A 55,925-nucleotide genomic window follows, 5' to 3' on the forward strand; every position below is an offset into this window, starting at 1 on the left:
GCGCGACAGCAGGTCGCGCGACCACAGCCTGCGGCCCTGGCGCATGGTGATTGCCCCGAAAATGAGCGCGCCGCCAAGGCCCAGAAAGATGACGATCTGCCCCACCGGCAAGGTATCGGCCAGCCGCTTGATGAACATGTCCTCCAGCGCGAAACCGGCCATCGCGAGGACCATCAGGATGCTGCCGCGCAGGTTTTCCATGTCAGGGGGGCTTTCGTGTCAGGGTGTCTGACCCTGTTAGCGCAGGTCCGTTGCACAGAGAAGCAGCAGAGCTATGACAGCACGACAATGCCGCTATGCTTGGCCTTGTGCTCGGGCTCCACATGGATGGTGACGCGGGCCTCGGGCAGGGCGTCCATCAGCGCCGCCTCGATCCGGTCGCAGAGGTCATGCGCGGCCTCGACCGTGGTGTCGCCGGGCATCACGAGGTGGAAGTCGATGAAGGTGACTTGGCCCGCGTGGCGGGTGCGCAGGTCGTGCGCCTCAAGGGCAGCGTCATCGCTGGCGGCGTCAGAGATGACACGGCGGATGATGGCCATTTCCTCGTTTGAGACGGCCTCGTCCATCAGCCCACTCAATGATCCCTTGATCACCACCCATCCCGACCACAGGATGTTGAGCGCCACGAGCACCGCCATCGCCGGATCGAGCCACCACCAGCCGGTGGCAAAGGCGAGCGCGACGCCGATCAGCACCCCTACGGAAGAGACCACATCGGTCATCAGGTGGCGCCCGTCAGCCACCAGCGCGGGCGAGCGGTGGCGGCGTCCGTTGCGAATGAGGATAGTGGCCCAGGCCCCGTTGATCAGGCTGGCCCCGGCATTGATCGCAAGGCCCACGAGCGGCGCGTCGAGTGCGCGCGGGCTGAGAAACCCGGCATAGGCCTCGCGCAGGATGAAGAGGGCGGCGATGACGATCAGCACGCCTTCGAGCACCGCCGAGAAGAACTCGGCCTTGTGGTGGCCGTAGGGGTGATTGTCATCGGCAGGTCGACGCGCCACGCGTAGCGCCACGATGACGGCCAGCGCGGTGGCCACGTTCACCAGGCTTTCGAGCGCGTCCGACATCAACGCGAGCGAGCCGGTCACCTGCCACGCGATGGCCTTGAGCGTCAGCACGGCAAGGCCAATTAGGACGCTGCCGATGGCGATCCGCATGATGCGTTGTGCAGGCGCTGTGACCATGTGCCCGGCCTAGTTGCCGGGTTTCAGCGGCACGCCGTATAGCTCCAGCCGGTGACCGATCAGGCGATAGCCGAGTTTCTCGGCGATCTTCTCCTGTAGTGCCTCGATCTCGGGATCGACGAATTCGATTACCTCGCCGGAATTCATGTCGATCAGATGGTCGTGATGGTCGCGCTCGGCATCCTCATACCGCGCGCGCCCGTCGCCGAATTCCAGCTTGTCGATGATCCCCGCCTCCTCGAACAGCTTGACGGTGCGATAGACCGTGGCAATGGAAATCCGCGGATCGACGCCCGAGGCGCGGCCATAGAGCTCCTCGACGTCGGGGTGATCGTCAGAGACCTCCAGCACCGTGGCGATGATGCGGCGCTGATCGGTCATGCGCAGGCCCTTGGCCTCGCAGCGTTCGGTGATGGTGTCGCGCATGGGCGGCCTCATGTGGTCTTCGGTCGCTGCAATAGCGGCAAGCGGGGGCTGTTGCCACCCTTTTTGCCCGCGTGGCGGCGGTCTAATGCGGGGCTGAGCGCGAGAATAACTGGATCACGACGATTCCCGCAAGGATCAGCCCGGTCCCGAGGATCGCGGGCAGGTCGAGTTTCTGGCCGAAAACCACGTAGCCGATGGCGGCGATGAAGACGATGCCGAGGCCGGACCAGATCGCATAGACCACGCCCACCGGCATGGTGCGCAGCGTGAGGGCGAGCAGGTAGAAGCTGACCCCGTAGGCTATGAGGACGATGACCGAGGGCAGCGGGCGGGTGAATTGCTGGCTGGCCTGAAGGGCGGTGGTGCCTGCGGTTTCGGCGAGGATGGCGAGAAAGAGGATGACGTAGACCGTGGGGATCATGGCGCGCTCTCGGTTCGGGGTGGGTTTGGTGCCCGGAATACGCGAGGGGTGGGGCCGGGTCTACCGGGAAAAACGCGAAAGAGTTTGGCCTGGAGTTGCCGTTGCCGCATCCCGCGCGAAACGCACCGAAGGTGCCGCGCGATCGCCGGGCCGTCCCGCGGCCTGGCGATTTGAGGGCGAGCGCAATGTGTCGAGGCGACAATGACTTGGCTGGCAGAAAGTACCCGCAACACACGCTGCATCGCCAGTCCCCGGCCTTGCGATCACGCGGCACCTCCTGGCGGGGCGTTATGTCCGCTCAAGGCTACAACACGCCCGCCCCGTCACCCCTTGACCAGCGGCAATTCCGTGCTGTGCTTGATCTCTTCCATCACGAAACTCGCCGAGACATCGCCCATCGGCACCCGCGCGATCAGCGTCTGGTACAGGCGGTCGTAGTCTGCCATATCCGCGACCCGCGCGCAGATCAGGTAATCGAGATCGCCGGTCATGCGGTAGACCCCCTGGATTTGCGGCATGGCGCGGGTCGCGCGGGCGAATTTGTCCAGCCAGTCGGCATCATGCGCCGCCGCGCGAATTTGCATGAAGACGGCCAGCGGCAGGCCGATCTTTGCGGCATCGAGCAGCGCCACCCGGGCGCGCAGAACGCCCGCCGCTTCCAGTGCCTTGATGCGCCGCCAGCAGGCATTGCGCGACAGCCCCACCTTCTGCCCGAGCGCGTCGAGCGGGGTATCGGCGCTGCGTTGCACTTCCGTCAGGATCTTGCGGTCAAATTCGTCAAGGTTTGTCATTCAACAGCTATTTCAGTGGAAAATATCCCAATAATTAATTCTGATACAGGAAATTCGGGATAATGTCACTCCGGAATTGGGCCAGTATCGTGCAAGATGACGAACAGGAGACCGAACCGATGATGTCCAAGCTGTTTCTGGAGCACCCGCGCAAGGTGGAGGAAAGCTATCTCGAGCATGCAGGCTTTGCGGGCGGCTTCGCGCTGCGGCTGTTCGCGGCGGGGTTTGCCGCGCTGATCCATGCCATCCTGCCCTGCGTGTTCGAGACAACGGCGAGCCGGATGATCGCGCGGATGCACGCGCAGACCCGCAACCGAGGAGGCTAGGCAAGCGCATCACCTCTGCGCTATCAGTCGCGCGTTGAATGTAACGCGTCCACTGGCATCTCGCAAAACGCGAGAGAGCAGGGTCAGACATTTCCTCAGGGGGGGGGAAATGTCACGAAGCTGGGATCCGAACTGCGTCCGCGCCGTCGGGTGACCTCGGTTCTGATCGTGAACGATCATCCGCTTTATTGCGATGCGCTCGCCTCTGCAATCTCCGTTGTCGTTCCGGACTGCGCGATCGAACAGACCGTGAGTCTCAGGGATGCGCTGATCTGTCTCGAGACCGGGGTCCTGCCCAAGGAAACATCGGCGCAGGAATTGCGCCGGGTGGGCGCCGGGCGTACCTATCTGCTCAATCCCAATGCCAGAGCGCGGCCGTGTCTCAGACGATGGTGGCCGATCTGCGCCGGGCGCAGGCCAAGGCCGAACTCGTCTGTTTCTGAGACACGCAGCCCGCGTCTCACCGCACCGGGTGATCGCCACGCTCGCGCCCGCGCAGGCCAAGCATGCCGACCAGCACCGCACCGACCGCCGCCAGCCCCAGGATCGCGCCGCTGCCGCCGCCCGCGTTCTGCACGATGATGCCGATCAGCGCCCAGACGACGCCCACGGCATAGCTTGGCGTGGCCGGGCGCAGCCGCAGCAACACCGCCGCCGCGATCATCAGCGCCAGCAGCAGTGCGAGGGCGGCGGCGGTAACCTGCGTGGTCCAGCCATAGCCTGCCAGCACCAGTCCGAGCGCCACCGAACTTGCCGCCGTGAGCCAGCCGGCATAAAGGCCGACCGGCCCCGACAGCCAGGCCGCATCACCGCGCGGCGTGCGCGCAAGTGCGGCCAGCGCCGTCACCAGCATCGCCCAGATCATCACCGTCGCCCAGGGCACCGAGTCTTTGGCCACCGGAATCCACGCCACCCCGATCAGCAGGCTCACGATAAGCGGCCCGCGCGCGGGCCTCCAGCCCGCGTCCCCGGCCCGCCGCCAGAGCCCGTATCCCGCCCCGGCAGTGAGCCACAGATAGATCACCCCCCAAAGCGCAAAGGCATAGCCCGCAGGCTGCACCGGCGCGCTGTCCTGTGGCACCGGAAACTGGTCCGGGCGAAAGCCGCTGAAGCCATCGCTCAGATAGGGCGAGGCGGCAAAGCCAAGGGCGGCGGCAAGGTGGGCGAGTGCGCGGGCGCGGTTCATGCCACCTGCATCCGCCCTTGCATGGCGCACGTCAATCCCTGGCGTCGAAAATTCCGGTCCCCCCCTTGCATTGCGCCACGATACGTTCAAGTCTTGAGGGTTAAAGGACGCGAGACCCTTTTCCGACGGAGACCGCCCATGACCACTGCCCCAGATCAGTCCCTGCGTGCGTTCCTCAGACCCTACACCGCCAAGAGCGATCTGCGCGGCGCGCTGTCCTTTCTCGTCACCCTTGCCGTCTATGCCGCAGCCCTCATCGGCGGGGCGGGCCTCGCGGGGCAGGGGATGTGGCTGGCCGCCGCGCCGCTGGTCATCGTGCTGGCCTTCGCCTCGGTGCGGCTCTACGTATTACAGCATGATTGCGGGCATTATTCGCTTTTCGCCACACGCTGGCTGAACGATGCGGCGGGTTATGTCCTGTCGATCTTCTCGCTGACGCCGTTCCGGGTCATGCAGTACAATCACAACCTGCATCACGCCTATCTCGGCAATCTCGACCACCGCGAGACGACCGAGGTCTATACCATGACGTTGCGCGAATGGCAGGCGGCGCCGTGGTATACCCGGGCGTGGTATCGTCTCTACCGCAACCCGGCGGTGATGCTGTCACTGGGCGGGATCGTGACTTATTTCCTTGCCTATCGCTGGCCGCGCAACACCGGCAAGGTCGGCGCGCGCGGCGTGGTCGCGCATAACCTGATGCTGGCGGGCTTTGTCGCGCTGGTCTGGCTGACGCTTGGCTGGGCGGGGGTGAGCGTGCTGGCGCTCAGCGCGGTGATCGCCGGGGTGGTCGGGGTGTTCCTCGTCTACCTCCAGCACAATTTCGAGGAGACCTACTGGGATCGCAAACCCGATCTCGATTTCCGCAAGGCGACGCTAGTGGGGGCAAGCTCGCTTGATCTCGGCTGGCTCTGGGATCTGGGCAGCGGGAACATCGCCTATCACGATCTGCACCACTACAATCCCGGCATTCCCTCCTACAACCTGCGCCGCTGCCAGAATGATCTGCCCGACGCCCTGAAATCGCATGACGTGATCCGCTGGCCCGAGGCGCTCGCCAGTTTCCGCCTCAAGCTCTGGGATGAAGAGGCTGAGCGCCTCGTGCCCTTTCCGACAGAGCGCCAGCCGCGCATGGCCTATCGCGCGCAGGATGCCCGGCTCGACATCTGACGCGCGCGCGGCTCAGTCGCTCGCAGGCAGCAGCGTCGTCACGCCCACGGTCGCGGCGCGCGCCAGATCGGGATCGAGCGACATCGGGATATATTCCCCGCGCCGCCAGATCTGCGCCAGATCGTCGTAGTGGCGGCTCAGGAAATGGCCCGACTGGCCGGTTGCGATGATGAAAACGCTGCTGTCGGGATCAGCGAAATCATAGACCCCGCGATAGCCCGCCCCGTGCACGTTCTGGAACGGGTCCGGCCCCCCGCCGCCGCGCGTGCGCCCGCGCAGCAGCGTGTTGTCGCCACCCGATGTGGATTGGCGGATGTTGACGAAATAGCGCAAGAGCGGCACCTCGCCCAGCACCTGATGATCATGCGTCGCCTGATGCGCATCGCCCCAACGCAGGCTTTCGAGCGATGTGCCGTAACGCTCTTCGATCCAGATCAGCGCGTCGTCAAGCGCCATGCGCGAGATGTCGGAACAGGTCTCCTGCGCCGCCGACTGCTTGACATCGCACCACGCCGCGGCCCCGTCCACATCCCGAAAGACGCGCTCGATGAAGACCGGGTCGGGATGGTCGAAGTCGCGCGAGAGCGGCCCGAGATCGTCGCGAATGAGCCGGTCCATCAGCGCCCGCATCCAGGCGGCATAGATCAAGGGCTCGGGCAGGTGCTCGTTCATCTCGCCGTTCCAGTTGGCGAGCATGGTGAGCGCGCGCTGTCGCAGGCGCTCGGGGGTGCCTTCGGGGGCGGCCTCACCGGTGAACCACAGATCGGCCCCGATCAGCGGCAGGATCGAACGCGCGGTGAAGCTGACGGTATCGAGTTGTGCCTCGATGAAGCTGTCGCGGGTATGCACCGCGCGTCCCTGCATCAGCCTGCGCCAGCGATGCACCCGTTGCGTATCGCCCCACAGATGGCTGACATGCATCGGAAACGGGCGATCCACCACCTTGTTGTTGGTGTTGCCCAGGATGCCGCCCTTGGGGGCCACGAATTCGGGGTTGGCGGCAAAGGGCAGCATGCCCTGCCAGCGATTTTCCGGCAGCCAGCCGCGCGTGGGCATGCGCCCCTCGCTCTCGTGCCGGGCGCTGCGCCGGGGCATCGCCCCGATCAGGCGCAGGGCGATGGTGTCCTGATCGACCAGTGCCAGGTTTTGCGACGGCGCGATGTAGAGGCGGCTGAGTTCGATCGCCTCTTCTACCGACTGCGCGCCCATCAGCCCCATCGCCGAGGTCATCGTGGTGTCCTCGCCACTGAGTGCGGTCCAGGCGACCGAGGCGACATGGCCCGGCGGCGTCACCTCTGAAAGGTTGTAGTGACTGCCCGGCAGGACCGGGCCATTGTCGGTCCAGCGCAGGGTCAGGGTGACCGGATCGGCATCCTTGATCTCGATGATCGAGCGGCTGGTGCGAAAGCTTTTCCAGCCCTCCGGCGTGCGGTATTGGTCGGTGTTGTCGGGATTCAGTTTCTCGATGAAGACGTCCTGATCGTCCAGATAGGACGAGGTCACCCCCCATCCCAGCCGCGCACTGCGCCCGGTCAGGATGACCGGAATGCCGGGAATGGTGCCGCCGATCACGCCGCCGGATTGCAACTCCAGCCGTGCCAGATACCAGATGTTCGGGGCCGAAAACCCCAGATGCGGATCATTGGCCAAAAGCGTGCCTCCCGCCGCCGAACGCGAGGGCGCGGCGGCAAAGGCATTCGAGGCCCCGGCGAAGGCGCGCCGCTTGAAGGGCGAGAGCGGATCATCGGTCAGGTCCGGCTCTGCCGCAGCGTGACGAAACTCCGCACCCGGAAACAGGCTGGCATATTCCGGCAGGGCGGCGATGCCGCTGCCCGGCGCGAGCGGCATGATATCGTCAAGTCGCGCGGCATCGTCGAGCGCCAGCGAGGCCCGCGCAAAAAGCACCTCGTTCTCTAGATGACCCGAGAGTTGCACCGCCATCAGCTTGAGCATGGCAAGCGAATCCGCAGGCTGCCAGGGCGCGATCGGGGCGTTGAACAGGAATTGCTCGGGCGCGCCCCGGCCCAGAGCCTCCTGATTGATCTCGGTGATCCGCGCGTTGACGCCATCGGAATAAGCCTTGAGCGCCGCCAGCGTCTGCGCGTCCTGCGCCGCCACCGATTGCCGCGCGAGGTTATAGAGATCGAAACGGCGCATCGTGCTGTCGATCTTGACGGTGCGCGCGCCGAACACCTCCGACAGACGCCCCTGCACCGTGCGTCGCATGGTCATCATCTGCCACAGCCGGTCCTGTGCATGCGCATAGCCCAGCCCGAAGAAGGTATCGGCATCGGTGCTGCCGAAAACATGCGGCACGTTGGCATTGTCGCGCACGATTTCGACCGGGCCGTCCAGCCCGCGCACCGCGAGCCGCTTGTCATACTCCGGCAGCGAGCGCGACAGCAGTATATAGGCCAGCAGAACCGCCACCAGCGCCAGCACCACCACCGCGCCCGCCGCGCGCAAAAGCCATTTGATTACCACTGCCACAGGGTCTGCCTCATCCGGGTTTCTGCTTGCATCTCCTGCGGGGATAGTCAGAAATCCCCCCTGAGACAATGGCAACACGCGATCAGGAGGAGAGAAGAATGGCGAAGCTGGCATTTCTGGGATTGGGCGTCATGGGCTATCCGATGGCGGGGCATCTTCAGGCGGCGGGCCATGACGTCTGCGTCTATAATCGCACCGCGTCGAAGGCCGAAAAATGGGCGGCCCAGCATGGCGGGCGGCATGCACCCACCCCGCGCGAGGCCGCCCAAGGCGCCGAGTTCGTGATGGCCTGCGTCGGCAATGACGACGACCTGCGCAGCGTCTGCCTGGGCGGCGACGGGGCCTTTGCGGGCATGGGCGACGGCGCGATCTTTGTCGACCACACGACGGTCTCGTCCAAGGTCACGGCAGAGCTTTACGCAGGCGCGCGCGCAGGCGGGCAGCAATTCGTCGACGCGCCCGTATCGGGCGGTCAGGCGGGGGCCGAGAATGGACAGCTGTCGATCATGTGCGGCGGCGATCAGGCCGCCTATGACGCGGCCGAGCCGATCATGACCACCTATGCCAAGCTCTGCCGCCGCATCGGCGATAGCGGCGCGGGCCAGATGACCAAGATGTGCAACCAGATTGCCATCGCGGGGCTGGTGCAGGGCCTCAGCGAGGCGCTGCATTTCGCCGAGAAGGCGGGGCTTGACGGGCGCGCCGTGGTCGAGGTGATCAGCCAGGGGGCGGCCGGCTCGTGGCAGATGTCGAACCGCTACGAAACCATGATCGACGACAAATGGGAGCACGGTTTCGCCGTCGACTGGATGCGCAAGGATCTGGGCATTTGTCTGTCAACCGCAGACGAGACCGGCGCGAGCCTGCCGGTCACAGCTCTTGTCGATCAGTTCTACAAGGACGTGCAGAAGATGGGCGGCGGGCGTTGGGACACCTCCAGCCTCTTCGCGCGCCTGCGCAAGTTGGGCTAAACATCACCGGTGTCAGGCGATCTCGCGGTCGCCTGACAGCCATTTGCGCGTGTCGATGGCATCCATGACCAACGAGACCGCATCGACCGCCAGCACGATCAGCAGGTAGGTGCAATAGGCGGGCTCAATGTCCTGCGTCAGCAGCCACAGCACCAGCCCTAGCATCGGCGTCCAGATCAGCACATGCGGCAGCGCCATCAGCTTGGAAAAGCCCCGCTCGACCAGCATGATCACGCCGTTACACAGCATCGCCCCCACCGCCAGCGCCGCCAGCCACAGGCCAAAAGGCTCTGCCAGAAAGGCCAATGACGCCGCGTTCACCGGCACGAGGATCACCGCCACCCAAAGCTGCACCCAAAGCGGCAGGCGACGATAGCTGTGCAAAATCTCTGAAATCACGGCGCGCCCCTCCTGTTTCTTTATGGCAAAAATACTCAAAAACCCCGGCTGACGCCAGCGATCACGCCGTGCGCGGGCGCATCACCAGCCAGATCAGCGCCGCCCCCGCCAGCATCAGGAAGGGCGCCATGGCGAGGTTGACCGCGGTCCAGCCCGCCTGCGCGGAGCTGCCCGAGCAATTCATCAGCCCGCCCGAGGCGAGCGATGCAAAGGTCACCCCGCCAAAGACCAGCAGATCGTTCAGCCCCTGCATACGCCCGCGCTCATGCGGGGCATGGGCCCCCGCCAGCATTGTGGTGGCCCCGATAAAGCCGAAATTCCAGCCCAGCCCCAGCAGGATCAGCGCCACGAAGAAATGCTCCAGTTGCACCCCCGAGAGCGCCACCGCGCCCGCACCGGCAAGGATGATCAGCCCGGTTGCGACGATCTTTTCCACCCCGAAGCGCACGATCAGATGGCCGGTAAAGAACGACGGGATATACATTGCCAGCACATGCGCGGTGACGATATCGGCCGCGTTGCCCTCGTCAAAGCCGCAGCCCACCACGGCAAGCGGCGTCGAGGTCATCACCAGGTTCATCAGCGCGTAGGACACCATCGCGCAGATCACCGCCACTGCGATTCGCGGGGTTTTCAGCAGTTCCATGCGCGAGCGTCCGCGCGGCGCATCCTCTGATGGCACGGGCGGCTTCGGGATATCGAGCAGCAGGAACAGGAACGCGCCCGCAAGATTGAGCGCGATCACCGCCAGATAGGTGCCGAAAAACGGGATCACCATCGCCTGTGACGTGAGCTTGACCAGCTGCGGCCCGATGATGGCGCTCAATAGGCCCCCGGCCATGACATAGGAAATCGCCTTGGGGCGGAAGGTCTCGCTGGCGGTGTCGGCTGCGGCGAAGCGGTAAAATCCCTGCGCCGACATATAGGTGCCGGTGATGAAACTGCCTGCCAGAAAGATCGGAAAGGACGCCACGTAGAGGCCATAGGCCCCGACAAGCCCGCCGATTGCCCCCGCAAGCGCCCCGATCATAAAGCCCGCGCGGCGGCCATAGCGCTGCATCATATACGACACGGGCGTGGCCGAGAACATCGAACCCAGAACGATCAGCGAGATCGGCAATGTGGCGAAACAGACGTTGGAGGCCAGCGATTGTCCGGCAAGCCCGCCCACCACGAAGATCATCGGCATCTGCGCGCCAAGGATCGCCTGTGCCGCCACCAGAACGGCCACGTTGCGCTTGGCGCGACTGTCGTCGATATGCAGGGCGGCATCGGTCATGGGCAGCTTGCTAGACCCGGGGCCGGGAAGGTGCAAGGGGGATTGCGCTGCCGCCGCGCGGATCAACCCGGCTGCGGTGCCGGGTTTGGTTTCGGTTTCGGGCGAAAGCGGCGGAACCAGGCCTCGAGCGTGCGAAAGCTGGCCTCGGCGATCAGAACCGACAGCAGGCTGTAGACTGCGAGCAGCGCCCAGTCATTCGCGACCCCCGCCAGGCCAAAGGCGCGGTTGGCGATGTCGAGCGCGATCAGATGATAGAGATAGATGCCATAGCTGATGGCCCCCACCCGGGCGATCATCGGTTGCCGCAGCAGGCCCAGCCCGCCATTGTCCTCGCGCAGGACGAGCGCGGCGAGGGTTGCGGTCATCAGCGAATGGATCAGCAGGTTGGGCCAGCCGCGGATCTCGGCCGGGGTGAGGTGAATGGCGAGCGCGAGCAGGGCAAGGCCCACAAGCGCGGTCCAGCGCCCACCCAGCACCCGCGCGGCCAGCGCATGGCCACGCGGGTGGTCGAGCGCGAGCGCGAGCAGCGCCCCCATGATGATCGGCGCATAGGTGGCATTGGGCAGTTTCAGGGTCAGCGGGCCGATCTGTGGTGCGCAGAGGCCGAAAACCCCCATGCTGCCCAGCACATTCGCCGCCACCACGACCAGCGCCAGACAGACCAGCGGGCGGCGGGTAAGCAAGAGCATCATCAGCGGCCAGATCACGTAATATTGCTCTTCCACCGACAGCGACCACGTGATCGAAAGCGTGGGGATATGGTCGGTCAGGAAATTCGACAGGAAGAGGTAGTAAAACGGCACCAGGTCGGCGAGATCAGAGCGCCCGTTGAGCCCGACATAGTAGACCGAGACCGCCGAGACCACGAAGACATAGACCGGCAGGATGCGCAGCGCGCGGCGGATATAGAAATCCCGGATCGAGAACTTTCCATATTCCCGCGCCTCGCGCAAAAGCAGCGTGGTGATCAGAAAGCCGCTGAGCACGAAGAAGAAATCGACACCGAGAAAACCGCGCGAAAGTATTTGTATCGCTTGCAGATCTCCGGGGATCGCGTGATGCCAGAGTACCATCGAGATGCAGACGAAGCGCAGCCCGTCGAGATTGGCGAAATGGCGACGCCCCAGATACTCGCGAAAGTCCAATGCCCGTTCCCGCGCCGCTACGCCCCCGAGATCAGACCCTACTGCGGCACCGTGGCCCGATCAAGCATGACGAGGGGCCAACGCGGAAACACTGCTGCAACGCCGCAGAAACAGGCAGGCTCTCGGCGCGTCGGCGGCCTGGCCCCCGTGGCCATTCGACAGGCGCGCGAGACGGTCGTGACATGGCTCGTGCATGGCCGTCTTGAACGGCTCTGATTTCAGCCTGGCGCTGGATAAGGTCGTGCCGGACGGGGGGGCATCGACGCCGTGACCGGCGTGATCGCGGGCCAGCCTGGTGCGGTATTGGGCAAGCTGGTGGACGAGGCCGATTTTCGACATGCTGGTGATGGGTGCCTATAGCCATAGCCGCATCCGTAGCCTGATCATCGGCTCGACCACCACCGAGATGGTGCGCTCGTGCAAGGTGCCGGTGGTGTTGATGCGCTGAGCCCCCGCCGGGTCTCAGCGATCCCCGCGCAACTGGTCGAGGACCGGATCGCGCACCAGCACCAGACGCCAGAAATTCGCCTCCGCATGGATCAGGTTGCGTGCGGGGCTGTCGGGGTCCGCGCCGGTGGTAATGACGGTGGCCATATCGGCCAGAACCTCGGGGTTGCGGCTGAAATAGCTATGGCTGGCTTGCCCCGTGACCGCGCTCACATTGATGAAATGCACGTTCCGGATACGCCGGAAGATCTCGCGCTCGGCCTCGCCCAGATGGTCATAGGACAAGCGGCCAAACCGCATGCCGGCCATCAGAAGCTGCGCAAAGCCAAGTGCGCTGTCATCGGGGTTCATGTAGACCGTGATCCGGCCAAAGGCGGGGCCGAAGCGTTCCGCGATCAGCCGTTGCCGCACCACCGAGAAATCGAGATCGGGCGCCGCGAGGATCAGCGTCTCGACCCGCAGGCTGTCCCGCGGATCGCGCCCGGCGGCACGCGCCTCGATCACCAACTCGCGCAGCGCCGTGGTCACCACATCGCTGCCCCGGCTATGGGCCACGATATGAATGCGGCCCAGCCCAGGCAGGCCGCTCAGCAGGCGCAGCGTCTCCTTGAGGTGAAAGATCGAGAACTCGCCGCTCTCGCGATCCTTGAAATAGCCGAACGGGCCGGGATTGCCCGACGGCCAGCTATAGGCCACCGGCAGTGCCTGCCGGTCGATCGCCTGCCAGAGCCGGGCCGTGGTCTCCAGCGTATTCTCGAAACTGCTGTTGAAGCCGTGCACATAGAGCAGGATGTCGCGCCCCGGCGTGGCGCGCAGGGCCCGGCCCAGCGTGTCACTCATCCGCGCGCCCGCAGCCTCATAACGCCGCATCGCCCCGGCATCGGGCACGATCACGCCCGCCTCCTGCGTAAAGAGCAGTGGCGTTGCCGGAAAACGCACCACCTCGCGCACCGCGCGCAACTCGGGGCCGGGGGGCGCGGTCTCGACCTCAGCGATGCCAAAGCCCATGGCCGCATCGCGGCGTGGTGTGTAGGTGATCACGCCCGCCTGCGTCGCGGTCGTGGCACGGTCGGTCACATAAAAGAGCGGCGATTGCGGGGCCGTATCCCCCGGCATCACCGGCAGCGCCGTGGTCCCGCCGCAGGCCGCCAGCCCGATAAGGGCCATGATCGAGACAAGACGCGCGCAAAGACGCATGATCGACCCCTCGCAATGCTCCGACGCCTCCACTATGACGCATCCCGCGCCCCGGACAAGAGGCGATGCCCCGAACGGCACAGTGATGTGACGGCGGTTCCGGGTCACGCGCAACCCATTGCCCCCGCCGCCCATGACCGCTATCACCACCCCCGATCAACCCCCCAAACCAGCGGAGCGGCACGACCATGGCAGCCTATCAATATGTCTATCACATGCAGGGCGTCTCCAAGACCTACCCGGGCGGCAAGAAGTGCTTTGAGAACATCCATCTCAGCTTTCTGCCCGGCGTGAAGATCGGCGTCGTCGGTGTGAACGGCGCGGGTAAATCCACCCTGATGAAGATCATGGCCGGCCTCGACACCGACTTCACCGGCGAGGCCTGGGCCGCGACGGGGGCCCGCGTCGGCTACCTCCCGCAGGAGCCGCATCTCGATGAAAGCCTCACCGTGCGCGAAAACGTCATGCTGGGGGTTGCCGCCAAGAAGGCCAAGCTGGATCGCTTCAACGAACTGGCGATGAACTACTCGGATGAGACCGCCGACGAGATGGCCCAGCTTCAGGACGAGATCGACAGCGACAACCTCTGGGATCTCGACGCCCAGATCGACGTCTCGATGGAGGCGCTGCGCTGCCCCCCCGACGAGGCCGACGTCACCACCCTCTCGGGCGGCGAGAAACGTCGCGTGGCACTCTGCAAGCTGCTGCTCGAAGCGCCCGACATGCTGCTCCTGGACGAGCCGACCAACCACCTCGACGCCGAAACCATCGCCTGGCTGCAACAGCACCTCATCGACTACAAGGGCACGATCCTGATCGTCACCCATGACCGCTATTTCCTCGACTCGATCACCGGCTGGATTCTGGAGTTGGACCGCGGCCGCGGCATCCCCTACGAGGGCAACTATTCCGCCTGGCTGGAGCAAAAGGCCAAACGGCTGGAGCGCGAGGCCAAGGAAGACAAGTCCAAGCAGAAGACGCTGGAACGCGAACTGGAATGGATGCGGCAGGGGGCCAAGGCGCGTCAGGCCAAGCAAAAGGCCCGGATCAACGCCTATAACGAACTGGCGAACCAGTCCGAGCGCGAGAAGGTCGGCCGCGCCCAGATCGTCATCCCCAACGGGCCGCGTCTCGGCTCCAAGGTGATCGAGGTCGAGGGGCTGAAAAAGGCCATGGGCGACAAGCTCCTGATCGAGGATCTCAGCTTTTCTCTGCCCCCCGGCGGCATCGTCGGCGTGATCGGCCCCAACGGCGCGGGTAAATCCACCCTCTTCAAGATGCTCACCGGGCAGGAAAAACCGGACGAAGGCAGCATCGACTACGGCGACACGGTGGAGCTGAGTTATGTCGACCAGTCCCGCGATGACCTCAAGGCAGACGAGACCGTGTGGGAGGCGATCTCCGGCGGGGCCGAGATCATTCAGCTGGGCGACGCCCAGATGAATTCCCGCGCCTATTGCGGCGCGTTCAACTTCAAGGGCGGGGATCAGCAGAAAAAGGTCTCGCTGCTATCGGGCGGCGAACGCAACCGGGTGCACATGGCGCGGCTGCTGAAAGAGGGCGGCAACGTGCTCCTGCTCGACGAGCCCACCAACGACCTCGACGTTGAAACCCTGCGCGCTCTGGAAGACGCTCTCGTCGATTTCGCCGGCTGCGCCGTGGTCATCTCCCACGACCGCTTCTTCCTCGACCGCATCTGCACCCACATGCTCGCCTTCGAGGGCGAGGCCCATGTCGAATGGTTCGAAGGTGCGTTTTCGGATTACGAGGAAGACAAGAAGCGGCGGTTGGGGCCGGACGCGCTCGAGCCGAAGCGGGTGAAGTATAAGAAGTTTGCGAGGTAGTCGTCATCCCCGACTTGATCGGGGATCTCTTGGCCATGGAGATCCTCGGGTCAAGCCCGAGGATGACATTTAGTGCGCCGACTGATGAGCTACCTCTGTGCTTCATCGGCGCGCCTACGGCGGTAAATGTGGGAGATGAAGTTTGCGACCTTGACTGACATAACAAAGTTGCGTCACGGTCCCAAAGCTACCCGAAGAAACATTGACAGACTGCACGCACGTGTTGCGCTAAATGACGGCAGGAGTGGAGGGCAGCATAATGTTAGAGTGGGTTCACCGCTTTGCTGATACTTTGGGGTGGGCGATGAGCAAAGCGGACTTCCTTCCAATTGGTATTGGAAAAGGACTACTTTTTTTGCTTACACTTTGGCTCATAGCCAGCGCTCTTTTTATATTTTCATACATTCGATACCGTATTTTTGGTGGTGAACCGCCTGACGATTTTGCCTATTATTCTGTTCCTTCATTTTTCATTATTCTATTGATGGGCGGTATTTTAGCCATAAACCTTTTCACAAGATAAAGGCGCAAGGCCCGTCGCGCGATTGCCGACGCGCGCGGGGGCGATCCGACGGGGGATCGGGGCACTTTATCTCGCCGTATCCGAAGAACCTCGATCCGGCGCACCCAGCCTCACCAAATCGCCGCCGCGTGGGGGCGCGTCATGCCGGAGGCATGCTTTCAGTATGACGATCGCGCGGCGGGCCTGGCGGCCCTCGATTCCGCGCGAAGAAGGCGCTCATGAGGGCAGGCTGGGTCACGCCCAACCATGTCTCTGAAAAACTATCCCAAACTCACCGCCGCGTAATCGACGGCCGCAACGCGCGCGTCGACCATCACCCGGCGGGCACCGTTTTGGGCTGGAAACCATGTCGAGTGGCCTGACCTGTTCTGCCCCGTCTCGATAACCGTGATTGCTTCATGCAAATTGGAACCGACCTTCTGAAGTTCGGCTAAGCTACGAACGAAATCGCTCGATAGCACAGCGAGGGTCAGAATCCTCGATCCGGTAATGGGAATTCTCAGACGGGAGTCCTTGGACAACCCGTTGGCCGGATGATGCGGCGGTTACCGCGAACAGATACCGACGCGGAAGGTGCAGAACGCGCCAAGGCTGCTGCATTCTTCCATGGCGTTGGTACGGGCTTTGTTCCGGCTCGGGCCAAGCCCAAGATGTGCGGTGCCGCTACGAGAGGTCGCAAGTGCGCCACAGCCGCCGTCAAACACTTCGACTGCCGTACACTTCGCGCCGCAGCCGCGAGCGGCACGTTTATGGGCGCGGGGTGCAGTGGCCTGATCGGCGGCGTAGCCCGCCGCGCCGTCCGAGCCCACCGCGACCGCGTTCCAGCAGGTGCCGTATTTGCAGGCAGCGGCAGGACCGGCGGCGAAGATTAGCGTGCTGGCGAAGGACGCGAAAATGAGCTGGGCCACGTGACGGGTATGCATGAACGGTTTCTTTCAATTGAGATAACTGAATTCTGGCAAATGAGATAACTGAATTCTGGCCGATTTTGCGCCCGTTTTCAAGGCTGAACTCACCAACCCGGCCTGAAGTGACACTTAGGTGCTCCCGGATTTGTCGACGCTTTGCCTGGGATTTTCGGGCCGCAAGGAGCCGCGTGTGGAGTCATAACAGTATCGGGTGATGTTTTTCTGGGCACCGGCAGGACGCGCCGATTTCCCGCGATGATGCGGCTATCCGCTTCACCCCGGCCCCCCGACGCGTTAGAAGACCGCCAGAGCAAGACAGGAGAGAGCATGTCCGAACCCGTCGTCCTGTGTATCCTCGATGGCTGGGGGTTGAGCGCGCGCACCGAGGCGAATGCGCCGCACCTGGCGCGAACGCCGAATTTCGACCGGCTGATGGCGACCTGCCCCAATGCCACGCTGATCACCTACGGCCCCGATGTGGGCCTGCCGCGCGGGCAGATGGGCAATTCCGAGGTGGGCCATACCAATATCGGTGCGGGGCGCGTGGTGGCGATGGACCTCGGGCAGATCGACCTTGCCATCGAGGATGGCAGTTTTGCGCGCAACGAGGCTTTGCTGCGGTTCATCGCCAAGTTGCAGGAGAGCGGCGGCGCGGCGCATCTGATGGGGCTGGTGTCGGATGGCGGGGTGCACGGGCATCTGCGCCATATCGTGGCCGCTGCCCGGGTGATCCGCGCGGCGGGTGTGCCGGTGATCCTGCATGCGATCACCGACGGGCGCGATGTCGCCCCGCGTTCGGCCCGCAGTCATCTGGCGCGGCTGATCGAGGATCTGCCCGATGGCGTATGTATCGCCACCGTGACCGGGCGCTATTTCGCGCTTGACCGCGACAATCGCTGGTCGCGCGTGCAGGAAGCTTATGAGGCGATGATGCGGGGACAGGGCCTGCGCGCCGCCGATCCGCGCATGGCCGTGACCAATGCCTATGCGCGCTCCGAGAGCGACGAGTTCATCGCCGCCACGGTGATCGGCGATTACCGGGGGGTGGCCCCCGGTGACGGGCTGTTCTGTCTCAACTTTCGCGCCGACCGGGCGCGCGAGATATTACAGGCGATGGTGGATCCGGGTTTTGACGCCTTTGATCGGGGTGCGGTGCCCGAATGGGCCGCATGTCTCGGTATGGTGGAATATTCCGAGGCGCATAACGCCTGGCTCGACACGGTGTTTCCCTCGCGCGACATCGTCAACACGCTGGGGGCCTGGGTCGCCGATCACGGGTTGCGGCAGTTTCACCTCGCCGAGACCGAAAAATACCCGCATGTGACCTTTTTCCTCAATGGCGGCAAGGAAGAGCCGGAGGCGGGCGAGACACGCTATATGGCGGCGTCGCCGGATGTGGCGACCTATGATTTGCAGCCCGAGATGTCGGCGACCGAGGTCACCGATCATCTGGTCGAGGCTATCCGCGAGGGGTATGACCTGATCGTCGTCAACTATGCCAATCCCGACATGGTTGGTCATACCGGCGATCTGAAGGCCGCGATGGCGGCGTGCGAGGCCGTGGATGCGGGGCTTGGCCGCGTGCTCGACGCGCTGGAGGCGGCAGGCGGCGCGATGATCGTGACCGCCGATCACGGCAATTGCGAGGTGATGGTCGATCCCGAGACCGGCGGGCCGCATACCGCGCATACGCTCAACCCGGTGCCTGTCATCCTTGTGGGCGGGCCCGACGGCGCGCAGTTGCGCGAGGGCGGGCGGCTGGCCGATCTGGCACCCACGGTGCTGGCGCTGATGGGCCTGCCGCAGCCCGGCGAAATGACCGGCGAGAGTCTGCTGGCATGAGGGCGCTTTGGGCCTGCGTCGTGTTGGTTGCGCTGGCGGCGATGCCGGTCGCAGCAGACGAGCCATCGGTCGCGGCGCGTGCGGCGGTAGATCAGCTGAATCGGGCGGCCGAGCAACTGGCGCAGGCTGAGGGTGCGCAGAACCGCGTAAAGGCGCTGACGCAGGTGGTCGGGGCCTATGAGGACGGGCTGGAGGCGATGCGCGAGGGATTGCGCCGCGCCGCGCTGCGCGAACAGGCGCTTGGCGCGGAATTGCAGGCACGCGAGGACGAGATCGCGCGGCTTCTGGGTGTGTTGCAGACCTTGGGTGCGGCCCCGGTGCCGGTGCTGATGATGCACCCGTCAGGGCCAGTGGGCACCGCGCGGGCGGGCATGATCCTGTCCGAGGTGGCCCCTGCGCTGGATACCCGCGCGATGGATCTGCGCGACAAGGTGCAGGAACTGAGCGTGCTGCGGGCCTTGCAACAAAGCGCGGCGGACAAGTTGCAGGACGGGTTGGAGGGCGTGCAGGCGGCGCGCACCGCGCTGAGCGAGGCCATGGCAGAGCGCACCAGCCTGCCGCGCCGTTTCACCGAGGACCCGGTCAAGACCGCGCTGCTCATTGCCTCGACCGAGACGCTGGAGGGCTTTGCCAGCGGGCTAAGCGAGATCGCGGTGGACGAAGCCCCCGGAAGCCTGCCCGAGATCACCCCGCGCAAGGGCAATCTGGCGCTGCCGGTCGAGGGGGTCGTCCTGCGCCGGGCGGGCGAGGCCGACGCGGCAGGAATCACCCGGCCCGGCATCGTTTTGGCCACGCGGCCCCGCGCGCTGGTCACCACGCCCGCACCTGCGACGGTGCGCTATCGCGGCCCCTTGCTCGACTACGGAAATGTGATCATTCTGGAGCCGCAGGCCGGGATTCTTCTGGTGTTCGCCGGTCTCGATGTTGTTTATGGTCAGACCGGTCAGGTCCTGCCCGGGGGCAGTCCGGTGGGCCTCATGGGCGGGGCGGGCGCGGACGGCGATCTGCTTCTGGCCGCTGATCCGCCGAAGGCGGGTGCCCAAAGGAGCCAGACGCTCTATATCGAAGTGCGTCAAGACAATTCACCGGTGGACCCGCTTACGTGGTTCAGAACCGACAAGGAAGACTGAGACATGAGAAAATTCCTGATGGCCGCATCCGTCGGCATCCTGACAGGCGCGATTGCGACGACGCAGGTGGCGGCCCCCCTGCTGGCGCAGGAGAGCGCGAAGTCGAGCAATGTCTATGAGCAGCTCGATCTTTTCGGCGACATCTTCGAGCGTATCCGCGCGCAATATGTCGAGGAGGTCGAGACCAAGGACCTGATCGAGGCCGCGATCAACGGTATGCTGACATCGCTCGATCCGCATTCCAGCTATCTCTCGCCCGAGGATGCCGAGAACATGCAGGTGCAGACGCGCGGCGAGTTCGGCGGACTGGGCATCGAGGTCACGCAGGAGGACGGCTTTGTCAAGGTGGTCTCGCCGATGGATGGCACCCCCGCCGATCAGGCCGGCATCGAGTCGGGCGATTTCATCACCCATGTCGATGGCGAGAGCCTGCTTGGCCTGACCCTCAACGACGCGGTCGAACTGATGCGCGGCCCAATCGGCAGCGAGATCGTGATCACCGTAGTGCGCGAGGGCGAGGCGGAGCCGTTCGACGTGTCGATCATCCGCGACACAATCGAGCTTACGGCAGTCCGCTCGCGTGTGGAACGCGATGCGGTGGTACTGCGGGTGACCACCTTCAACGACAACACCTATCCCAATCTCGAAAGCGGTCTGAAAGAGCAGATCGAGGCGCTTGGCGGGATGGAGAACGTGAGCGGCATCGTGCTTGATCTGCGCAACAATCCCGGCGGTCTGCTGACGCAGGCGATCAAGGTGTCGGATGCGTTCCTCGACAAGGGCGAGATCGTGAGCACGCGGGGCCGCGATCCGCAGGATGGCGAGCGCTTCAACGCGACCGAGGGCGATCTGGCGGGCGGCAAGCCCATCGTGGTGCTGATCAACGGCGGCTCTGCAAGCGCGTCTGAGATCGTCGCAGGTGCCCTGCAGGATCATCACCGCGCCATCGTTGTGGGCACCAAGAGCTTCGGCAAGGGCTCGGTGCAGACGGTGATGCCGCTTCGGGGCAACGGCGCGATGCGTCTGACCACGTCGCGGTATTATACACCGTCGGGCCGGTCCATTCAGGCGCTCGGGGTCAGCCCCGATATCCTTGTGCAGCAGCCGCCGCGCCGCGAGGAGACGGAGGAAGAGCAGGAGATCCGTCCCGGTCGTTCCGAGGCCGATCTGCGGGGCCGTCTGAATAATGACAGCCTGAGCGAGGACGAGATCAAGCAGATCGAAGAGGACCGCGCCCGCGCCGAAGAGGCCGCCAAGCTGCGCGAAGAGGATTACCAGCTGGCCTATGCCGTGGATATCCTGCGCGGATTGTCGGTCATTGGCGGCAGCCAGCAGGCGGAATGACCTGCCCGCGCGTGTGAAAAGAAAAAACCCGTCCAGCTTGCAGCGGACGGGTTTTTTCGTTCCGAAATGCGGCAGCGGCCGACCGTATGATCAGGCCAGCATCACCATCGGGTTCTCGAGGTTCTCTACGATCTGCTTAAGCAGGTCTGCGCCCATGGCCCCGTCGATCACCCGGTGATCGACTGACAGGGTCACGGACATCACCGTGGCCACGGTCAATTCGCCGTCCGCCCCCACCACCGGCTTTTTCTGCCCCGCGCCGACGGCGAGGATCGCGCCATGCGGCGGGTTGATCACGGCGTCGAAATTCTCGATCCCGAACATGCCGAGGTTGGAGATCGCGAAGGTCCCGCCCTGGTATTCCTGCGGCGCCAGCTTGCGGTCGCGGGCGCGCTTGGCCAGGTCCTTCATCTCTGCCGACAGCGCCGACAGCGATTTCATCTCGGCATCCTTGAGGACCGGCGTGAACAGCCCGCCCTCGATGGCGACGGCGACGGCCACGTCCGAGGGTTTCAGTTTGAGCACCTTGTCGCCGGCCCAGACGGCATTGGCATCGGGCACCGCCTGCAACGCGAGCGCACAGGCCTTGATGATAAAGTCGTTGACCGACAGTTTCACGCCGCGCGACTCAAGCTGCTTGTTGAGGTCCCCACGGAATTTCAACAGCGCGTCCAGCTTGATTTCGCGGCGCAGGTAGAAATGCGGTACGGTCTGCTTGGCCTCGGTCAGGCGCGCGGCGATGGTCTTGCGCATCCCGTCAAGCTTGACCTCCTCGAACTCGCGGCCTTCGTACATCGCCATGACGGCATCCGACGAGGGGCCCGAGGCCGGGGCAGGGGCCTTGTCCGCCGGTTTGGCGGCCTCCTTGGCGGGCGCCGCTGCGGGCTTGGCACCCTCCACATCGGCACGCACGATGCGGCCATGCGGGCCGGAGCCCTTGATCTGGCCGAGATCCAGCCCCTTTTCCGCAGCAATCCGGCGGGCGAGGGGCGACGCGAAGATACGCTCGCCGCTGTCGTTCTTGGGGGCTGCCGGGGCAGCGGTGTCGGACTTGGCAACCGGCTCGGTGGTCTTGCCTTTGCCGGAGCCCTCGCCGCCCTGTGTTTCGCTGGTCTTTTCGTCCTTGGCGGGCTCTGCCGCATCGGCTGATTTCGGGGCGCTCCCCGAGTCGCTGTCGATATCGTCGGCGCTTTCGCCTTCCTCCAGCAGAACGGCGATAGGGGTGTTGACCTTGACCCCTTCGGTGCCGTCCTCGATCAGGATCTTGCCGATGGTGCCTTCGTCCACGGCCTCGAATTCCATCGTGGCCTTGTCGGTCTCGATCTCGGCCAGAAGGTCGCCCGCGTTGACGGTGTCGCCCTCCTTGACCAGCCATTTGGCGAGCGTGCCCTCTTCCATCGTGGGCGAGAGGGCGGGCATGAGAATTTCGGTTGGCATCGCGTCGCTCTCCTTACCGGTAGGTCACTTGGCGCACGGCGTCGATCACCTCGGCGGTCGAGGTCAGCGCCAGCTTTTCGAGATTGGCCGCGTAGGGCATCGGCACGTCCTTGCCGGTGCAGTTGATCACCGGCGCGTCGAGATAGTCGAACGCCTTTTGCATCAGCACCGACGAGATGTAGCTGCCGATCGAGGGGGTGGGCCAGCCTTCCTCGACGGTGACGCAGCGGTTGGTTTTCATCACCGACTGGATCACCGTGTCGGTGTCCATCGGGCGCAGGGTGCGCAGGTCGATCACCTCGGCGTCGATGCCGTCCTCGGCGAGTTTCTCAGCGGCCTCCAGCGCGTAGGTCATGCCGATGCCAAAACTGACGATGGTCACGTCCGCGCCGTCGCGCCAGATCTTGGCCTTGCCGAAGGGGATGGTGAAATCATCCATCTTGGGCACCTCGAAGGACTTGCCGTAGAGGATCTCGTTTTCGAGGAAGACCACCGGGTTCGGGTCGCGGATTGCGCTTTTCAGCAGGCCCTTGGCGCAGGCGGCGGAATAGGGCTGCACGACGCGCAGGCCGGGGACCTGGGCATACCAGGCGGCATAGTCCTGACTGTGCTGGGCGCCGACGCGGGCGGCGGCGCCGTTGGGGCCACGGAAAACGATGGGACTGCCCATCTGTCCACCCGACATGTAAAGCGTCTTGGCGGCGGAGTTGATGATCTGGTCAATAGCCTGCATGGCGAAATTCCAGGTCATGAATTCGACGACGGGGCGCAATCCGCCCCAGGATGCACCGACGCCGATCCCGGCAAATCCGTGCTCGGTGATCGGCGTGTCGATCACACGTTTCGCGCCGAACTCATCCAGAAGGCCCTGGGTGATCTTGTAGGCCCCCTCATATTCGGCGACCTCCTCGCCCATGACGAAGACCGTGTCGTCCCGGCGCATTTCCTCGGCCATGGCAGTATTGAGCGCCTCGCGCACCGTCATGGTCTGCATCTCGGTGCCTTCGGGCCAGTCCGGGCTGGTGTCGGATTTGGGGGCAGCGGGGGCCTTGGCCTCGGCGGGGGTGGATTTCTGCTCGTCGGTGTCGCTTTGCTTGGCTTTCGCGGCCGGGGCGTTTGATGCGGTGTCGATATCGTCGGCGCTTTCGCCTTCCTCCAGCAGAACGGCGATAGGGGTGTTGACCTTGACCCCTTCGGTGCCGTCCTCGATCAGGATCTTGCCGATGGTGCCTTCGTCCACGGCCTCGAATTCCATCGTGGCCTTGTCGGTTTCGATCTCGGCCATGATGTCACCGGCATTGACGGTGTCGCCTTCCTTGACCAGCCATTTGGCGAGGGTGCCTTCCTCCATCGTGGGGGAGAGGGCGGGCATGAGAATTTCGGTTGCCATTGTCGTCTCTCCTCCTCAGGCGTTCTGCGGTGCCACGTCGGCGATGATGTCGGTCCAGAGTTCGTCCGTTGCGGGCTCCGGGCTTTCCTTGGCGAAATCGGCACTGGCGTTGACGACTTCCTTGATTTCCTTGTCGATGGCCTTGAGATCCTCTTCGGAGGCATGGCCACCGGAAATCAGCAGGTCGCGCACATGTTCGATGGCGTCTTTCTCCTCGCGCATTTTCTGCACCTCCTCGCGGGTGCGGTACTTGGCCGGGTCAGACATCGAGTGGCCGCGATAGCGGTAGGTCTTGATCTCCAGGATATACGGCCCCTTGCCCGAACGGCAGTGCGCGACGGCCTTGTCGCCGGCCTCTTTCACCGCGAGCACGTCCATGCCGTCGACCATCTCGCCGGGGATGCCGAAAGCTTCGCCCCGATGGTAGATGTCGGGCGAGGAGGTGGAGCGTTGCTGCGAGGTGCCCATGGCGTATTGATTATTCTCGATCACGAAGACCACCGGTAACTGCCAGAGGGCGGACATGTTGAAGGTCTCGTAGACCTGACCCTGATTGGCCGCGCCATCGCCGAAATAGGCGAAGGTGACGCGGTCGTTCTCGAGGTATTTGTCGGCAAAGGCGAGACCTGCGCCGAGCGGCACGTTGGCCCCCACGATGCCATGACCGCCGTAGAACTGCTTTTCGGTCGAGAACATGTGCATCGAGCCGCCTTTGCCGCGACTGTAGCCATCCTCGCGACCGGTGAGTTCGGCCATCACGCCCTTGGGGTCCATCCCGCAGGCGAGCATGTGGCCGTGATCGCGGTAGGTGGTGATGCGCTTGTCGCCCTCGTCGGCGGCGGCCTCGAGGCCGACGACGACGGCCTCCTGCCCGATATAGAGATGGCAGAAGCCGCCGATCAGCCCCATGCCATAAAGCTGGCCGGCCTTCTCCTCGAATCGCCGGATAAGCAGCATGTCGCGGTAATATTGCTTGAGTTCATCTGCGGAAACGTTTGGTTTCTTTGCGCTTTTCCGGGTGGCCATGGGTGGGCAACTCCTTGTTGGCGAATATAGTTTAGCATTAAACCATTTCTTACACCAATCGCGCCCACGTTGCGAGGGTGAATTTGGCCCGGGCGGCGCGCCCTAGACGTGCTGCGCGCCGTTGATCTCGATCTCGGTGCCGGAAATGTAGGAGGAGCCTTCGGTGCAGAGGAAATAGACCGTATCGGCCACTTCCCTTGGCTCGCCCAATCGGCGCATCGGCAGGCGATCGGCCAGATCCTCGGTGCCCGGCGACAGGATCGCGGTGCGGATCTCACCCGGCGCGATGGCGTTGACGCGCACCCCCAAAGGTCCGAAATCATGCGCCATTTCACGGGTTAGCGCGGCCAGCGCCGCCTTGGAGGTGGCATAGGCGGCCCCTGCGAAGGGATGCACCCGTGCGCCCGCGATAGAGGTCACGTTGACCACGGCCCCTTTGGCCGCCGCCAACTCGTTTTTCAGGCTGCGCGCCAGCACCACGGGGGCAAAGAAATTGACGTGAAACACCTGCCCCCATGTGCGCAGATCGGTGCTGATCGTATCAAGCCGCTCACCCTCCGGCCCTTTGGGTGAAATGCCCGCATTGTTGACCAGCGCGTCGAGCCGCCCACCCAATTTCGCGCGGATCGCCTCGACCTTCTCGATCACGTCCTTGGGATCGGCAAGGTCGATCTGGATATGGTTGTCTTCGCCACCGCCCCAGGGGCATTCGGCGGGAAAGGGATGCCGCGAGCATGTGATCACCCGCCAGCCTGCGGCGTTGAACCGTTGCACCGTGGCGTGACCGATCCCCCGGCTCGCCCCGGTCAGAAGCAATGTCCGCTGTTCAGTCATGCCCGTGTCCTTTCCTGATGCCTTGCGCTGACCCTAGCGCAGCGGGGCGCAGGTGCAACGGCCCTTGGCAGGGCATTGCACAACGGCTAACAAGGCGCGCATGCCATGCCGGAGACAAGGATGAAGGCCAGAGACATGAACCGCGACTGGATCGCCACCGCCCGCACCCTCTCCGAGGCGCTGCCCTATCTTCAACGCTATACCGGCGCGATCGTCGTGATCAAGCTGGGTGGCCACGCCATGGGCAGCGACGAGGCGATGGAAACCTTCGCCCGCGACGTGGTGCTGATGAGCCAGGTCGGCGTCAACCCGGTGATCGTCCATGGCGGCGGACCGATGATCAACGAGATGCTGGAGAAACTGGCGATCAAATCCGACTTCGTGAACGGCAAGCGGGTCACCGATGCCGCCACGATGGAGGTGGTCGAGATGGTGCTGTCGGGCCGCGTCAACAAGCGGATCGTGCAGGCGATCAACGGTCAGGGCGGGCGCGCTGTGGGCCTGTCAGGCAAGGATGCCGGGATGATCACCTGCACGCCGTCGAGCCCCGATCTGGGCCTTGTCGGAGAGCCGTCCGAGATCGACGCCGAGATCCTGCACACCATGTTCGAGGCCAATATCATTCCGGTGATCGCGCCGCTTGGGGCGGGGCGCAATGGCGAGACGTTCAACATCAACGGCGACACGGCGGCGGGTGCCGTGGCCGCAGCCCTCAAGGCTGACCGGCTCTTGCTGCTCACGGATATCGACGGGGTTCGCGATGCGTCGGGTCAGGTGGTCACCGAACTCAATGCCGATCAGATCCGCCAGATGACGCGCGACGGCGTGATCGCGGGCGGCATGATCCCCAAGACCGAGACCGCGCTTGCCGCGATCGAGGGCGGGGTCCGGGCGGTCGTCATCCTCGACGGGCGCGCCCCCAATGCGACGCTGCTGGAGCTTTATACGGAGCACGGGGCGGGGTCGCTGATCCGGGCCACCTGAGCGCCTTGTGAAAGTCGCACCGCGCGTTAGGTTCAGGATCATTGCTAGGATGCCGAGATGAGCCTGACCCAGATCACCCGCCACGCCGCCCCGCATCACCTATCGGTTATGGGCGCACTGCATCTGCGGGCGGACGAGGTGCCGGGGCATGCGACGTTGGTGCTTTTGGGGCCGTCGGAGACGGGGTTTTGGACAGCCTTCACACAGACGCCCGAATATCGCGACGGCACGCCTGACCCGATGGACCGCTGGTCAACCCGTATCATCACCGGGCTTGCCGACGGTCTCGGGGCGACGGCGCTTTTTCCCTTTGGCGGCCCGCCGTGGCAGCCCTTCACCGATTGGGCGCGGCGCAGCGGGCGTGCCTGGCCGTCGCCGGTGGGGCTATTGGTGCATGATATGGCGGGGCTGATGGTGTCTTATCGCGGCGCACTGGCTCTGCCAGAGCGGCTCGATCTGCCTGAGCCGACCCTGCGCCCCTGCGAGACCTGCACGACGCAGCCCTGCCTGACTGCCTGCCCGGTGGATGCGCTGCGCCCGGGGGCTTACGACGTGCCCGCCTGCAAGACCGATCTGGACCGTGACGCCAACGATTGCCGCGCGCGGGGATGCGCGGTGCGTCGCGCTTGCCCGGTCAGTCAATCCTACGGGCGGGAGCCTGCGCAATCCGCCTTTCACATGGGGTATTTCGGATGAAAGAGCTGATCCTGACGCGGCATGCGAAATCCGATTGGGGCGGTCCCCTGCTGCGTGATCACGCGCGCCCGCTGAACACGCGTGGGCGGCGCTCGGCCGCGGCATTGGGGGAGTGGCTTCGCGCGCAAGACCTGATCCCGGATCAGATCCTGTGCTCGTCCTCTGCGCGCACACAGGAAACCTGCACGCGCCTCAAGTTGCCGGTCTTGCCCGAGCTTTGCGATGCGCTCTATCTGGCCGAAGTTCCCGACATGCTGCGCGTATTGCGTGGGGCCATCGGTGCGCGGGTTCTGATGCTGGGCCACAATCCGGGCATCGCGGACTTTGCCGCAAGCCTCGTCGCCACGCCCCCTGCGCATGAGCGCTTCGACGACTACCCCACCGGGGCCACGCTGGTCGTGCGCTTTGACATCAATGACTGGGCAGACCTGATGCCCGGCACCGGCACGGCGCAGCATTTTGTCATCCCGCGAACGCTGAATTGAGCGCGATGCAGCCCCCGCGCTTCATCGGATCGGAGATCTATCGCGGATCGAGCTACGGTGCGCGTCACCCGCTTTCGATCCCGCGAGTGCCGACGGTGATCGACCTCTGCCGCGCCATGGGCTGGCTGCCGTCTGCGCAATACATCAACAGCCCCCGCGCAAAGTCCGATGCGCTGACCGGCTGGCACACCCAAGCCTATATCGCGGCGCTGAAAGAGGCCGAGAGGACCGGTCACGTCACCCCTGAGACCCGTGCGCGCCACCATCTTGGCACCCTATCGAACCCGGTCTTTCCGGAGATGTTCCGCCGACCGGCCACGGCCGCTGGTGGTTCGCTTCTGGCCACTGACCTGATTGCCGAGGGCGGTGCGGTCTATAATCCCGGCGGCGGCACGCATCACGGCATGGCCGACCACGCCGCCGGTTTCTGCTATCTCAACGATCCGGTTCTGGCGCTCAAGGCGCTCTTGGCGCAAGGCCTCACGCGGATCGCCTATGTCGATATTGACGCGCATCATTGCGACGGGGTGGCGGCGGCGTTTCATGGCGAGGAGCGGGTGCTAATGATCTCCACCCACGAGGCACGGCGCTGGCCCTTTACCGGTGCACTGGATGATCGGGCAGGGGGGCATGCCATCAACCTGCCGCTGCCGAGGGGCACGAATGACAGCGGTTTCGCCATGGCGCTGCATGAGGTCATGTTGCCGAAGCTACAGGCGATGCGGCCCGAGGCCGTCGTGCTGCAATGCGGGGCCGATGCGGTGGCCGAGGATCCGCTCTCGCGCCTCGCGCTCTCGAACAACGCCCATTGGCAGGCGGTGGCGCTGTTGCAGCCGCTCAGTCCCCGCCTGCTTGTCCTCGGCGGTGGCGGTTACAATCCGTGGATGGTGGGGCGGCTCTGGTCCGGGGTCTGGGCCACGCTCAACGGCTATGAAATCCCCGACCGCCTGCCCGAGCGCGCCCGCAGCGTGCTCGCTGCTCTGACATGGACGCGCCGCCCGGCATTCCCACCCGATGCTCTCATAGACACGCTGCGCGATGCCCCACGCGAGGGCGCCATCGCCGATGACCTGCGCGCTGCTATCCACACCCTGCGCGCCCGGCAAGCGGCCTGGGTCTGACAGGAAAAGGGCGGCCACCAAACGACCGCCCCTTCACCGTTCTTGAAATACTCCGGGGGAGTCGCGCCGCGCGCGACGGGGGCAGCGCCCCCACCCATGTCAATGCCCGAGGATCTGGCTCAGGAACAGCTTGGTGCGTTCGCTCTGCGGGTTGTTGAAGAACTCCTCAGGCTCGTTCTGCTCCACGATCTGCCCTTGGTCCATGAAGATCACCCGGTTCGCGACCTTGCGGGCAAAGCCCATCTCGTGGGTGACGCAAAGCATGGTCATCCCCTCCTCGGCGAGTTCGATCATCGTGTCGAGCACTTCGGAGATCATTTCCGGATCGAGCGCCGATGTCGGCTCGTCAAAGAGCATGATGCGCGGCCGCATGCACAGCGAGCGCGCGATTGCCACGCGCTGCTGCTGCCCACCCGAAAGCTGGCCGGGGTATTTGTCGGCCTGTTCGGGGATCTTGACCTTTTCGAGGAAATGCATCGCGATTTCCTCGGCCTCGCGCTTGGGCGTCTTGCGCACCCAAATCGGGGCGAGCGTGCAGTTTTCCAGGATCGTCAGATGTGGGAAAAGGTTGAAATGCTGGAACACCATCCCGACCTCGGATCGGATCCGGTCGATGTTCTTGATGTCATTTGACAGCACTGTTCCATCCACCGTGATCGAGCCTTTCTGATGCTCTTCCAGCGCGTTGATACAGCGGATCAGCGTCGACTTGCCCGAACCCGAGGGCCCCGCGATGACGATCCGCTCGCCCTGATAGACGGTCAGGTCGATGTCGCGCAGCACGTGGAACGCGCCGTACCACTTGTTCATCTTGGTGATCTCCACAGCGACCTGATCGGAGACCTTCATTTGTGTTTCTGCGGCCATGATGATGACCCTCCTTACCGATGATCAGTCTGAAGCTGACGCTCCAGCCACTGAGAATATTGCGAAATGCCGTAGCAGGTGATGAAGAACAGAAGAGCGGCAAAGCCAAAGAGTTCCCAATAGACGCCATTCCACTCCGACGAGGCGAGGATCGGGCCGCGGATCATGCCGACGATGTCGAACATCGAGATCACCGAAACCAGCGTCGTGTCCTTGAACAGGCCCACGGCGACGTTGACGATGCCGGGGATCGAGATCTTGAGCGCCTGCGGCAGGATAATGAGCTGCATCGCCTGCGCGTAGTCCAGGCCCAGACTGTCCGCTGCTTCATATTGCCCGCGCGGCAACGCCGCGAGGCCACCCCGGATCACCTCGGCGATATAGGCCGATGCGAACATCGTGATCATGATGATCACCCGCAGGATCAGATCGAATGACGTGCCCGGCGGAAGGAAATAGGCCAGCACCACGTTGGCGACGAACAGCAGCGTGATCAGCGGCACGCCGCGGATGAACTCGATGAAGACCACGCAGATCCACTTGATGATCGGCATGCTCGATTGCCGCCCGAGCGCCAGCGCGATACCGAACGGCACCGAGAGCGACACGCAGACCACGCCGAGCATGAGATTGATCATGAAACCGCCCATGTCGCGGGATGGCACCGGTTCGATGGCCAGAACGTTTTCCATCGGCCCGGTGATGAAACCCGACAGCATCCAGAAGATAAGCGCCGCCACGAAGCCTGCGATCACCGCCATGCCTGCGCTGGCCCCAACCGTGCGCTTGTAGACAAACGCACCAAGCAGCACGCCCAGCAGGGCAAAGACCGGAACGAGGACCGACCCGCCCCAGATCAGCCAATAGGCGATGAACGGGTAAAGCCCGGTGAAGATCAGCATCTTGCTCGGGAATATCTTGTAGAAGAGCAGAGGCGCGCCCGCGATAAAGAGCAGGACGAAGGCCAGACCCGGCCGCCAGTAGAGTTCCGACGGGTATTTGAACCCGAAGAGAAGCTGGTTCCACCGCTCGGAGAGCACCGCGAAACAGCCCCCCATCTTGCCGTCGAGAATGTCGCGGCAAGCGGTCAGGCTGGGGCTGTCCCAGACGCCATTGAGGAACCAGGGTGCCGCCGAGCTTGCGATCTGGAGCACGACATAGAGCGACACTACGGTCAGCAGCGTGTTGGCCGCCGAGGAAAACAGGTTTTCGCGCAGCCATTTGACCACGCCCCTTTCCGCCGCCGGGGGCGGCGCTTCGGGGAGCATGGTGCTGCGTACGAAAGCGAAATGTTCCTGTACCATGGTTCACCGCTCCTTCAACTTGATGGCGTTGTTGTAGACGTTCATCACCGCCGAAATGGCGAGGCTGATCGTGAGGTAAAACAACATCAGCATCAGGACGCATTCGATGGCGCGTCCGGTCTGGTTGAGGGTGATGCCGCCAAGCGTGCCGGTCACATCCATGTAGCCCACGGCGATGGCCAGCGACGAATTCTTGGTGAGGTTGAGATATTGTGAGATCAGCGGCGGGATGATCACCCGCAGCGCCTGCGGCAGGATCACCAGGTTCATGATCCGGCGCGGGCGCATGCCAAGCGAGGCCGCAGCCTCGGTCTGGCCCTTGCTGACGGCCTGAATGCCAGCTCGCACGTTCTCGGCAATGAAGGCCCCCGTGTAGATCGCGAGCGCGAACCACAGCGCAATGAGCGAGCCGCGAATGTGGATGCCGCCCTGAAAGTTGAAGCCTGCGAGCGCAGGGTAATCTAGGCCGATCGGCCGACCGAGGATGAAATAGATCAGGATGGTCGGCACGAAGAGGATGACCAGCGACGGCCAGCCCGTCGGAATGAGCTTGCCGGTATCAAAAAGCAGGTTGGTCGCGTAGCGGCGATAGTAGAACACGCCGAAGATCGAGGCGATGAAGGTCAGCACCACGACAAGCGATCCGGGCCCCATGATCGGCGCAGGTGTATAGACGCCGCGATTGGTGAAGGCGAACGACCCGAAGAGCATGCTCGAGGAGGGATCTTCGCCCCGGAACGCGCTTGGCGCGGGCAGCATCGCCGTCATGATGGTGAAGATGATCAGGATCCAGATCAGCACCGGCACGTTGCGGAACGCTTCGACATAGACGGCCATCAACTTGCGCACCAACCAGTTCGGCGACAGGCGCAGGATACCGGCCGTCACGCCCAAGAGGGTCGCGGTGATGCAGCCCAGAAAGGCCACGATCAGCGTATTGAGAACGCCCACGACCGACGCGCGCATGTGGCTCGACTGGCTGTCATATTCGATCGGTCGCTGGTTGATGTCATAGCCCGCCGGCTCTGCCAGAAAGCCGAAGGCGATATTCTGGCCTTGCTCGGCAAGGTTATGCACGAGATTCGCGCCAAGATAGGCCATCAGCGAGACCAGAAGCATCAAGGCGATGAACTGGAATGTATAGGAGCGATACCGCGTGTCGTAGATCAACTGCGACAGTTGGAACGACGCCTTGGGAGGGTCGGATACCGTTGTCATCTAAGTTTCCCTGTGTTTCGGCCCGGATTTTTATCGGCGTCTGCGCCGTGGGTCGATTTTTTTGAGAGATGTCAGGTGAAAAGGGCGCGGGATGATCCGCGCCCTTTGTCAGTTCTGGTCTTAGCGGAACGGCGGCGAGTAGAGGATGCCGCCATCAGTCCACTGGGCGTTGAGACCACGGGCAAGGCCGATCGGGGTCTTTTCACCGATGTTCTTCTCGAACACTTCACCGTAGTTGCCGACGGCGGCGAGCGCACGTTTTGCCCAAGTGGCGTCAAGGCCGATCATCTCACCGAGGTTACCCTCGGTGCCGAGCAGACGGTTTACTTCCGGGCTGTCAGTTGCGCCGGAGGCCAGTTCCTCGACATTCGCGCTTGTGACACCGAGTTCCTCGGCAGAGATCAGCGCGTTGAGCGTCCAGCGCACGATGTCACCCCATTCGTTGTCGCCGTGGCGGACAAGCGGGCCGAGCGGCTCTTTTGAGATGATTTCGGGCAGGATCACATGCTCCGTCGGATTTTCGAACGCGGCACGCGTCGAGGCAAGGCCGGAGGCGTCGGTCGTGTAGGTGTCGCAAGCCCCGGCAAGGTACTGTTGCTGGCCTTCGGCGTTGGTCTCAACCGGCACCGGCTCGTAGCTGATGTTGTTCTTGCGGAAGAAATCCGCGAGGTTCAACTCGGTGGTGGTGCCGGTCTGGATGCAGACGGTCGCGCCGTCCAGCTCTTTTGCCGAGCTCACACCAAGTGCCTTGGGCACCATGAAGCCCTGACCGTCATAGTAGTTGACGCCGATGAAGTCGAACTTGAGATCGGTATCACGCGAGAAGGTCCAGGTGGTGTTGCGCGCCAGCATGTCGATCTCGCCCGAGGCAAGTGCAGTGAAGCGCGTCTTGCCTGTGGTGGGCACGAATTCAACGGCGTTGGCGTCACTCAGAACGGCAGCGGCGACCGCGCGACACACGGCCACGTCGAATCCTTCCCAGACGCCGTTCGCGTCGGGCGCGGCGAAACCGACGAGACCGGTGGTCACGCCGCAGTTCAGCTTGCCACGGGCCTTCACGTCGTCAAGCGTGGCCGCCGCGGATGCCCCGGCAGCAACGCCAGCAACGGTCAGCGCGCCCAAAAATACGGTTTTTTTCATGTTTACCTCTTCCTGATTGTCCACTCTTTCGAGAGCGGTTCGTTCGGCCCCAAGGGGGGCCGCTGTGACACTGTTAGAGGGGTCGCAACCCCTTGCAGTGATCGCAAGTTTGTGTGGATTCATCACAAAACGTCAAGTCTTTGTTCAAGAAAACCAATAGCCGTCTGCGGGATGACCATAGGTCACCCGGCGTGAAACCCGGTTCACCTCATGCGCGCGAAAGATCGTAAAAGCGTTTAGCGGCCAAAAAGTCAGATTCTTTCCTGCGTGCAGTGGCGTCGGCCTCGTCATCGCTACCCCATTGCTCCTGTTGCCAGGTTTCGTCGATCCGCGACAGGTGCCAGAGGGTTTTTGCAGGGTGAAGGTCGTGGATTGCGGCAAAGCCGATGATCAGCGAGCCGCTGAGGCTGACAAGATCGTGAACGGCGGTCAGCGCCCAATTATCCAGCATTTCTACCTGTGCATGCAGGCGCGCAAGCGGTTCAACCTCTTGTGGACGGTGCATCACGCCCGTGCGCGGGTGCAGCCGTGCGAAAAGGACCGATTCGGCCCAGTCGAGAAGCGGATCCCAGGCTTCCGCCTGCCGCGCGGCGAGTTCCGCCGGACTTTCGGCGCGGTAGCACAACAGGTCGCTGTCACCGTAATCGGCGATCATGCGTGCCACCTCGGAATGCTGATGCGCAACCTTGTCGATGGCGGCATTGGCCGCACGGGTCACAGGCATGGTGTCCGGCACAATCTTGCTGTCCTGGGCGTCCCATTCCGCGGCGATGGCGCGGGCCATGGTTCGGGTCGGCACGATCAATTCGGCCTTGGCAGGCGTACGCACGCGGCGCCCATCGAGATGCACTCCAAAACCGCCCCCGGTCTCACTGACCCCGGCTTCGGTCCAGAAGCGTTTCGCGGCCCATTCGCTCATGCCGGTGCCCTCCAGATCGTGTCAATCAGCCCTGCCAGTTCGCGAAAATCATGCGCGATCTCGGTGGCCGCGCTCAGCGCCTCGGGCTTGTGATAGCCCCAACTGACGCCGATGCCGGGGATTCCTGCCGCGCGGGCCATCTCCATATCGAAACTCGTGTCGCCCACCATGACCGCGTTTTCCGGCGCGACGCCGGTCTCCGAGAGGGCCGCGTGCAGCATCGACGGGTGCGGTTTCGACGGATGGTGATCGGCCACCTGCCGGGTCACGAAGAAGTGGCGCAGATCGTGCCCGTCCAGCAGCTTGTCGAGTCCGCGCGCGGATTTCCCCGTGGCCACGCCCAATAATGTCTCGGGCGCCGCATGCAGCGCGCGCAGCGTGTCGCGCGCATGCGGATAGAGAGGCGAGGACTGCGCCACGCCCGACTGCGCCCGCAGGCCCATATAGGCCTCCTTGTACCAGCCGACGATGCGGTTATGCAGATCACCGGGCAGATCGGGGGCAAGCCGTGGCACTGCCACGTCAAGCGACAGCCCCACGATACCGAGCGTCGCCTCGCGCCCCGGCGCAGGCTGATCCGCGCGCTCGAACGCCGCTGTCATCGCCGCCAGAATGTCGCCCTGACTGTCCACCAGCGTGCCATCCACGTCAAAGATCACCAGACGCAGCGGGCGGCTCATGCCATATCCTCCAGCGGGTCCTCCGGTGCCTCGGATGGCTGCCATTGGAACAGATCCCAGGTGCGCTGCATATGCTCGGGCAGCGGCGCGGTCAGATGCAGGATCGCGCGGCTCACCGGATGCTCGATCTTCAGGGACCGCGCGTGCAGATGCAGCTTGCGGCTGACATCACCGCCCAGTTGCGCGCCCCAGCCGTCACCCAGGTTTTCCTGCCCCGAGCCGCCATATTTGCCATCACCCACAATGGGATGCCCAATCTCGGCCATGTGCGCGCGCAGCTGGTGGGTGCGTCCGGTCACCGGGATCAGCGCCATCCACGCGGTGCGCCCGCCCGCATTCTCGATCATCGCGTAATCGGTGGTGGCGGGTTTGGCGCCGGGGGTGTTTTCCACCTCGCGCGGATGCAGACACAGCATCTTTTCGCCCTCGCCCTTGGCCCCGTGCCCCGGGGCCTTGACCAGGCCAAAGCGGATCGTGCCCATGCGCGGCATGGGCGATCCGGCAACGGCGGCCCAGTAGATCTTGCGCGTGTTGCGGTGGCGGAAAGCGGCCGTCAGCCCCTTGGCCGCCTCGCGGGTGCGGGCCAGAACCAGCACGCCCGACGTGTCCTTGTCGAGACGGTGCACAAGCCGCGGCTTTTCCTCATACCCAAAGCGCAGCGCCTCGGCGAGCCCGTCGACATGGCGCGCCTGCTTGCTGCCGCCCTGTACGGGCAGGCCCGGCGGCTTGTTCAGCGCGATCACATGATCGTCGCGGTAGATCACGCAGGACTGGATCATCTTCGCATCCGCCGGGCTGATCCGGGCGGCATCGGGCGCGGGCTTGCTGTCGGCATCGGGCAGCGGCGGGATGCGCACGCTTTGCCCCTCTTCTAGCCGGACGCTGGATTTCACGCGCCCGCCGTCGACGCGCACCTCGCCTTTGCGGCACATCTTTTCTATCTGCCCTTGCGTCAGATGCGGAAATTGCCGCCGCAGCCAGCGGTCAAGGCGCTGATCGCCATCGCCGGGTTTCACCGCCCGCATTTGCACGCCGCTCATGTCGCCATCCCCCGCGTCAGCCAGACTCCAAGCACCAGCGCCATGAGCGAGAGCAGCACTGATAGCCCCACATAAACCCATGCCGCAACGATCTGGCCGCGTTCATAAAGGGTGAACGCCTCGAGCGAGAAGGCCGAGAAGGTGGTGAAGCCACCCAGGACCCCTGTCATCAGGAACGCGTTGAGATGGTCGAAGCCGCGATGAAACGACAGCATCATGATCACCCCCATCAGAAAAGAGCCCAGGACATTCACAGTCAGAACACCCAAGGGAAAGCCCGGCCCCGCAACGCGCAGCATTGCCAGCCCCACGCCAAAGCGCAGGCACGCCCCGATCGCACCGCCAAGGGCTACCTGAAGGAAGGTCAGCATCATGGCGGCGTCTGTCGCGCGCAAGGGGGGCATTGTCAAGCACCACTCGCCATCGGGCAGGGGGCGGCCTGGCCTAGTTGCCCCATTTGCCCATCACCTTGCCCGCGATGAATGTGGTCAGCGCGCGCGGGGTGAGGCGCGGGGAGGCTGCGAAAAGCTTGTTCATCGCGCCGGTCACGAGAATACGTCGGCGTTGTTTCATGGCCTGCCAACCTGCACGGGCGACCGCATCGGCCTGCGCCGGTCGGCCCAGTTTCAACAGACCAATGCCGCGCATGCCGGCGGCGTCGAAAAACGCGGTCTGTGTGGCACCGGGGCAGAGCACTGTGACGCTGACCGGGCTGCCGCGCAGTTCCTCGGAGACCGCCTCGGACAATGAGAGCACATACGCCTTGGTCGCATGATAGACCGACATGTTGGGGCCGGGCATGAAGGCAGCCGCCGAGGCGAGGTTCAGAATGCGCCCGCCGCCCTGCGTCTGCATATGCGGGATCGCCATTTTCATCAGGTAGCTGAGCGCCGTCATGTTGACGCTGATCGTGCTCAGGTCGCGGGCCCAGCCCTCGCCGCTGCCGAAGGCACCGTGACGGCCAAGCCCTGCGTTGTTCACCAGCACGTCGATATGCCGGTCGCGGCTCACCTCCTGCCAGAGCATTTCGACCTGCGCCAGATCGGCCAGATCGGCGGGCCGGACGAGGATTTCCCCCGCCCCGCCGCGCAACTCGTCGGCCAATGTCGCAAGCTTGTCCGCGGAGCGGGCGGTCAGGATCAGGTTGCGGCCCTCGGCGGCGGCGATGCGCGCGAACTCCGCGCCCAGCCCCTCGGAGGCCCCGGTGATCAAGGTCCAGGTCTTCATCGCGCCAGCCTGCCCGCCGATGGGGGCCCGCGTCAAGAGCGGCTTAGCCCTCACTCTTGAGCGCCGCCACGCCCGGCAGATCCTTGCCTTCCATCCATTCCAGAAAGGCACCGCCCGCGGTGGAGATGTAGGTGAAATCCTGTGCCGCGCCCGCCTTGTTCAGCGCCGCGACGGTATCCCCTCCGCCCGCGACCGAAATCAGCGCGCCCTCGCGGCTGCGCTCGGCGGCGTGTTTCGCGGCGGCATTGGTGGCGGCATCGAAGGGCGCGATTTCGAATGCCCCGAGCGGCCCGTTCCAGATCAGCGTTTTCGCGTCGTCAATTGCCGCGCCGATGCGCGCCACGGCCTGCGGCCCGGCATCGAGGATCATCGCATCTGCGGGGCAGGCATGCGCGCCCGTCACCTCATGCGCCGCCCCTTCGGCAAATTCGCGCGCCACGACCACATCCGATGGCAGCAGGATCTCGCAGCCCGCAGCACCCGCCTTGAGCATGATCTCGCGCGCGGTCGGGGCCATGTCATGTTCGCATAGCGACTTGCCCACGTTAAGGCCCATGGCGGCGAGAAAGGTGTTGGCCATGCCGCCGCCGATCACGAGGCAATCGACCTTTTCCACGAGATTGCCCAGAAGATCGAGTTTGGTCGAGACCTTGGCCCCGCCGACCACCGCCATCACCGGGCGCTTTGGCGCGCCGAGCGCCGCCTCCAACGCCTGCAATTCAGCCTGCATCAGACGCCCCGCGCAAGACGGCAGCAGATGGGCAAGCGCCGTGGTCGAGGCATGCGCGCGGTGTGCGGCCGAAAAGGCGTCGTTGCAATAGACATCGCCAAGCGCGGCAAGACGCTGCGCCAGTTCTGGGTCGTTGCCCTCTTCGCCGGGATGAAAGCGGATATTCTCCAACAGCAGCACATCGGCGGCGCGCGCCTCTTCGGTCAGGTTCTCGGCCCCCTCCAGCGTCTCGATCAGCCTGACCTTGCGACCCAGGGCTTGTTCCAGCGCGGGCACCGTGACGCGCAGCGACATGTCGGGCACCACCTTGCCCTTGGGTCGCCCGAAATGGGCGATCAGCATCGGTTTGCCGCCCTTGTCAAGGATATCGGTGATCGTGGGCACGATCCGCTCGATCCGGGTAGCGTCGGTCACCATGCCCTTGTCCACCGGCACGTTGATATCGACGCGCACCAGTACACGCTTGCCCGCAAGATCGATGTCGTCGAGGGTTTTCCAGCTCATGGCGCGGCGGCCTCCGTGTTGATCGGTCTGTCGCGCCTCTATTGGCGCGCAGGGGCGCAGAGGTCAACCTGCCTGCTTGGCAAGCGCGCGCGTTCGTCTTAGGTAACGGGGAGATTTCAACGAAGGAGCGCCCGATGGCCGAGATCAAGGACCCCGAGAACACCATTCTGATAGAGCTCAAGGACGGCACCGTCACGATCGAGCTGTTGCCCGATATCGCACCCGGTCATTGCGAGCGGATGAAGGAACTGGCGCGCGCCGGGCAATATGACAACGTGGCCTTTCATCGCGTGATCGACGGCTTCATGGCGCAGACCGGTGACGTTCAGCACGCCAATATGGAAAAGGACTACAACCCGCGCGGCGCCGGGACGGGGGGCAGCGATCTGCCCGATCTCAAGGCCGAGTTTTCCAAGATCCCGCACGATCGCGGCACATTGGGCGCGGCGCGCAGCCAGAATCCGAACTCGGCCAACAGCCAGTTTTTCATCAATTTCAAGGATAACCATTTCCTCAACGGGCAATACACGGTCTATGGCCGGGTGATTTCCGGCATGGAGCATGTCGATGCCATCACAAAGGGCGAGCCGCCCGCCAACCCTGACCGGATGATCAGCGTCAAGGTGGCCGCCGATGCATAAGCTCGCGATTGCTTTCACGCTGCTGGCCAGCCCCGCCTTGGCGACTGGTTTGCAGATCGAAGTCGCTGGCGAGGCCAACGGCACCGTCACCATCGACCTTTACGAAGATATCGCGCCCCGCCATGTCGCGCAGATCACCGCGCTGGCCGAAGAGGGGGCCTATGACGGCGTCGTCTTTCACCGGGTGATCGAGGGCTTCATGGCGCAGACCGGCGATGTGCAGTTCGGCAAGCTGGAGGGCGGCGATATCGGCCGCGCAGGCATGGGCGGCAGCGACCGCCCCGATCTGCCCGCCGAATTCTCGGATGAGCGGTTCCTGCGCGGGGTCGTGGGCATGGCACGCAGCCAGAGCCCCGACAGTGCGAATTCGCAGTTCTTCATCATGTTCGACGCGGGTGAGTTCCTGAACGGGCAATATACCGTCGTCGGCCAGGTCACCGATGGAATGGACGTGGTTGACGCGATCAAGCGCGGACGCGGCAATAACGGGGCGGTCATTGGCCAACCCGACGTGATGCAATCTGTCACCGTGATCGAATAACGCGCATGGCCGGGACCGGATATGAGCCGCTCGATACCCTCAAGCCCTGGGGCGAGGGGATCTGGCTGATCGACGGCCCGGCCACGCGTCATCACGGGATTGCCTGCCCGACCCGCGCCACGGTGGTGCGGCTGAGCACCGGAAACCTCTGGGTGCATGCGCCGACGCGGCTCACCGATGGCCTGCGTGCAGAGCTCGATGGGCTTGGGGAGGTGCGTCATCTGGTGGCGCCGAACCCGTTTCATTTTGCACATATCGCGGACTGGCAGGCGGCCTGGCCCAAGGCCAAAAGCTGGGCCGTGCCGGGCGTGGCGCAGCGCGCGGCGCAGGCGGGGCTGAGCCTCAGCTTTGATCGCGAATTGCGCGCGGATGAAGCCGAGGGGCCGTGGGCGGGACAGTTGGAGCAACGCATCGTGCAGGGCAGCACCCGCTTTCACGAGGCGGTGTTCCTGCACAATGCCAGCCGCAGCCTGATCGTGACCGACCTGATCACCGCCATCGAGACCGCCAAGCTGCAAGTCCGTCACCGCCCTATGGCCTGGATCAAGGGCATCGACGACAGCGATGGCAAGACCCCGCCCGGCATCCGCTGGATGTTCCGTGACAAGCGCGCCATGGCCGACAGTGTCGAGGAAATGATCGGTTGGGTGCCTGAGCGGATCATCCTTGCGCATGGGCGGTGTTACGAGAAGAACGGTGTGGCGGAGCTAGAGCGTGCCTTTCGCCGCCTGCTGCGCGACCGGATGTGGGACCGCGAACTGATCCGGGCCAAGAGGAAACAGGCCGGAAAGGGCTGACAACGCCTCACATTCGCGTGGGTGTGGCTGGTCAGAATCCCCGGCAAGCGGCATGATCGCGGCATCCGTCAACCCTGCCCGAGGTGCCCCGCATGCCCCGATTTCTTGGATTTCTGACGTCTCTCCTGCTGGTCGCGGGCCTCGCGCATGCCGACCCGAGTTTCTGGAGGCATGAGTGGCCGGAGACGAATTTCCAGAAGACCAGCATCGAGGACTGGTCCGAGGTCATGTCGGGCGGGCCGCCCAAGGACGGTATCCCGGCGATTGATGATCCGAAATTCCTGCGCGCAAGCGGTGAGCGGCGGATTTCCGGCACTGAGCCGGTGATCACCGTCGAGATCGACGGCCAGACCCCGCGCGCCTATCCGGTCCGCTATCTGACATGGCACGAGATCGTCAACGACCAGATCGGCGGCATCCCGGTGGCGGTGACCTTTTGCCCGTTGTGCAATTCCGGCATCACTTTTGACCGGCGGGTTCGCGGGCAGGTCCTCAGCTTTGGCGTCTCGGGCAAGCTGCGCCATTCCGACATGGTGATGTATGACCGTGAAACCCAGAGCTGGTGGCAGCAGGCCATCGGCGAGGGGGTCGTCGGGCAGATGACCGGGGTGGAGTTGCGGCAATTGCCAAGCTGGATGGAAAGCTGGGACCAGTTCCGCGCCCGTAACCCGCAGGGGCTGGTGATGGCGGAACCCGACTACAACCGCTCCTACGGGCGCAATCCCTATCAGGGCTATGACAGTTCCGCGCGGCCGTTCCTCTATAACGGCGAGAACCCGCCGCATGGCATCCCGCCGCTGGAGCGCGTGGTGCGCGTCGGCGACCGGGCCTGGCCACTGACGCGCATCCGCGACGCGGGCGGCGTGCAAGAGGCAGGCGTTGCGATTTCCTGGGAAAATGGTCAGGCCTCGGCGCTCGATCACGGCACAATCGCCAAGGGCCGCGACGTGGGCACGGTGCGGGTGCGCGACGGGCAGGGGCGCGATGTGCCGCATGACGTGATGTTCGCCTTCGCCTTTCACGCCTTCTGGCCGGATGGGACTTGGATGGTGCGTTAAGGGGCGTCGTAACTGGCCTGGAACTGTCGTTGCCGCATCCCGCGCGAAACGCACCGAAGGTGCCGCGCGATCGCCGGGCCGTCCCGCGGCCTGGCGATTTGAGGGCGAGCGCAATGTGTCGAGGCGACAATGACTTGGCTGGCATAAAGTACCCGCAACACACGCTGCATCGCCAGTCCTCGGCCCTGCGATCACGCGGCACCTTCTGGCGGGGCGCTATGTCCGCTCAAGGCCGGAACCGCCACGGAATCGTGCCGCAGATCCCTCTTCGCTTGACTTCCTCGGTCCGCACCGCCATATGCCTCTCAACCGTCATTTCCTGCCGCGTGAGCAGCACGGCCCCTGAAACGGGGCGCACCCTATGAAATGTCGCGGATATGTTCCCAAAATCACGCGTGGGGCCAAACACCTGTCGGAAGGCGGGGGCAGTCGGCCCTTTGTCTTGGCCCGTCAGGTGCAACCACGACGACCGGGCGGTGATCTTTGCCGCCTGTACCGGGCTTTGGGCAGATGTCCTGGCCCCCGAAAGGATACGAATTGAACCTCTTTGACGAAATGGGCCTGCCCCAATCGCTCACCCGCAAGCTGGCCGCGACCGGCATCACCGACCCCACCCCAATCCAAACCCATGCGATCCCGCATGCGATGAACGGTCATGACGTCCTTGGCCTTGCGCAGACAGGCACCGGCAAGACCATGGCCTTTGGCTTGCCGCTGATCACCGCGCTGATGGAGGCGCCGGGCAAGCCCGCGCCCAAGACGATCCGCAGCCTCATCCTTGCGCCCACCCGGGAACTCGCCGGACAGATCCGCGACGCGCTTCTGCCGCTGGTCAAGGACAGCCCGATCAAGATCAACCTCGTGGTTGGCGGCGCCTCGATCAACCCGCAGATCAAGCGGCTGGATCAGGGCACTGATATTCTGGTGGCAACGCCGGGCCGATTGCTCGACCTTATCGACCGGCGCGCCGTGCGCCTTGATACGGCGCGGTTTCTCGTGCTCGACGAGGCCGATCAGATGCTCGACCTGGGCTTTATCCATGCGCTGCGCCGGATCGCCGGCTTGTTGGCCGCCGAGCGTCAGACCATGCTCTTTTCGGCGACCATGCCCAAGCAGATGGAAGAGATCGCGGGCAGCTATCTGACCCATCCCAAGCGGGTGCAGGTCAGCCCCCCGGGCAAGGCCGCCGACAAGGTCACGCAGGAGGTGCATTTCATCGCCAAGGCGGCCAAGCCCGATCTGCTGATCGAACTTTTGGGCAAGCACAAGGGCGAGTTGGCGCTGGTCTTCGGTCGCACCAAGCACGGCTCTGACAAGCTCGCGCGCAAACTGGAGCAGGCCGGATTCTCCGTCGCCGCGATCCATGGCAACAAGAGCCAGGGCCAGCGGGAACGTGCCTTGAAGGCGTTTCGCGACGGGCAGGTCAAGGTGCTGGTGGCCACCGATGTGGCGGCGCGCGGCCTTGATATTCCGGATGTGAAACACGTCTACAATTTTGAGTTGCCGAACGTGCCCGACAATTACGTCCACCGCATCGGGCGCACTGCGCGTGCGGGCAAGGACGGTGCGGCGATTGCGTTTTGCGCACCGGACGAGATGGGTGAGTTGAAGGATATCCAGAAGGTGCTGGGCACCACCATTCCGGTGGCCTCGGGTCGTCCTTGGGAGGTGCTGCCCGATCCCAAGGAGAAGAAACCGCAGGGCCGTGGCGGCCCGCGTCGTCGCGGCGGTGGCGGTGGTGGAGGCTTTGGCGGCGGGGCCGGTCAGGGCAAGCCCGGTGGCGGTCGGCGTCGCGGCGGCGGCGGCGGTCGGGCACGGTCCAACGCGGCCTGATACCAAGGGCCCGAGCTTTCGTCGCTCGAAGGGTTCCTTTCGACGTGAGAATCTGAATCACTGCCGCCAAACGGTGGAGGCAGTGATGACCGTTGAAATCACACGGAAGGAGCTGTCGGCGAGCGATCTTCGGGCGGCGTCGCGGTGAACGAAGGATGCGAAGGCTGCACGACGTCTCCTGGCGATTGCCTTGGTGCTGGGAGGCCCGGATCGCAAGGCAGCAGCGCAGAGCTGTGGCATGGATAGACAAACCTTGCGCGACTGGGGTGAAGGGCGCCCGGAATTCTGTCCGGTGGACAGAATTCAGCCCTGAACGGGCGGCGCCCCGGGTAACAACTCCGGAGGATATCAGGTTTGACGAACCGTCATTCGGCGGGGGCAAAACCGCAGCTGAAACCGGTTGAGAACATCTGGGCCTGTCTTCGAGCAAACGGCCTCGCCGTTTCTGTGTTCGATACCTGCGATGACATCGTGACACGATGCTGCGAGGCATGGAACGTCTTTGCAAACGATCCCGAGCGTGTCCGTTCAATCAGTGACCGCGAATAGGCAAGAACGGTCAATCCATAGGGCCGCTGGTATGAGATCTGACACACATCAGACCTAGAGGGACACCTGACGCTTCCCCCATTTTTCGAAATACTCTAGCGACCCCGGATGCGCGGATCGAGCGCATCACGCAGCCCGTCGCCCATGTAGTTGATCGACAGCACCGTGAGCGAGATCGCGAGGCCGGGCCAGAACACGCGCTCGGGGTAATCCTGTAGATATTGCGTCGCGTCGTTCAAGAGCCGCCCCCAGGTGGGGAAATCGGGCGGGAAGCCGAGGCCGAGGAACGACAGCGCGCTCTCGGTGATGATCGCGTTGGCAATGCCCAAGGTGGCCGAGACCATGATCGGCGACATCACGTTGGGTAGGATGTGCCGGGTGATGAGATTGAAATTGGTGGTCCCGATGGAGCGTGCGGCAAGGATGAATTCGCGCTCCTTGAGGGCTAGCACGTCGCCGCGCACGATCCGTGCCGTGGGCATCCAGCTGGTCACGCCGATGGCCACCACGATCAGGATGAAGATGCCCATTTCCGGACCGAACATGCCGTTCAGAGCCTCACGGAACAGCAGCACCATCACCAGGAGCAGCGGCAGCAGCGGCAGCGACAGGAAGAGGTCGGTAAAGCGCATGAGCGGCCCGTCGAGGCGGCGGAAGAACCCGGCCAGAACGCCGATCAGCGAGCCCAGCACCAACGCCAGCAGCATCGCCGTCAGTCCGACGGCGACAGAGGTTCGACCCCCCTCCAGCATGCGTGCCAGCGTGTCGCGGCCCAGCTGATCGGTGCCGAAGGGATGCGCGAGGCTGGGCCCCTGATTGCGCGATCGGATGTCGATATAGGTGGCGTCATAGGGCCAGATGTAGGGCCCTAAAAACACCGCGAGGATGATGACGAGAAGCACGATACCACCCGCAAGCGCGCCGCGGTGGCTTTTGAACTGGTCCCAGACATCGCGCCAATGGCTGCGCGGGGGCGCTGTGGGCCCCTCGTCGGCGAGGGCGGTGATCGGTTTTGGGGTCTCAGTCATAGCGGATCCTCGGGTCGAGCACGCCATAGAGCACGTCGGCGACGATATTGAAGAACACGATGAGCACCGCGATCATGAAGGTCACGGTTTGCACCATCGGCAGGTCATTGGCCTGAATGGCGGTGATCAGCAGCTGGCCAAGCCCGTTCACCTTGAAGATCTGCTCGGTGATGATCGCGCCGCCGAAAATGTAGGGCACCCCGAGCGCGATCACCGTGACCACCGGGATCATCGAGTTGCGCAGCACATGCACCATGACCACGGCCCATTCCGACAGCCCCTTGGCGCGGGCCGTGCGCACGTAATCCTGGTTGAGATTGTCGAGCATCGAGGCGCGCATGAAGCGGCTGATCTGCGCGGTGGTCTGCAACGCCAGCACCATGACCGGCATGACCATTTGCAGGATCTGTTGCTTGAAGGTAGCCCAGTCGACCACCTCCAGCGTGGTGTCGTAGATCGAGGGCAGCCAGCCAAGCTGCACGGAGAAGATCACGATCACCAGCACGCCCGAGAAGAACGGCGGTACCGAATAGCCCACCATGGTGACGAACGTGCCCGCCTGATCGAAAAGCGAATATTGCCGGTAGGCGGAATAGATGCCGATGGGCAGGGCAATGAGGATGCCCACCACGTAGGACATCGCCACGACCCACAGGGTCTGCGGCATGCGCTGGACGATCACGTCCATGACGGGCGAGCGGAACTGCCAGCTGAGCACGCGCTGCTGGCCTTCGGCCAGAGCCGTGCCGAAGATATGGTCGAAGAGCAGCATAGGCTCGACCACGAAGAACTGATACATCCATTTGCCGAAACGCACATGCGTCGGCTCGCCGAGGCCCAACGCCTCGCGCATGCGTTCCTTGACGTCGGGCGGCACGGTGAGCGGTACCTGCGCCATCGGGTCGCCGGGGGCAAGCTCCAGCAGCAGGAAGATTACGAGGCTGATGAACAGCAGCGTGGGGATCGAGAGCACGAGCCGTCGGATCGTATAAGTCAGCATGCGCGACGCCTCTGCGGGATCGTTGGTAGACAGGCAGGCCGGGCATGTGCCCGGCCCTGATCAGGCAAGTGCCGGATCACTCCTTGATGCGGTGCCAGTCAGCCGCGTTCCACAGCTCTGTATCCCACACGTTCAGCACCACGCCGCCCAGCGTGTTGGACTTGGCAGAGACCCGGCCACGGTGGACCAGCGGAATGATCACGTTCTGCTCCTTGGTGATCATCTCGTTGAGCTTGATGGCGATTTCCGCCCGCTCGTTCAGGTCGGCCGTGCGGCCCAACTCCTTGACGAGTTCGTCATATTCCGGGTCGCAGAACCGGTCGACGTTCTCGCCCTGCCACTGTGTCTCCGGGCGCGGGGCCTTGTTGCAGGTGCGCGAGGCGAGATAGTTCTGCGGGTCTGTACCGTCGAAGAGGTTGGCATACATTTCCAAGTCGGCATAAAACTTCTGGAAGGTGTCCGGGCTACCCGGATCACCGCCGAAGAAGACGCTTGCCGACACGTTGCGCAGCTCTGTCTCGACACCGATTTCAGACCACCACTGCTTGATCAGCGCCTGAAAGTCCTGACGCACGGCATTGGTCGAGGTCTGGAACAAGAGCGAAAGCTCGACGCCGTCCTTGTCGCGCACGCCGTCACCATCGCTGTCGGTCCAGCCGGCCTCGTCCAGAAGCGCCTTGGCCCCTTCGATATCCTGGGTCAGGCATTCGGTGTTGTCCGAGGCGTAGATATCCGGGCCGGGGACCCAGTTGCAGGTGGGCTTGCCCGCCTTGCCATAGCCGATCTCGGTCAGCAAAACACGGTCGATCGCCATCGAGAGCGCCTTGCGCACCGCCGGGTCGGTCAGGAATGGGTGCGGATGTTTGGCCGTGGCGCGTTCCCCCTCGGGCAGGTCGGGGGACGGATCTGTCAGGTTTACCTCGATCCGCTCGACGAGCGTGCCGAAGGCGGCGAGCGCCTCGCCCTTGCCAGCCTCTTCCATGTTGGCGATCACGTCAGGGGCGAGTTGCAGGTTCCAGGCATAGTCGAATTCGCCGGTTTCCAGCACTGCGCGGCCTGCGGCGGTGGCATCGCCGCCGCCCTTGAAGGTCATGGTGGCGAAGGCCGGCTTCGCGGGGTCGCGATATTCGGGATTGGCCGAGAGCGAGATCACGTCATTGGGGCGGAACTCATCCACCACGAAGGGGCCGGTGCCGACGGGGGCAAAGTTCTCCTCGGCGCATTCCGACGCGCGCGCGCCGGTGCATTCGGCGTATTGCGCAGCCTGGATGATCGGGGATTGCCCGCCCATGAATGGGCCGTAGGGGTTGGGCTGGGCGTCGGCGAAATTGACCTTGACGGTCAGGTCATCGATCACCTCGACCGACTCCACGCCCTCGAACTTGGCCAACTGCGCGCAGCCGCCCTCGGGGTTCATGCAATAATCGGCGGTGAATTTTACGTCGGTCGCGGTGAAGGGCGTGCCGTCGGACCACTTCAGCCCCGGTTTGATCTTCCAGGTGATCGACTTGAGGTCCTCGGCCACGCCGCCGTTGTCGACGGTGGGGATTTCCTTGGCGAGATAGGGCACCATCTCGCCCTTTTCATTGTAGCGCCCGAGCGGCTCGAGCACGAGGCTTGCCGCCTCGATCTCCTTGGTGCCGCCTGACAGGTAGGGGTTCATGATCGACGGCGCCTGCCAATAGATCACGTTGACATGGCCATCCGACCCGCGTTCGGCGTGGGCCGCAAGGCCAAGGCACGACGCGGCGGTTGCCCCGAGAAGCAAGGATTTCAGGGTCATGGGGTTACTTTCCTCCGGTGTTGGACAGCTCTGGTTCGGCCATCTCGTTTTCGGTTTTGCCGACTTATGCCGGGCTTGGTGTGGCGGAACAAGACCGTCGTGCGTATGTAAGCACCCACACCGCATCCCCGCCGGTTCGCGCATCACAGACCGGATTCGGGCAAAAAGCAAGAGGCGCATTCCGCGAATCCGTTAATCGCGCGTGATCGACCGGACATGGTTTGACAGTGGTGCGCCAAAGTGAGTAGCGTTTCATCATTGCCCGCCATGAATGAGAAAAGGCCGCGCCTTATGTTGGACACTCCGATTGCCCGAATCGAGAATCTTCGGGTCACCTTCGAGACCAAGGATGGCCCGGTGGTGGGGGTCGAGGATGTGTCCTTCGAGGTCAATCCGGGCGAAACCGTCTGCATCGTGGGCGAATCGGGATCAGGCAAGTCGGTGTCGTCGCTGTCGCTGATGCGGCTCATCGAATATGGCGGCGGCACCATCGCGGGCGGGCGCATGCTGTTCGACCGCAAGGAGGGCGGCGAGATCGACCTTGCGCAGACCGAACAGGGGCTGATGCGCACGATCCGGGGTAACGAGATCGGGATGATCTTTCAGGAACCGATGACCGCGCTCAACCCGGTCTTTACCGTGGGTCGGCAACTCTCCGAGGGGTTGCGCGTGCATCGCGGGATGGACAAACGGCAGGCCCGTGCGCGGGCGCTGGAATTGCTGCGCGAGGTGCGCATACCCGAGCCCGAGCGCCGACTCGATCAATATCCGCACGAATTGTCGGGCGGGATGCGGCAGCGGGTGGTGATCGCCATGGCGCTCGCCTGCAAGCCGCGCCTCTTGATCGCGGACGAGCCGACGACGGCGCTTGACGTGACCATTCAGGCCGAAATTCTGGCGCTGATGGACCGGCTCAAGCGCGAGACCGGGACGGCGGTGATCTTCATCACCCATGATATGGCGGTGGTGGCGCAGATGGCCGACCGGGTGGTCGTGATGTTCCGCGGCAACAAGGTCGAGGAGGGCACGGTCGAGCAGATATTCGAGGCCCCGAGCCATGACTACACCCGCGCGCTGCTGGCCGCCGTGCCCAAGCTGGGCGAGATGCGCGGCAAGGCCTATCCCGAACCGATGAAGCTGGTGGGCGCGGATGCGCAGGAGATCGCGCCGATCAAGGGTCATGACGAGGAATTGCTGCATGTCGAAGGGTTGACCACGCGCTTTGCGGTCAAGGGCGGCTTCTTTCGCCGCACGGTGGCCAATGTGCATGCGGTCGAGGATCTGTCCTTTTCGCTCGCCAAGGGCCGCACGCTGAGCCTTGTGGGCGAGAGCGGTTGCGGCAAATCCACCGCCGGGCGCTCGATCCTGCGGCTGGTAGAGCCGATGGCGGGCGAGGTGGTGCTGAATGGCGTCGATATCATCGCGCTCGACCCCGGCGACCTGCGCCGCGCGCGCGTCGATATGCAGATGGTGTTTCAGGACCCGTTCGCGAGCCTCAATCCGCAGATGAAGCTGGCCGATCAGGTGGCCGAGCCGATGCGCAATTACGGCCTTGTCAGCCGCTCGGAAATGGATGACCGGGTGGCGATGCTGTTCGACCGCGTGGAATTGCCGCGCTCCTTCCTGCGGCGCTTTCCGCATGAGCTCAGTGGCGGACAGCGGCAGCGGGTGGCGATTGCCCGGGCACTGGCCCTGAACCCCAAGTTGATCGTGGCCGACGAGGCGGTGAGCGCGCTCGATGTGAGCGTGCAGGCGCAGGTGATCAACCTGATGATGGAATTGCAGGCCGAACTGGGGCTGAGTTATCTCTTCATCAGCCATGACATGGCGGTGGTCGAGCGGGTGAGCCATGATGTCGGCGTGATGTACCTTGGTCGGATCGTGGAGCGGGGGCCGCGCGCCGCCGTCTTCGAGAACCCGCAGCACCCCTATACGCAGGCGCTGATGAAGGCCGTGCCGGTCGCCGACCCGCGCCGCCGGAAATCCGAGAAGGATCTGAATTTCAAGCCGATCCCCTCGCCGATCCACCCGGTCGGATACGAGCCGGGACCGTCGGAATACAAAGAGGTGGAGCCGGGCCATTTCGTGCTGACCTCAGAAAGTGGCTATTGAACATGACCCAAAGACTTTCGCCGGTCGAGCTGATGACGAAGCTCGTGAGCTTTCCCACGGTGAGCCGGGACAGCAATCTGCCGCTGGTGGATTGGGTTGAAGACTATCTGCGTGAAAACGGCATCACCGCGCATCGCCATTATGACGAAACCGGGGAGAAGGCCGCGCTCTTCGCCCATGTCGGACCCGAGGTTGACGGCGGTGTGGTCCTGTCGGGGCATACGGACGTGGTGCCGGTTGACGGCCAGCCCTGGACCTCCGATCCGTTCACCGTGACGGAGCGGGACGGCAAGTATTTCGGGCGCGGCTGCGTCGATATGAAGGGCTTTGACGCGCTCGCGATCTGGGCGCTGGTCGAGGCGCATCGGCTGGGCGTGACGCGGCCCCTGCAACTGGCGCTGAGCTATGATGAGGAAGTGGGCTGTGTCGGCGCGCCGCCGATGATCGAGCGGATGCTGGAGGTGCTGCCGCGCGCTGAGCTTGCCATAATCGGAGAGCCGTCAACGATGCAGGCGGTGACCGGCCACAAGGGTGGGCTGGGCTATGACGTGCATGTCGTAGGCTTCGAGGTGCACAGTTCGATCATGCATCGCGGGGTCAACGCGATCATGGCGGCAGCCCCGCTAATCGAATGGGCCAATCAGCAGAACGCCGAGAATCGCGCGCGCACGCCGTCGGAACTGGCGTCGTTGTTCGAGCCGCCCTGGACGACGCTGCATGTGGGCACGATTTCCGGCGGGACGGCGCATAACATCACCGCCAAGGATTGCCGGTTCGGCATGGATTTCCGGGTTGTGCCGGGCGAGGACCCCGAGGACTGGGGCGCGCGCTTTGAGGCGCGTGTGGCCGAGGCGGAGGTCGCGATGCAGGCGGTGCATCCCGACACCCGGATCGACTTGCGCCGCAAGTTCCGGGTGCCGGGGCTACAGCCGGAAGAGGGCGGTGCCGCGGAAGGATTGGCGCGTCAGATCACCGGCGACAATGGCCGCCACGTGGTCAGCTATGGCACCGAGGCCGGGCAGTTTCAGGAGCGCGGCTACTCAGCGGTGATCTGCGGGCCGGGCGACATCGCGCAGGCACATCAGCCGGACGAGTACATCACCGTGGCACAATTCGAGGCGGGGCATGCCTTCATGCACGATCTCGTGGCGCGCCTGAAAGGGGAATAGGCGGCGCGGGCAACAACAGTTGCAAGACCGGGGTCGGCCGGGTCAACCGGCGTCTCGCCACCGCGACAGCGCATCGCTTGCCAGCCTATCCCCCGGCGGCCTGCGATCCGCCTGCATCGCGATAGATATCGAGCGACAGCACGGTGTCCTCGGACCGGGCAAGAAACAGGCCAATGGCCGCCAGCAGGATCGGCACGCCGGACCAGAACAGCAGGTTCGATCCGTCCGCCAAAGGCGTGATAAGATGGGGCAAGGTCGCGACCGTGGAGGTGCCATGGATCAGCACACCCGCGCCATAGCTGAACGTGCGTGCCAGCCCGAGAAGGATCGCCAACCCTATCAGGGCCTGTAGACCTCCGAGCCCGATGGCAGCCAGGTGGGCCATTCCGTCAATACCGTAATAGGTCGCAAAAAGTCGCTCGGCTCCCTCAGGGCGTACGACCTTGCTCAACCCCCAGAGCGCGATGAACGCCCCAAAGCTGACGCGGATGAGGAACAAGGCAAAATTCGGGGATGCGGGCAAGAGGGGCCTCCAGTCTGTATCAATGCGTGGCGTCAGCATCCGGTCCCGGCAAAGTTTCTGACAGGCGGTATGCAGTATGTCGGGAACGTGTGGTCGATGCTCCTAAATAACCAATGACATTATTGTTATTCGGTCAGCCCTGCGAAAAGTCGCGTCAGGGGGCGCGCTCAGGCATCGTCATGCGCGCCATGGGGCGGGCGCAGCCCAAGATCCGCCCAGATTGGAAGGTGATCCGAGGCGACCCGCGCGGGGCGCGCCAGATGCACGCCGCTTCGCAACGAGACGAGATCGGGGCTGATCGCCAGACGGTCGAGCCGTGCGACGGGACGCGGAGCCGGATAGCTCGGGCGGGTGCTCACGAACTCCACCCCCTGCGCCACCGCATCAAGCGCCGGCCCGCCGCGCCAATCGTTGAAATCGCCTGCCAGGACCGTGGGGCAGGGTGCCAGCCGCACCAGGGCCCGCATGATCGCCGCCACCTGCAACAGCCGGTGGCGCCGCACCAGCCCCAGATGCAGCCCGACCACGCGCAGCGGCCCCAGATCGGTCTCCAGATCGGCGCGCACCGCGCCGCGCGGCTCGAGCCCAGGCAATTCGATATGTTGGGTTTCGACCACCCGCAACCCGGGCCGTAGCAGCATCGCGTTGCCATGCCAGCCGAGCGAGCCGCCGGGCTGGCCGAACTCGACCACTTGCCAGCCTACGGCCTCGGCCATCTCGTGGGGCAGGGCGGCCATGCGTGGGCTCAGCCGCTTGTCGGCCTCCTGCAAGACCACCACCTGCGCGGCAAGATCGCCGATCACGCGCAGGATGCGATCCGGCCTGCGCCGCAGGTCGAGCCCGACACATTTCTGAAGGTTGTAACTTGCAATCCGGATCATCGACGCCCTCATTATCCCCTGATAGCATCGAAGAATGACAGGACGCAGCATGTTTTCCGGCCAGACCCTGCTGACCCGGCTGATCTGGATGGCGCTTGGGGTGATTGCGCTCGATGCACTGGTCACGGGTGAATGGTCGCTGGCCTTCATTGCGCTGACCACGCTGGCGCTGTCGATGGCCCCCGTGTTCGTGGCGAGATGGGCCAAGATCGACGTGCCGCCCAGTTTTCTCACAGTCATCGTAGTCTTTGTCGGAGCCACGCTATTCGCCGGCGAAGTGCTCGATTTCTACGAGCGGTTCTGGTGGTGGGATATCGTGATGCATGCAGGCTCGGCTATCGGGTTCGGGTTGATCGGCTTTGTGCTGGTCTTCATGATGTTCCAGGGTGATCGCTATGCCGCGCCGCATTGGGCGGTGGCGTTTTTTGCCTTCTGCTTCGGGCTGTCCATCGGCACTCTGTGGGAGATCTTCGAATTCGCGATGGATCAGAGCTTTGGCATGAACATGCAGAAATCCGGGCTGATGGACACGATGGGAGACCTGATCATTGACATGATCGGGGCGGGTCTTGGGGCCGCGTCGGGCTTTGCCTATCTCAAGGGGCAGGCCTATGGCGGATTCACCGGAGTGATCGACGAGTTCATCCGTCGCAACCCTCGCCTGTTCCGGCGGCTGCGCGACAAGTGATCAGGTGCCGCAGAACGTGGCGTGTACCACCTCCGCAGGCTCGGGTGGGCGTTTGAGATCTGCGGCGTCGGGCTGATCCTCAAAGGGGTGTGCCAACACCGACAAGAGCCGCTCGAACGGCGCGTAATCGCCCGCGACGCCCGCGTCGATCATCTGCTCAACGCGGTGGTTGCGCGGGATGACGGCGGGGTTGGCGGCGTGCATCACCGCCTCGGGGTCGCGTTCCCGAGCGATGCGCGCGCGCCAGGCGTCGGCCCATGTGTCGAAGGCGTCGCGCTCAAGGAACTGATCGCGCGCGGTGCCGTCGAGAAGGCCACGGAACGTATTGGTGAAATCGGCGCGCCCTTCGGCCATGCGCGTCAGAAGGTCGGCGACAAGGGCGGCATCCTCGGGGCTGGCGTTTTCGATGCCGATCTTGCGGCCGAAGGCGCGGCGCCACTCGGTTTCGATCCGGTCAGGCATGGCATGGACAAGCGCGGTGAATTCCTCGATCGCGGCATCCTGATCGGGCATCAGGGCCACGAGGGCGGTGGCGAATTGCGCCATGTTCCAGACGATGACATGCGGCTGGTTGTCATAGGCATAGCGGCCATGGGCGTCGATGGAACTGAATACCTGTTGCGGGTTATAGGTGTCCATAAAGGCGCAGGGGCCGTAATCAATCGTTTCGCCGGAAATCGCGGTGTTGTCGGTGTTCATCACGCCGTGGATAAAGCCCACCGACAGCCAGCCCGCCACCAGCTTGGCCTGCCGCCGGATCACCTCGGCCAGCAGATGGGCGGGGCCTTCGGTCTGCGGGTAATGGCGGGTGACGGTATAGTCATAGAGCGCGCGCAGGCCTTCGATATCGCGGCGCGCGGCGAAATACTGAAACGTGCCGACGCGCAGATGGCTGGCGGCGACGCGGGTGAGCACCGCGCCGGGCATGCCGCCGGTCTCGCGGTAGACCGGCTCGCCGGTCTCGACGGCGGCGAGGGCGCGGGTGGTGGGCAGGCCAAGCGCATGCATCGCCTCGGACACCACGTATTCGCGCAGCACCGGCCCGAGCCAGGCGCGCCCGTCGCCCATCCGGCTGTAGGGTGTGGGGCCGGAGCCCTTGAGCTGAATGTCGTGGCGCTGGCCCGTCCGGTCCAGCACCTCGCCCAGCAGAAGCGCGCGCCCGTCGCCCAGTTGCGGCGAGAAACCGCCGAACTGATGGCCCGCATAGACCTGTGCCAGCGGGTCCGAACCGGGTGGCACGGCGTTGCCCGCGAAAACCTGCGCAAGCGTGGCCTCATCCGCCGTCCCGATCCCGAGATCGGCGGCAAGCTCCGCGTTGAACCTGATCAGGCGCGGCGCGCGCACCGGCACGGCAGTTTGGCGGGTGTAGAACCGCGCGGGCAGGGCGGCATAACTGTTATCGAAGGGTATCTGAAGGGTCATGGGTATAACGTAAGGTCAACTTTGCGAATGTCTACATCTCACGGGTCATCAGCATGTAATCCTCGCGTGCCCGAAAGCGAAGTTTCTCGTAAAATCCGCGTGCCCGGTGATTGTCGCGCCGCACCTCCAGATGCAAGGCGCGCAGACCGACTCCTGCCAACGCCTTGGGCAGAGTGCTGAGCACCTCCGAGCCGATGCCGCGCCCGCGCACTGCCTGGCGGATGTATATTTCATCGACGAATCCGTCCATCCCGGCGAATTCCATCGACCAGCCGAAGCTGAGGATCACATAGCCGATCGGCGCGCGCGCCGGGCCTATCAAATAGGCCGCGCCATGCGGGCTGCCCTCAAGCAGGGGCAGCAGCGCGGCGCGCCGTGTTTCCTCGTCCTGGGCGATGGCGGCCTCGGCGTGAAAATCCGCGACAAGGTTTGCCAGTCTGTCGAGATCGTCGGGACGGGCCAGGGTGAGTGCGGTCATAGCGTGGCCAGCCTTTCTGTCAGAAGGTCGAAGAACCCGTCCGCGTCGATATCGTGCAGCACGGTCGTATTGGGCGCGCGGTCGCTGATGCCCCACCAGTCCATCACGGTCATGCCGAGCGTCAGGTCCGATTGCGTCTCAACCGTCACATTGACATGGCGGGATGCAAAGAGATCGGGCCGCAACAGCCAGGCGATGGTGCATGGATCGTGCAGAGGCGCACCCTCGGCCCCATAGCGTACGGGGTTGTAGCGCTCGAAAAAGCCGGTGAGATCGGCCACGGCGTGGCCCACAGGCGTGCCAAGCGCGCGCAGCGCGGCGTTGCGCGCCGGTGTCACCAGCGCCTTATGAGTGACGTCGAGCGGGACCATAACCACCGGTACGCCTGCGCGCAGCACGATATCGGCGGCGGTCGGGTCCACATGGATGTTGAACTCCGCCACCGGCGTGACGTTGCCGAGCGCGGCCTGCGCGCCGCCCATCAGGACGATCTCGCGCAGACGTCCGGTGATGTCGGGCGCGCGGCCGAAGGCGGTGGCGAGATTGGTCAGTGGTCCGAGCGCGATCAGCGTCACCGTGCCGGGCGGATAGGCGCGCAGCGTGTCGATGAGGAAATCCACCGCGTGCGCCGGGTGCAGGGGCATCTGCGGTGCGGGTAGGTCAGGGCCGTCAAGGCCGCTTTGCCCGTGCACATGTTCGGCGGTGACCAGAGCGCGGCCCATCGGCCGGTCGCAGCCCGCGCAGACCGGCAGATCGGGCCGACCCGCCAAGTCGCAGATTCTGCGGGCGTTGAGGGC

At 64.2% G+C, this 55,925-nt stretch carries 54 protein-coding genes and 2 pseudogenes (2 of these 56 cut by a window edge); 22 read left to right on the top strand and 34 right to left on the bottom strand.

Going from position 1 to position 55,925, the window contains the following annotated elements:
* The 5 genes from BHD06_RS04700 to BHD06_RS04720 all read right to left on the bottom strand — a co-directional run.
* Positions 1–201: the start of a DMT family transporter gene (locus tag BHD06_RS04700; protein ID WP_080455829.1), read on the bottom strand. It extends 699 nt beyond the left edge of the window; 201 of the gene's 900 nt are visible here — the first part of the coding sequence; it begins with the start codon at positions 199–201; the stop codon falls past the left edge of the window.
* 71 nt (positions 202–272) lie between these two features.
* Complete coding sequence (locus BHD06_RS04705) at positions 273–1,184, bottom strand: cation diffusion facilitator family transporter (RefSeq protein ID WP_080455830.1); 912 nt, start codon at positions 1,182–1,184, stop codon at positions 273–275.
* Between the two features lie 9 nt (positions 1,185–1,193).
* On the bottom strand, positions 1,194–1,610 hold the full coding sequence (locus BHD06_RS04710; RefSeq protein ID WP_080455831.1) for a Fur family transcriptional regulator: 417 nt from the start codon (positions 1,608–1,610) through the stop codon (positions 1,194–1,196).
* A gap of 82 nt (positions 1,611–1,692) precedes the next feature.
* Positions 1,693–2,031 carry a multidrug efflux SMR transporter gene (locus BHD06_RS04715; protein WP_080455832.1) on the bottom strand — a complete coding sequence of 113 codons (339 nt, stop codon included), beginning with the start codon at positions 2,029–2,031 and terminating at the stop codon, positions 1,693–1,695.
* A 323-nt stretch (positions 2,032–2,354) separates the two neighbouring features.
* The gene (locus BHD06_RS04720; RefSeq protein ID WP_080455833.1) at positions 2,355–2,822 is read right to left on the bottom strand and encodes an Lrp/AsnC family transcriptional regulator; all 468 of its coding nucleotides are present in this window, start codon (positions 2,820–2,822) and stop codon (positions 2,355–2,357) included.
* Positions 2,823–2,884: 62 nt separating this feature from the next.
* Between BHD06_RS04720 and BHD06_RS04725 the strand changes: the two genes are divergently transcribed.
* Complete coding sequence (locus BHD06_RS04725) at positions 2,885–3,148, top strand: DUF6356 family protein (RefSeq protein WP_307718121.1); 264 nt, start codon at positions 2,885–2,887, stop codon at positions 3,146–3,148.
* Positions 3,149–3,608: 460 nt separating this feature from the next.
* Here the strand turns inward: BHD06_RS04725 and BHD06_RS04730 are convergent, their stop codons facing one another.
* Complete coding sequence (locus tag BHD06_RS04730; RefSeq protein ID WP_080455834.1) at positions 3,609–4,334, bottom strand: TspO/MBR family protein; 726 nt, start codon at positions 4,332–4,334, stop codon at positions 3,609–3,611.
* Between the two features lie 138 nt (positions 4,335–4,472).
* Here BHD06_RS04730 and BHD06_RS04735 point away from each other — a divergent pair, with 138 nt between their 5' ends.
* Entirely contained in the window at positions 4,473–5,504 is a 1,032-nt protein-coding gene (locus BHD06_RS04735; RefSeq protein ID WP_080455835.1) for a fatty acid desaturase, read from the top strand.
* Positions 5,505–5,516: 12 nt separating this feature from the next.
* Here BHD06_RS04735 and BHD06_RS04740 read toward each other — a convergent pair whose 3' ends face one another.
* The gene (locus tag BHD06_RS04740) at positions 5,517–7,994 is read right to left on the bottom strand and encodes a penicillin acylase family protein (RefSeq protein ID WP_080455836.1); all 2,478 of its coding nucleotides are present in this window, start codon (positions 7,992–7,994) and stop codon (positions 5,517–5,519) included.
* A gap of 98 nt (positions 7,995–8,092) precedes the next feature.
* Between BHD06_RS04740 and BHD06_RS04745 the strand changes: the two genes are divergently transcribed.
* Entirely contained in the window at positions 8,093–8,965 is an 873-nt protein-coding gene (locus BHD06_RS04745; RefSeq protein ID WP_080455837.1) for an NAD(P)-dependent oxidoreductase, read from the top strand.
* Between the two features lie 12 nt (positions 8,966–8,977).
* Here the strand turns inward: BHD06_RS04745 and BHD06_RS04750 are convergent, their stop codons facing one another.
* From BHD06_RS04750 to BHD06_RS04760, 3 genes are all read right to left on the bottom strand, one after another.
* Positions 8,978–9,364 (bottom strand): hypothetical protein, encoded by a 387-nt coding sequence (locus tag BHD06_RS04750; protein WP_080455838.1) that lies wholly within the window; start codon positions 9,362–9,364, stop codon positions 8,978–8,980.
* A gap of 61 nt (positions 9,365–9,425) precedes the next feature.
* Positions 9,426–10,643, bottom strand: coding sequence for an MFS transporter (locus BHD06_RS04755; protein WP_080455839.1), 1,218 nt, complete (start codon positions 10,641–10,643; stop codon positions 9,426–9,428).
* A gap of 62 nt (positions 10,644–10,705) precedes the next feature.
* Positions 10,706–11,788, bottom strand: a complete 1,083-nt coding sequence (locus tag BHD06_RS04760; protein WP_139784632.1) for an acyltransferase — start codon at positions 11,786–11,788, stop codon at positions 10,706–10,708.
* 255 nt (positions 11,789–12,043) lie between these two features.
* Between BHD06_RS04760 and BHD06_RS04765 the strand changes: the two are divergent.
* Positions 12,044–12,236: pseudogene (locus BHD06_RS04765) on the top strand (universal stress protein); the annotation flags it as partial.
* 14 nt (positions 12,237–12,250) lie between these two features.
* Here the strand turns inward: BHD06_RS04765 and BHD06_RS04770 are convergent.
* The gene (locus BHD06_RS04770) at positions 12,251–13,432 is read right to left on the bottom strand and encodes an alpha/beta hydrolase (RefSeq protein ID WP_176214278.1); all 1,182 of its coding nucleotides are present in this window, start codon (positions 13,430–13,432) and stop codon (positions 12,251–12,253) included.
* 188 nt (positions 13,433–13,620) lie between these two features.
* Here BHD06_RS04770 and ettA point away from each other — a divergent pair, with 188 nt between their 5' ends.
* Positions 13,621–15,276 carry an energy-dependent translational throttle protein EttA gene (gene ettA / locus BHD06_RS04775; RefSeq protein ID WP_080455841.1) on the top strand — a complete coding sequence of 552 codons (1,656 nt, stop codon included), beginning with the start codon at positions 13,621–13,623 and terminating at the stop codon, positions 15,274–15,276.
* A gap of 259 nt (positions 15,277–15,535) precedes the next feature.
* Positions 15,536–15,799 carry a hypothetical protein gene (locus BHD06_RS22895; RefSeq protein ID WP_176214279.1) on the top strand — a complete coding sequence of 88 codons (264 nt, stop codon included), beginning with the start codon at positions 15,536–15,538 and terminating at the stop codon, positions 15,797–15,799.
* Positions 15,800–16,344: 545 nt separating this feature from the next.
* Here the strand turns inward: BHD06_RS22895 and BHD06_RS04780 are convergent.
* Positions 16,345–16,722, bottom strand: coding sequence for a DUF4189 domain-containing protein (locus tag BHD06_RS04780; protein ID WP_080455842.1), 378 nt, complete (start codon positions 16,720–16,722; stop codon positions 16,345–16,347).
* Positions 16,723–17,034: 312 nt separating this feature from the next.
* On the opposite strand from BHD06_RS04780, the gene gpmI reads away from it, so the two are divergent.
* The 3 genes from gpmI to BHD06_RS04795 are packed head-to-tail and all read left to right on the top strand — an operon-like array spanning position 17,035 to position 21,023.
* On the top strand, positions 17,035–18,549 hold the full coding sequence (gpmI, locus tag BHD06_RS04785) for a 2,3-bisphosphoglycerate-independent phosphoglycerate mutase (protein WP_080455843.1): 1,515 nt from the start codon (positions 17,035–17,037) through the stop codon (positions 18,547–18,549).
* Positions 18,546–19,679: a murein hydrolase activator EnvC gene (locus tag BHD06_RS04790; RefSeq protein WP_080455844.1), complete on the top strand. Its 1,134-nt coding sequence runs from the start codon at positions 18,546–18,548 to the stop codon at positions 19,677–19,679. The genes gpmI and BHD06_RS04790 overlap by 4 nt, the downstream gene beginning before the upstream one ends.
* Before the next feature lie 3 nt (positions 19,680–19,682).
* On the top strand, positions 19,683–21,023 hold the full coding sequence (locus BHD06_RS04795; protein WP_080455845.1) for a S41 family peptidase: 1,341 nt from the start codon (positions 19,683–19,685) through the stop codon (positions 21,021–21,023).
* 90 nt (positions 21,024–21,113) lie between these two features.
* Here the strand turns inward: BHD06_RS04795 and BHD06_RS04800 are convergent, their stop codons facing one another.
* The 4 genes from BHD06_RS04800 to BHD06_RS04815 form a co-directional block, all read right to left on the bottom strand.
* Positions 21,114–22,460, bottom strand: coding sequence for a pyruvate dehydrogenase complex dihydrolipoamide acetyltransferase (locus BHD06_RS04800; RefSeq protein ID WP_080455846.1), 1,347 nt, complete (start codon positions 22,458–22,460; stop codon positions 21,114–21,116).
* Between the two features lie 13 nt (positions 22,461–22,473).
* Positions 22,474–23,850: a pyruvate dehydrogenase complex E1 component subunit beta gene (locus tag BHD06_RS04805; RefSeq protein ID WP_080455847.1), complete on the bottom strand. Its 1,377-nt coding sequence runs from the start codon at positions 23,848–23,850 to the stop codon at positions 22,474–22,476.
* Positions 23,851–23,865: 15 nt separating this feature from the next.
* Positions 23,866–24,876 carry a pyruvate dehydrogenase (acetyl-transferring) E1 component subunit alpha gene (gene pdhA, locus BHD06_RS04810; protein WP_080455848.1) on the bottom strand — a complete coding sequence of 337 codons (1,011 nt, stop codon included), beginning with the start codon at positions 24,874–24,876 and terminating at the stop codon, positions 23,866–23,868.
* 102 nt (positions 24,877–24,978) lie between these two features.
* On the bottom strand, positions 24,979–25,710 hold the full coding sequence (locus tag BHD06_RS04815) for an SDR family NAD(P)-dependent oxidoreductase (RefSeq protein WP_080455849.1): 732 nt from the start codon (positions 25,708–25,710) through the stop codon (positions 24,979–24,981).
* A gap of 120 nt (positions 25,711–25,830) precedes the next feature.
* Here BHD06_RS04815 and argB point away from each other — a divergent pair, with 120 nt between their 5' ends.
* The 4 genes from argB to BHD06_RS04835 are packed head-to-tail and all read left to right on the top strand — an operon-like array spanning position 25,831 to position 28,996.
* A complete protein-coding gene (gene argB, locus BHD06_RS04820) occupies positions 25,831–26,694 on the top strand; it encodes an acetylglutamate kinase (RefSeq protein WP_080455850.1) in 864 nt (287 codons plus the stop codon).
* A gap of 57 nt (positions 26,695–26,751) precedes the next feature.
* A complete protein-coding gene (locus BHD06_RS04825) occupies positions 26,752–27,390 on the top strand; it encodes a ferredoxin (protein ID WP_080455851.1) in 639 nt (212 codons plus the stop codon).
* Positions 27,387–27,875 (top strand): histidine phosphatase family protein, encoded by a 489-nt coding sequence (locus BHD06_RS04830; protein ID WP_080455852.1) that lies wholly within the window; start codon positions 27,387–27,389, stop codon positions 27,873–27,875. The genes BHD06_RS04825 and BHD06_RS04830 overlap by 4 nt, the downstream gene beginning before the upstream one ends.
* Positions 27,876–27,880: 5 nt before the next feature.
* Positions 27,881–28,996, top strand: coding sequence for an acetoin utilization protein AcuC (locus BHD06_RS04835; RefSeq protein ID WP_080455853.1), 1,116 nt, complete (start codon positions 27,881–27,883; stop codon positions 28,994–28,996).
* A gap of 99 nt (positions 28,997–29,095) precedes the next feature.
* On the opposite strand, the gene BHD06_RS04840 is transcribed toward BHD06_RS04835, so the two are convergent.
* The 10 genes from BHD06_RS04840 to BHD06_RS04885 all read right to left on the bottom strand — a co-directional run bounded on the left by BHD06_RS04840 (position 29,096) and on the right by BHD06_RS04885 (position 38,625).
* A complete protein-coding gene (locus BHD06_RS04840; protein WP_080455854.1) occupies positions 29,096–29,863 on the bottom strand; it encodes an amino acid ABC transporter ATP-binding protein in 768 nt (255 codons plus the stop codon).
* A 14-nt stretch (positions 29,864–29,877) separates the two neighbouring features.
* Positions 29,878–31,167 (bottom strand): amino acid ABC transporter permease, encoded by a 1,290-nt coding sequence (locus tag BHD06_RS04845; RefSeq protein WP_080455855.1) that lies wholly within the window; start codon positions 31,165–31,167, stop codon positions 29,878–29,880.
* A 3-nt stretch (positions 31,168–31,170) separates the two neighbouring features.
* A complete protein-coding gene (locus BHD06_RS04850; RefSeq protein ID WP_080455856.1) occupies positions 31,171–32,385 on the bottom strand; it encodes an amino acid ABC transporter permease in 1,215 nt (404 codons plus the stop codon).
* A 120-nt stretch (positions 32,386–32,505) separates the two neighbouring features.
* Positions 32,506–33,525 carry an amino acid ABC transporter substrate-binding protein gene (locus BHD06_RS04855; RefSeq protein WP_080455857.1) on the bottom strand — a complete coding sequence of 340 codons (1,020 nt, stop codon included), beginning with the start codon at positions 33,523–33,525 and terminating at the stop codon, positions 32,506–32,508.
* A 208-nt stretch (positions 33,526–33,733) separates the two neighbouring features.
* On the bottom strand, positions 33,734–34,444 hold the full coding sequence (locus tag BHD06_RS04860) for an ATP12 family chaperone protein (RefSeq protein WP_080455858.1): 711 nt from the start codon (positions 34,442–34,444) through the stop codon (positions 33,734–33,736).
* Positions 34,441–35,124, bottom strand: a complete 684-nt coding sequence (locus BHD06_RS04865; RefSeq protein WP_080455859.1) for an HAD-IA family hydrolase — start codon at positions 35,122–35,124, stop codon at positions 34,441–34,443. Before BHD06_RS04865 ends, BHD06_RS04860 begins: the two co-directional genes overlap by 4 nt.
* Positions 35,121–36,164, bottom strand: a complete 1,044-nt coding sequence (locus BHD06_RS04870; RefSeq protein WP_080455860.1) for an RluA family pseudouridine synthase — start codon at positions 36,162–36,164, stop codon at positions 35,121–35,123. Before BHD06_RS04870 ends, BHD06_RS04865 begins: the two co-directional genes overlap by 4 nt.
* Positions 36,161–36,538, bottom strand: coding sequence for a fluoride efflux transporter CrcB (gene crcB / locus BHD06_RS04875; RefSeq protein ID WP_080455964.1), 378 nt, complete (start codon positions 36,536–36,538; stop codon positions 36,161–36,163). The genes BHD06_RS04870 and crcB overlap by 4 nt, the downstream gene beginning before the upstream one ends.
* A 70-nt stretch (positions 36,539–36,608) precedes the next feature.
* Positions 36,609–37,391 carry an SDR family oxidoreductase gene (locus BHD06_RS04880; protein ID WP_080455861.1) on the bottom strand — a complete coding sequence of 261 codons (783 nt, stop codon included), beginning with the start codon at positions 37,389–37,391 and terminating at the stop codon, positions 36,609–36,611.
* 43 nt (positions 37,392–37,434) lie between these two features.
* On the bottom strand, positions 37,435–38,625 hold the full coding sequence (locus BHD06_RS04885) for a phosphoglycerate kinase (RefSeq protein WP_080455862.1): 1,191 nt from the start codon (positions 38,623–38,625) through the stop codon (positions 37,435–37,437).
* A 134-nt stretch (positions 38,626–38,759) separates the two neighbouring features.
* On the opposite strand from BHD06_RS04885, the gene BHD06_RS04890 reads away from it, so the two are divergent.
* The 6 genes and pseudogenes from BHD06_RS04890 to BHD06_RS24710 form a co-directional block, all read left to right on the top strand.
* Positions 38,760–39,266: a peptidylprolyl isomerase gene (locus tag BHD06_RS04890; protein ID WP_080455863.1), complete on the top strand. Its 507-nt coding sequence runs from the start codon at positions 38,760–38,762 to the stop codon at positions 39,264–39,266.
* Positions 39,259–39,807, top strand: a complete 549-nt coding sequence (locus tag BHD06_RS04895; protein ID WP_080455864.1) for a peptidylprolyl isomerase — start codon at positions 39,259–39,261, stop codon at positions 39,805–39,807. Before BHD06_RS04890 ends, BHD06_RS04895 begins: the two co-directional genes overlap by 8 nt.
* Positions 39,808–39,812: 5 nt before the next feature.
* Positions 39,813–40,604, top strand: coding sequence for a DUF4336 domain-containing protein (locus tag BHD06_RS04900; protein ID WP_080455865.1), 792 nt, complete (start codon positions 39,813–39,815; stop codon positions 40,602–40,604).
* A 92-nt stretch (positions 40,605–40,696) separates the two neighbouring features.
* Positions 40,697–41,662: a DUF3179 domain-containing protein gene (locus BHD06_RS04905; protein WP_080455866.1), complete on the top strand. Its 966-nt coding sequence runs from the start codon at positions 40,697–40,699 to the stop codon at positions 41,660–41,662.
* 537 nt (positions 41,663–42,199) lie between these two features.
* Complete coding sequence (locus BHD06_RS04910) at positions 42,200–43,495, top strand: DEAD/DEAH box helicase (protein WP_376764839.1); 1,296 nt, start codon at positions 42,200–42,202, stop codon at positions 43,493–43,495.
* Positions 43,496–43,580: 85 nt separating this feature from the next.
* Positions 43,581–43,760, top strand: a pseudogene (locus BHD06_RS24710) (IS630 family transposase); the annotation flags it as partial.
* A 379-nt stretch (positions 43,761–44,139) separates the two neighbouring features.
* On the opposite strand, the gene BHD06_RS04915 reads toward BHD06_RS24710, so the two are convergent.
* From BHD06_RS04915 to BHD06_RS04925, 3 genes are all read right to left on the bottom strand, one after another.
* Positions 44,140–45,072, bottom strand: coding sequence for an ABC transporter permease (locus BHD06_RS04915; RefSeq protein ID WP_080455867.1), 933 nt, complete (start codon positions 45,070–45,072; stop codon positions 44,140–44,142).
* A complete protein-coding gene (locus BHD06_RS04920) occupies positions 45,065–46,072 on the bottom strand; it encodes an ABC transporter permease (RefSeq protein ID WP_080455868.1) in 1,008 nt (335 codons plus the stop codon). The genes BHD06_RS04915 and BHD06_RS04920 overlap by 8 nt, the downstream gene beginning before the upstream one ends.
* Positions 46,073–46,148: 76 nt before the next feature.
* A complete protein-coding gene (locus BHD06_RS04925) occupies positions 46,149–47,855 on the bottom strand; it encodes a peptide ABC transporter substrate-binding protein (RefSeq protein ID WP_080455869.1) in 1,707 nt (568 codons plus the stop codon).
* A gap of 291 nt (positions 47,856–48,146) precedes the next feature.
* Between BHD06_RS04925 and BHD06_RS04930 the strand changes: the two genes are divergently transcribed.
* On the top strand, positions 48,147–49,967 hold the full coding sequence (locus BHD06_RS04930; RefSeq protein WP_080455870.1) for an ABC transporter ATP-binding protein: 1,821 nt from the start codon (positions 48,147–48,149) through the stop codon (positions 49,965–49,967).
* 2 nt (positions 49,968–49,969) lie between these two features.
* Positions 49,970–51,136, top strand: a complete 1,167-nt coding sequence (argE, locus tag BHD06_RS04935; RefSeq protein WP_080455871.1) for an acetylornithine deacetylase — start codon at positions 49,970–49,972, stop codon at positions 51,134–51,136.
* A gap of 85 nt (positions 51,137–51,221) precedes the next feature.
* On the opposite strand, the gene BHD06_RS04940 is transcribed toward argE, so the two are convergent.
* A complete protein-coding gene (locus BHD06_RS04940; RefSeq protein ID WP_080455872.1) occupies positions 51,222–51,659 on the bottom strand; it encodes a hypothetical protein in 438 nt (145 codons plus the stop codon).
* A gap of 167 nt (positions 51,660–51,826) precedes the next feature.
* A complete protein-coding gene (locus BHD06_RS04945) occupies positions 51,827–52,540 on the bottom strand; it encodes an endonuclease/exonuclease/phosphatase family protein (RefSeq protein WP_254892313.1) in 714 nt (237 codons plus the stop codon).
* A gap of 34 nt (positions 52,541–52,574) precedes the next feature.
* Here BHD06_RS04945 and BHD06_RS04950 point away from each other — a divergent pair, with 34 nt between their 5' ends.
* Positions 52,575–53,228, top strand: a complete 654-nt coding sequence (locus BHD06_RS04950) for a hypothetical protein (protein WP_254892314.1) — start codon at positions 52,575–52,577, stop codon at positions 53,226–53,228.
* Here BHD06_RS04950 and BHD06_RS04955 read toward each other — a convergent pair whose 3' ends face one another.
* The 3 genes in view from BHD06_RS04955 to BHD06_RS04965 are tightly spaced (at most 31 nt apart) and all read right to left on the bottom strand, a layout consistent with a single transcriptional unit that may run on beyond the window.
* A complete protein-coding gene (locus BHD06_RS04955) occupies positions 53,229–54,650 on the bottom strand; it encodes a YdiU family protein (RefSeq protein WP_080455874.1) in 1,422 nt (473 codons plus the stop codon).
* A gap of 31 nt (positions 54,651–54,681) precedes the next feature.
* Complete coding sequence (locus BHD06_RS04960) at positions 54,682–55,128, bottom strand: GNAT family N-acetyltransferase (protein ID WP_080455875.1); 447 nt, start codon at positions 55,126–55,128, stop codon at positions 54,682–54,684.
* Positions 55,125–55,925: the 3' portion of a nucleoside hydrolase gene (locus BHD06_RS04965; RefSeq protein ID WP_080455876.1), read on the bottom strand. Its footprint extends 141 nt past the window's final position; 801 of the gene's 942 nt are visible here — the last part of the coding sequence; its start codon lies off the right edge, out of view — the gene reads right to left on this strand; the stop codon is at positions 55,125–55,127. Before BHD06_RS04965 ends, BHD06_RS04960 begins: the two co-directional genes overlap by 4 nt.

The sequence above is a fragment of the Roseovarius sp. A-2 genome (assembly GCF_002072155.1).
Classification (GTDB): Bacteria; Pseudomonadota; Alphaproteobacteria; order Rhodobacterales; family Rhodobacteraceae; genus Roseovarius.

Bases quoted from the DNA above. Each gene is read 5' to 3' on its own strand.
- BHD06_RS04705 (WP_080455830.1), bottom strand. From the start codon at position 1,184: ATGGTCACAGCGCCTGCACAACGCATCATGCGGATCGCCATCGGCAGC.
- BHD06_RS04800 (WP_080455846.1), bottom strand. From the start codon at position 22,460: ATGCCAACCGAAATTCTCATGCCCGCCCTCTCGCCCACGATGGAAGAG.
- BHD06_RS04835 (WP_080455853.1), top strand. From the start codon at position 27,881: ATGCAGCCCCCGCGCTTCATCGGATCGGAGATCTATCGCGGATCGAGC.
- BHD06_RS04900 (WP_080455865.1), top strand. From the start codon at position 39,813: ATGGCCGGGACCGGATATGAGCCGCTCGATACCCTCAAGCCCTGGGGC.
- BHD06_RS04905 (WP_080455866.1), top strand. From the start codon at position 40,697: ATGCCCCGATTTCTTGGATTTCTGACGTCTCTCCTGCTGGTCGCGGGC.
- BHD06_RS04850 (WP_080455856.1), bottom strand. From the start codon at position 32,385: ATGACAACGGTATCCGACCCTCCCAAGGCGTCGTTCCAACTGTCGCAG.
- BHD06_RS22895 (WP_176214279.1), top strand. From the start codon at position 15,536: ATGTTAGAGTGGGTTCACCGCTTTGCTGATACTTTGGGGTGGGCGATG.
- BHD06_RS04860 (WP_080455858.1), bottom strand. From the start codon at position 34,444: ATGAGCGAATGGGCCGCGAAACGCTTCTGGACCGAAGCCGGGGTCAGT.
- BHD06_RS04805 (WP_080455847.1), bottom strand. From the start codon at position 23,850: ATGGCAACCGAAATTCTCATGCCCGCCCTCTCCCCCACGATGGAGGAA.
- BHD06_RS04790 (WP_080455844.1), top strand. From the start codon at position 18,546: ATGAGGGCGCTTTGGGCCTGCGTCGTGTTGGTTGCGCTGGCGGCGATG.
- BHD06_RS04885 (WP_080455862.1), bottom strand. From the start codon at position 38,625: ATGAGCTGGAAAACCCTCGACGACATCGATCTTGCGGGCAAGCGTGTA.
- BHD06_RS04730 (WP_080455834.1), bottom strand. From the start codon at position 4,334: ATGAACCGCGCCCGCGCACTCGCCCACCTTGCCGCCGCCCTTGGCTTT.
- BHD06_RS04925 (WP_080455869.1), bottom strand. From the start codon at position 47,855: ATGACCCTGAAATCCTTGCTTCTCGGGGCAACCGCCGCGTCGTGCCTT.
- BHD06_RS04960 (WP_080455875.1), bottom strand. From the start codon at position 55,128: ATGACCGCACTCACCCTGGCCCGTCCCGACGATCTCGACAGACTGGCA.
- BHD06_RS04840 (WP_080455854.1), bottom strand. From the start codon at position 29,863: ATGGCCGCAGAAACACAAATGAAGGTCTCCGATCAGGTCGCTGTGGAG.
- BHD06_RS04815 (WP_080455849.1), bottom strand. From the start codon at position 25,710: ATGACTGAACAGCGGACATTGCTTCTGACCGGGGCGAGCCGGGGGATC.
- BHD06_RS04735 (WP_080455835.1), top strand. From the start codon at position 4,473: ATGACCACTGCCCCAGATCAGTCCCTGCGTGCGTTCCTCAGACCCTAC.
- BHD06_RS04845 (WP_080455855.1), bottom strand. From the start codon at position 31,167: ATGGTACAGGAACATTTCGCTTTCGTACGCAGCACCATGCTCCCCGAA.
- BHD06_RS04745 (WP_080455837.1), top strand. From the start codon at position 8,093: ATGGCGAAGCTGGCATTTCTGGGATTGGGCGTCATGGGCTATCCGATG.
- BHD06_RS04950 (WP_254892314.1), top strand. From the start codon at position 52,575: ATGACAGGACGCAGCATGTTTTCCGGCCAGACCCTGCTGACCCGGCTG.
- BHD06_RS04855 (WP_080455857.1), bottom strand. From the start codon at position 33,525: ATGAAAAAAACCGTATTTTTGGGCGCGCTGACCGTTGCTGGCGTTGCT.
- BHD06_RS04795 (WP_080455845.1), top strand. From the start codon at position 19,683: ATGAGAAAATTCCTGATGGCCGCATCCGTCGGCATCCTGACAGGCGCG.
- BHD06_RS04880 (WP_080455861.1), bottom strand. From the start codon at position 37,391: ATGAAGACCTGGACCTTGATCACCGGGGCCTCCGAGGGGCTGGGCGCG.
- gpmI (WP_080455843.1), top strand. From the start codon at position 17,035: ATGTCCGAACCCGTCGTCCTGTGTATCCTCGATGGCTGGGGGTTGAGC.
- ettA (WP_080455841.1), top strand. From the start codon at position 13,621: ATGGCAGCCTATCAATATGTCTATCACATGCAGGGCGTCTCCAAGACC.
- BHD06_RS04955 (WP_080455874.1), bottom strand. From the start codon at position 54,650: ATGACCCTTCAGATACCCTTCGATAACAGTTATGCCGCCCTGCCCGCG.
- BHD06_RS04780 (WP_080455842.1), bottom strand. From the start codon at position 16,722: ATGCATACCCGTCACGTGGCCCAGCTCATTTTCGCGTCCTTCGCCAGC.
- BHD06_RS04720 (WP_080455833.1), bottom strand. From the start codon at position 2,822: ATGACAAACCTTGACGAATTTGACCGCAAGATCCTGACGGAAGTGCAA.
- argB (WP_080455850.1), top strand. From the start codon at position 25,831: ATGAAGGCCAGAGACATGAACCGCGACTGGATCGCCACCGCCCGCACC.
- BHD06_RS04715 (WP_080455832.1), bottom strand. From the start codon at position 2,031: ATGATCCCCACGGTCTACGTCATCCTCTTTCTCGCCATCCTCGCCGAA.
- BHD06_RS04770 (WP_176214278.1), bottom strand. From the start codon at position 13,432: ATGCGTCTTTGCGCGCGTCTTGTCTCGATCATGGCCCTTATCGGGCTG.
- BHD06_RS04895 (WP_080455864.1), top strand. From the start codon at position 39,259: ATGCATAAGCTCGCGATTGCTTTCACGCTGCTGGCCAGCCCCGCCTTG.
- BHD06_RS04865 (WP_080455859.1), bottom strand. From the start codon at position 35,124: ATGAGCCGCCCGCTGCGTCTGGTGATCTTTGACGTGGATGGCACGCTG.
- BHD06_RS04870 (WP_080455860.1), bottom strand. From the start codon at position 36,164: ATGAGCGGCGTGCAAATGCGGGCGGTGAAACCCGGCGATGGCGATCAG.
- BHD06_RS04825 (WP_080455851.1), top strand. From the start codon at position 26,752: ATGAGCCTGACCCAGATCACCCGCCACGCCGCCCCGCATCACCTATCG.
- BHD06_RS04930 (WP_080455870.1), top strand. From the start codon at position 48,147: ATGTTGGACACTCCGATTGCCCGAATCGAGAATCTTCGGGTCACCTTC.
- BHD06_RS04830 (WP_080455852.1), top strand. From the start codon at position 27,387: ATGAAAGAGCTGATCCTGACGCGGCATGCGAAATCCGATTGGGGCGGT.
- pdhA (WP_080455848.1), bottom strand. From the start codon at position 24,876: ATGGCCACCCGGAAAAGCGCAAAGAAACCAAACGTTTCCGCAGATGAA.
- BHD06_RS04915 (WP_080455867.1), bottom strand. From the start codon at position 45,072: ATGACTGAGACCCCAAAACCGATCACCGCCCTCGCCGACGAGGGGCCC.
- crcB (WP_080455964.1), bottom strand. From the start codon at position 36,538: ATGATGCTGACCTTCCTTCAGGTAGCCCTTGGCGGTGCGATCGGGGCG.
- BHD06_RS04890 (WP_080455863.1), top strand. From the start codon at position 38,760: ATGGCCGAGATCAAGGACCCCGAGAACACCATTCTGATAGAGCTCAAG.
- BHD06_RS04920 (WP_080455868.1), bottom strand. From the start codon at position 46,072: ATGCTGACTTATACGATCCGACGGCTCGTGCTCTCGATCCCCACGCTG.
- BHD06_RS04755 (WP_080455839.1), bottom strand. From the start codon at position 10,643: ATGACCGATGCCGCCCTGCATATCGACGACAGTCGCGCCAAGCGCAAC.
- BHD06_RS04945 (WP_254892313.1), bottom strand. From the start codon at position 52,540: ATGATCCGGATTGCAAGTTACAACCTTCAGAAATGTGTCGGGCTCGAC.
- argE (WP_080455871.1), top strand. From the start codon at position 49,970: ATGACCCAAAGACTTTCGCCGGTCGAGCTGATGACGAAGCTCGTGAGC.
- BHD06_RS04725 (WP_307718121.1), top strand. From the start codon at position 2,885: ATGTCACTCCGGAATTGGGCCAGTATCGTGCAAGATGACGAACAGGAG.
- BHD06_RS04710 (WP_080455831.1), bottom strand. From the start codon at position 1,610: ATGCGCGACACCATCACCGAACGCTGCGAGGCCAAGGGCCTGCGCATG.